The following is a 52,827-nucleotide window of genomic DNA, read 5'->3' as shown; positions in this document are numbered from 1 at the left end:
CGGCGATTTTCGCCAGCTCATCGCGGTATTCCCCGAGCCGGGACAAGCGGCTGTCGGCATCGAGATCGCCTTCGTCGGCGATGTCGTCGGCGCTGCGGGCGAAGGCGTAGATGGCGGCAACAGGTTCGCGCAGCCGGTGCGGCAGCAGCCAGGAGGCGACGGGGAAATTCTCGTAGTGGTCGACCGGCATCGGGATAGGCGAGGCGCGCGTAGAGCGGCGCGGCCGCCAGTATAGAAGCGAATCCATTAGAATAGCAGCTGCGCGAGGGTGGCGGAATTGGTAGACGCACTGGATTTAGGTTCCAGCGCCGCAAGGCGTGGGGGTTCGAGTCCCCCCTTTCGCACCAGACATGCAACAGTCTTTAATTTAGAGGGATAGGAATGGAAACGACTACGGAAAACTCCGGCTCGCTGCAACGCACACTTAATCTGGCGGTATCTCTCGCCAGCATGGAAGCTGAAGTGGGAAACAGGCTAAAACGGCTGGCGCGCACGGTCAAGATGGATGGTTTCCGTCCCGGCAAGGTGCCGATGAAGATTGTGGAGCAGCAATACAGCGGCCAGGTCCGCCAGGAAGTGCTGGGCGAAACTGTACAGAAGAATTTTTCCGAAGCGGTGCGGGCGCAAAACCTGAAGGTGGCTGGTTATCCCCGGATCGAGGCCAAGCCAGCCGAGGGCGAGTCCAAAGATCTGCAGTTCGCTGCGACTTTCGAGGTTTATCCCGATGTCGTGGTGGGCGATATCAGCGGGGTAGCGATCGATCGTCCGAAGGTGGTGGTTGGCGATGCCGAGATTGATAAAACTATCGAAATCCTGCGCAAGCAGCGTGTGACCTATGCGCCGGCCAAGCGTAAAGCAGCAGCCGGCGACCAGGTCGAGATTGACTACCGCGGTACCCTGAATGGAGAGGAATTCCAGGGTGGCAAGGCACAGGGCTATAAGCTGGTGCTGGGCGAAGGTCATACGCTGAAGGATTTTGAAGGGGCTATCCTTGGTATGAAGGTAGGGGAGAGCAAATCGTTTGAATTAACCTTTCCCGAAGATTATCATGCCAAGGAACTGGCCGGAAAAACCGTGACTTTCGCGGTGACGCTGAATCAGGTGGCGGAGCCGCAACTACCGGAAGTCGATGCAGATTTCGCCAAGTCGCTGGGCGTATCGGACGGCAACCTGGAAACCATGCGCAGCGAAATCAAGGCCAACCTGGAGCGCGAAGTGAAGAAGCGCATCGATGGTCGGGTCAAGGAGCGTGTGATGCAGGCTCTGCTCGACGCGACGCCGTTCGAGCAGCCCAGGTCATTGATCGAGATGGAGATTGACCATCTTCGCCAGCAGGCCGGCGAAGATTTGCGTGCTCGTGGCTTGAGCGCCAGCGGCGATATTTCGCTGCCGGCCAATTTATTCGAGGATCAGGCGCGCCGCCGCGTCAGCCTTGGTTTGATCATGTCGGAACTGGTTAATGCGCATCAGTTGCAGGCCAAGCCTGAGCAGGTGCGTGAACTGGTGAATGAGCTGGCGCAGAGCTATGAGGAGCCGGAGCAGGTGCTGGCTTGGTATTATGGTGAACCGAATCGCCTGGCCGCAGTCGAATCGTTGGTCATAGAAGACAATGTAGTCAAGTGGGCGCTGGAACGCGCCAAAGTGGTGGAAGTTTCTTCCGCCTTTGATGAACTGATGGGGAATAATTAATGATTCATAGTCAGAACTGGGAGCCGCAAAACCTGGGTTTGGTCCCGATGGTGATCGAGCAGAGTGGGCGTGGCGAACGCGCGTTTGACATTTATTCTCGCCTGCTCAAGGAGCGGGTGATTTTCCTGGTTGGGCCGGTCAACGATTTGACGGCCAACCTGATTGTGGCGCAGATGCTGTTCCTGGAATCGGACAATCCGGACAAGGATATTTTTTTCTACATCAACTCGCCGGGTGGCTCAGTCAGCGCTGGTATGGCGATTTACGACACCATGCAGTTTATCAAGCCGGACGTCAGCACACTCTGCCTGGGCCAAGCCGCCAGCATGGGTTCATTTTTGCTTGCCGCCGGCGCCAAGGGCAAACGTTTCTGCCTGCCGAACTCCCGTGTGATGATTCATCAACCGTCGGGCGGCTTCCAGGGTCAGGCCTCCGACATTGAAATCCATGCCAAGGAAATCCTATACTTGAGACAGCGTCTGAATACGATGCTGGCTCACCACACCGGCCAGTCCGTTGAAACCATTGAAAAGGACAGCGACCGCGATAATTTCATGAGCGGCGAGGAAGCGGTAAAATATGGGCTGGTGGATAAAGTACTGGCGAATCGAACCGATTTTGCTGGTTGATGCCCAAAATATTTGAGGAAAACTGAAAATGTCTGATAAAACCGGCGGCGAAAAACTGCTTTACTGCTCGTTCTGCGGCAAAAGCCAACATGAAGTGCGTAAATTGATTGCCGGCCCGTCCGTGTTTGTCTGCGATGAGTGCGTCGAGCTGTGCAACGACATTATTCGCGAGGAGGCGCAGGGCGATCAGTCGTCAAAGGCTGGTGCTTCCGACCTGCCGGTGCCGCAGGAAATTTGCCAGATGCTCGACGAATATGTGATCGATCAGCCGAAGGCGAAGAAAATCCTCTCTGTCGCCGTTTACAATCACTACAAGCGGCTCAAGAACAGTTCGAAGACCGACGAGGTCGAGCTGGCCAAGAGCAATATCCTGCTGATTGGCCCAACCGGCTCCGGCAAGACCCTGCTGGCCCAGACTCTGGCGCGCATGCTCAATGTGCCTTTCGTTATCGCCGATGCCACCACCCTGACTGAAGCCGGTTATGTCGGCGAGGACGTCGAAAACATCATCCAGAAACTGCTACAGAAATGTGATTACGATGTGGAGAAGGCGCAACGTGGCATTGTCTACATTGATGAAATCGACAAGATTTCTCGCAAATCCGACAACCCGTCGATTACCCGCGATGTGTCCGGTGAAGGTGTACAGCAGGCACTGCTCAAGCTGATTGAGGGCACCACTGCCTCGGTGCCGCCGCAGGGCGGACGCAAACACCCTAATCAGGAATTCGTTCAGATTGATACCACCAACATTCTGTTCATCTGCGGTGGTGCGTTCAGCGGCCTGGACAAGGTGATTCGCATGCGCTCCGAGAAGGGTGGCATCGGCTTTGGCGCTGAAGTGAAGAGCAAGGACGACCGCAAGGAAATCGGTGCCGTGCTGCGTGATGTCCAGCCGGAAGACCTGATCAAGTTCGGCCTGATCCCTGAATTTGTCGGTCGCCTGCCCGTTGTCGCGACTCTCGAGGATCTCGACGAGCACGCCCTGATGCGCATCCTGACCGAGCCTAAGAATGCCCTGATCAAGCAGTATCAAAAACTCTTCGCGATGGAAGGGGTCGAATTGGAGTTCAGGGAAAATTCTCTGCTCGCCATTGCCAAGAAAGCACTAGCGAGAAAGACCGGTGCCCGAGGCTTGCGTTCGATTCTGGAACATACGCTGCTGGATATCATGTTCGACTTGCCCTCCATGAGTAATGTCGCCAAGGCAGTGATTGACGACGGGGTGGTCAGGGGAGAGAGCCAACCGCTCCTGATTTACGCCGATCAGCCGAAGGTGGCCGGCACTGCCTGATGTTTTGCCGCCGCTTCCCCAGCGGCGGCTGGTTTCGCTTTCTGTGGGCGGCGTTCGAATTTTTTAAGATGCTCTTGAATTGCCGCAAGTCGTCCCTACCTTTGTAGCTGTAAGTTAAATTTCAGGTGGAGCCCATGACTGTACACAATGACTCGTTAGATCAATCCGTGACACTGCCGCTGCTGCCGCTGCGCGACGTGGTGGTGTTCCCGCACATGGTGATCCCACTGTTCGTAGGTCGGCCCAAGTCCATCAAGGCGCTGGAAACTGCCATGGAGTCCGGGAAACACATCATGTTGGTGGCGCAGAAGTCCGCGGCCAAGGACGAGCCCGTGCCGGAGGACCTGTATGAAGTCGGCTGCATGGCCAGCATCCTGCAGATGCTGAAACTGCCCGATGGCACCGTCAAGGTGCTGGTGGAAGGCAGTCAGCGCGCTCAGGTTACCAAATTTTCCGATGCCAAGACCCACTTCGTCGCGGAAGCCGATCTGATCGCGCAGGAAGAAGGCGACGAAAACGAGATCGAGGCCTTGCGTCGCGGCCTTTTCGCGCAGTTCGACCAGTACGTCAAGCTCAACAAGAAGATTCCGCCGGAGATCCTCACCTCGCTGGCCAGCATAGATGAGGCGGGGCGCCTGGCTGATACCATCGCCGCTCACCTGCCGCTCAAGATCGAGCAGAAGCAGGAAATCCTGGAAATGGTGAGCGTGCAAAAACGCTTGGAGCACATGCTCGGCATTCTGGATGCGGAAATCGATATCCTCCAGGTGGAAAAGCGCATCCGAGGCCGTGTCAAACGCCAGATGGAGAAGAGCCAGCGCGAGTATTACCTGAATGAGCAGGTCAAGGCGATCCAGAAAGAGCTGGGCGATTTGGAGGAAGGCTCGGATCTGGACGAGTTGGAAAAGAAAATCAAGGCGGCTTCCATGCCCAAGGAGGCACTTGCCAAGGCTGAATCCGAATTGAAGAAGCTACGCCTGATGTCGCCGATGTCTGCGGAAGCAACGGTGGTGCGCAACTTCATTGATGTGCTGACCGGGTTGCCGTGGAAGAAGAAAACCAAGATCAGCAAGGATCTGAAAGCGGCCGAAGCGGTGCTGGAGAAGGATCACTACGGCTTGGAGAAGGTTAAGGAACGTATTGTCGAATATCTGGCAGTGCAGCAGCGCGTGGATAAATTCAAGGCGCCAATTCTGTGTCTAGTCGGCCCGCCCGGAGTAGGCAAGACCTCCCTGGGTCAGTCCATCGCCCGCGCAACCAATCGCAAATTTATCCGCATGGCTCTGGGCGGGGTGCGCGATGAAGCCGAGATTCGTGGACATCGCCGCACCTACATCGGTTCCATGCCGGGCAAGGTGTTGCAGAGTATGGCCAAGGTCGGCGTGCGTAATCCGCTGTTCCTGCTGGATGAAGTGGACAAGATGGGAATGGATTTCCGCGGCGACCCATCCTCGGCGTTGCTGGAGGTGCTCGACCCGGAGCAGAACCATACCTTCGTCGACCACTATGTCGAGGTGGAGTATGACCTGTCCGACGTGATGTTCGTGGCCACTTCCAACTCCCTGAATATCCCCGGTCCGCTACTTGACCGGATGGAGGTGATTCGCCTGTCCGGCTATACCGAGGACGAGAAGATCAACATCGCGATGCGCTACCTGCTGCCGAAGCAGTTGAAGCTGCACGGACTTAAAGATGAAGAGGCCAGTATCGCCGAAAGCGCCGTGCGCGACATCGTCCGCTATTACACCCGTGAGGCGGGGGTGCGTAGCCTGGAGCGGGAAATCGCCAAAATTTGCCGCAAGGTGGTGAAAGCGCTGCTGCTCAAGAAGGGCAAAGGCAAGATCGCGGTGACCGCGCGCAGCCTTGATAAGTACTTGGGTGTGCGCCGTTACAGCTACGGTATGGCCGAGCAGAATAACCAGGTTGGCCAGGTGACGGGGCTTGCCTGGACCGAAGTGGGCGGCGAGTTGCTGACCATCGAGGCGGTGGCGCTGCCCGGCAAGGGTAAGATGATCACCACGGGCAAGCTCGGCGAGGTGATGCAGGAATCGATTCAGGCGGCACTTTCCGTGGTGCGCAGCCGCTCGCGCGCGCTAGGCATCCCCGAGGATTTTTATCAGAAGAACGATGTCCACATTCACCTGCCGGAAGGAGCCACGCCCAAGGATGGGCCTAGCGCTGGTATTGCCATCACCACCGCGATGGTATCCATCCTGACCGGAATTAAGGTGCGGGCAGATGTCGCGATGACCGGCGAGATCACGCTGCGTGGTGAGGTTTTGCCGATCGGCGGATTGAAAGAGAAGCTGCTGGCTGCTCACCGTGGCGGGATTAAAACTGTCTTGATTCCTCTTGAGAACGTCAAGGATCTGGTCGAGATCCCGGATAACATCAAAAACCGGCTGGATATCCACCCGGTTAAGTGGATAGACGAAGTGCTCGGTTATGCGCTCGAGCGCAAGCCGGAGCCGCTGCCAGAGGTGGCTCCGACAACACCCATGCCGCCGGTTGAAGAGAAAACAGAGGACGCCGTCATCAAGCATTAACTCGCATCTCGCTTCGCTCAAAGCCAACCCGGCAACTCGCCGCTCGGGTTGGCTTTTTTATTTTCATTGTATCCGTCATATTTGTGGCACAAAATTTGCTCTCTGCCCGAGCCCCTTATATGACGCCCTTAAATTAGATTAATTTTGCTGAAACCGCTTGACACATGGTTTTGCGGCTTGTTATAAGGTGAGTGCAGGACTAAACTTGTTTCTCAACCGAATAGAAAGGGGACTACACGTGAACAAATCCGAGTTGATTGATGCAATCGCTAAATCCGCCGATATGTCCAAGGCTGCTGCTGGCCGTGCTCTGGATGCCGCTATTGGTGCCGTTAAAGTCGCGCTGAAAAAGGGTGATATGGTTACCCTGGTTGGTTTTGGTACGTTCTACGTGGGCAAACGCGCCGCTCGCAATGGCCGCAATCCTCGCACCGGCGAAACCATCAAGATCAAGGCAGCTAAAGTGCCGAAGTTCCGTTCTGGCAAAGCGCTGAAGGATGCTGTAAACTAGCAAACTTCGGGTGCTTAGCTCAGTTGGTAGAGCGTCGCCCTTACAAGGCGAATGTCGGCGGTTCGACCCCGTCAGCACCCACCATTAAGTTTTGAATTTTTTAGGTATTATGGAGTGGTAGTTCAGTCGGTTAGAATACCGGCCTGTCACGCCGGGGGTCGCGGGTTCGAGTCCCGTCCACTCCGCCATACATGGGCGAACGCTGTTTCGCCCATTTTTTTTGTGCTTCCCACTATGGGGCCGAGGTGTTCGTAATATGCTGGAAATCATTCGAGAACGCGCTCAGGGTTTAATCGTCAAAATTATCCTGGGCCTGATTACCATTCCCTTCGCATTATGGGGAGTGGACTCCTACATTCGCGGTGGTGACAAGGTCGATATCATTGCCAAGGTGGATGGCCAGAACATCACCAGGCAGGAATTCAGCCGGACTTTAAAGGAACAACAGGACCGGATGCGTGGCGCGATGGGAGAGCGCTTTGATCCGACCATACTGGATCGTCCTGAAGTTCGCCAGTCCGTCCTGGATGGACTGGTTCAGCAGCACTTGCTGGTCCTGGAGGCTAACCGCGTCGGGATTAATCTGCCCGATACACTGCTCGCCTCGATTATTGCCGAGATCCCGGAATTCCAACAGGACGGCAGGTTTTCCCAGGCTCGGTATGAATCCATGATACGCGCACAGGACATGACCCCTGCGGTTTTCGAGAATCGTTTGCGCCAGAATCTGGTGATTCAGCAGTTGTTCGAAGGGTTGTCCCATGGCGTTGCCGTGCCGCGCTCATCAGAGGAAATGGTTGCACGACTGGCCGAGCAGCAGCGTGAAATCAGCCAGGCGATGCTGACGCCCGAGCAATACATGATTCAGCTGAAAGTGGACCCCGCCGACGTCAAGGCCTACTATGACAAACACCGCGAGGAATTCCTTGTTCCCGAGCAGGCTCGGCTTGACTATGTGGTATTGTCGGCGGATGAGTTGCAGCAGCAGATGGTTGTCAGCGATGAAGAAGTGAAAAAATATTATGATGAGCATAGCGCCCAATACAATGAACCGGAGCAACGCAGAGCGAGTCATATCCTGATTGCCGAACGCGCTCAGGCCGAGCAGGTTCTGAAAGAAATCAAACAGAACCCGGCAAAGTTCGAGGATCTCGCCAAACAGTACTCCAAGGACCCAGGTTCCGCGACCAAAGGAGGAGATCTAGGTTTTTTCGCACGCGGTGCGATGGTCAAGCCGTTTGAGGATGCCGTGTTTGGCATGAAGGGTGGAGAAATCTCCGGCCTGGTTCAATCCGATTTCGGTTTCCATATCATCAAATTGACAGCGATCCGGCAAGGTGGCGCTCGCAGCCTTGATGTGGTCAGGGGAGAAATCGCGCAGGAACTGAAGAAACAGAAGGCGGTCAAGAAATTCGCCGAGTTGGCTGAAACTTTCAGTAACACGGTTTACGAGCAGCCGGACAGCCTCAATCCAGTGGCTGAAGCGCTGAAATTAAAAATTCAGTCTAGCCCGTGGATCAGCAAAAAAGGGGCGGACATGGCCCTGCTGAATCATCCCAAGCTGTTGCAGGCGGTGTTTTCAGAGGACGCGCTCAAGCTCAAACGCAACACTGAAGCGGTCGAGGTTGCGCCGAATACGCTAGTGGCCGCGCACGTAGCAGAATACAAGGCTGCCAGCTATAAGCCGTTCGAGGAGCTGAGCACGGAACTGTCCAAGCGTTTGCTGCGTGAGCAGGGCAATGCCATGGCAGTGAAGCAAGGCAAGGATGCGTTAGCCAGCCTGCAGAAAGGTGGTGCAGTTGCCGATTTGAAATGGGGCGCGCCGATCCTGATCAACCGTGAAAATGCCTCCAGTATGGGCAAGGATGCGTTGAACCAGATTTTCCGGGCGGATGCGGGCAAACTGCCGGCCTACACGGGTATCGAGAACCCCAAGGGCGGGTATACCCTGATCAAGGTTAGCAAGGTTGTCGAGCCCGGTGCAATCGACCCGGCGAAAAAGAAAGCCTACGCCAACCAGTTGCGGCAGGCACTTGCACAAGAATATTCCTCGGCCTACCTGGCGAGCCTGAAGCAGAAGGCGGATATCAGCATCAAGAAAGAAAAGCTGGAAAAGGTCGAGCACTAAGCGGCTTGGCCTTTTCCTTGGTGCGCCCGGCAAGCGGGAATCAAACAGGCCCCTTTCGAAATTGACCATCAGTTCGCCGCCATGGTTGGCGGAAAAGCCGATTACCCCGGCGTCGCCGAGTGAGAGCGGCATTCGATGGCGTTAGCCGGCAGTCCATTTGGCACCATGCCAGGCAGCACTCTCCCAAGCATCTTCATCGTATCCCCAAGGGTTTGTGTCTGCGCCGATGAAATTTTATAAAATTGATGCCGCCCTGCTCGGTAAAATCGTGCTCGCCCGCTTTCTGGAATTGCCGCTGCGGGCTATCGACCGTCTTGTGACTCAGGTGGAATCCTCCGCCGGGTTTTCCACCCTGCGCCCCTGGGTGACCGTGGGTCGATTGGAAGGCGCGCGGGTGGCGCATGATGCGGCCGCCATCCCAAAAAACCAGGCATCCCCGTTCCTGGGAGAGGTTCGCGAGGCGGGCCGGGGCCTGATGTTCCTCTACCACCGCGACAGCTACGCGCGGGAGTACCGGTTCGATGAGGAGGGGGTGAACCACCTGATGTCCCGCCCGGACTTCCCGGCGGAACTGGCGGGCGTATTGCGCAGGTTGCGCCTCATCAATACCAGAAACCGGCTCACCCACGCGCTGATGCAGGCGGTGCTGATATCGCAAGCGGCGTATCTGCGTTCCGGGCAGGCCTTGGCGCTCCTACCCCTGACCCAAGCGGAGATTTCCGCCCGGCTGCGGTCGGAGTCGAATCTTTCCGTGGTGGCGGATCCGGGCCGGATCTCCCGCTTGGTGCGCGGATTGTCGATCGCGCTGCCGAACGGCAAAGCGGTGCCGTTGGGCGGACTTTTCCCGAAGCCGCGGCAGGTTCATTGCCATTTCGTGGATCATGTGATAAAAGAGGAAAAAGCTTGGATGCTCCAAGGGGTATTGCGGGAGCCGCTGACGGACGGGGCCATCGCTGCCATCCTCGAGCGGGAATACGGCATCCGGTTGTCGCGGCGCACTGTGGCCAACATCCGGCACGACTTGGCGATTCCCGATTACAAGAGCCGCAGCCAGCGCACGGATTACTTGGTGGCCACAGAGGGATTTTCCACGCTGGTGCCGCTGACCTCGCAAGCCCTGCGCATCGTGGTTCCGACCCATCCCGGCGTGTACGAGATCCGGGCGGGTATTGCTTCCTGTCCTGGTGGAGAAGAGGCAGAGTGGTCGGAGAAAAACGTACCGCTTGGGTCGCATCGCGTGGTGTACATCGGTTCGGCCGGGGATTTGCGCAAGCGCCTGGGCGACCACCTGCGCGGTAGCAGCGGCAACGCGTTGCTTTATCGGCACATCGCCGACGGCGCCGCGCGGGTGCGGTTTCGTCTGATCAGCGACGGATGGCGCTTGGTGGAGCGGGATCTGTACCGGGTGTTTTGCGAAACCTTCGGCGCACCGCCGCCGTGCAATCGCATGAGTCCTTGAGAAAAAGAAAAGCCTGTGGCAGCGGGGTTCCCATATGCCAAAGTCGGACGCAAAGAACGAACAAGACCAATAAAGGTTAGGTGACCTAGTATGGAAGAAATCTTGCGCAAGCAAGCAAGCAAGCAAGCTTGACGGCGGTTTCATCTCCCTTTCCTGGCTTACGGTGAGATCCGGGAACATGAAGCCCCTGGAGAAGGCTGTCGAGGCCGTGGTGCGGGTGCTCGGCATCGACGATGTCGCTGTCGCCCGGCGCAAGGCCTTTCTGGAATTCACCGACGACGACGTCGCGCGGTTGCGAACGCTGCACGAAGCCCTGCAAACCCAGGCGCCGGATTTCGTCAACGCCTTTTACACCCATCTCCTGGTCTTCGAGGAAACACGGGCGCTGTTGCCCGACGCGCAAACGCTCGAGCGTTTGAAGTGCAGCCAGGCGGCGTATTTTAGCGGCCTTACCGCCGGCGACTACGGCCGGGAGTATATCCACCACCGCCTGCGCGTGGGGGTGGCCCACCAGCGCGTCGGGCTTGCTCCGGAATGGTATCTGGGCGCCTACAGTAAGTACCTGTCGGGGTTACTCCCCGAACTCTGGCCGCGGCTTGGGGGCGACCCCGAGGCCTTTGTTGCCACCTGCCAGGCGCTGATCAAGATCGTCCTGCTGGACATGGGGCTTGCCATCGACACCTATATCCAGGCCGACCGGCAATCCATGATGACGCTGAAAGAGTATGCCGACATCGTGTTCGCCAGCATCCCCGACGGCCTGCTGGTGCTCTCGTCCGATCTCACCGTTTTGTCCGCCAACCGGGCTCTCTTGGATCGCTTCGGATTCACGGAGGAGGCCGTGCGCGGTCGCTATCTGATGGAGGTGCTCGCAGCTGATGGGCTGCGGGGGCGTGCCCTTGAAGTCCTGGCCACCGGGGGCGTCCAGCATGACGTGCTCTTCAGCATGGGGCCGGCGGATTGCTCCGAGCGCAAACCGGTACGCGTGACGCTGACTGGAATCCGCCTTGCAGAAGAAGAAGAAGAAGAAGAAGAAGCCCGGCTTCTTTTGATCGTGGAGGACTTGACCGAAGAGCAGGCATTGCGCGCTGCCGCGCTGGAATCCGAGCGCCGTTTCCGGGACCTGGCGGAAACTGCCCACGATGGGATCATCATGACCGATCCCCAGGGAAAAATCGCCTATTTCAACCGGGCGGCGGAGCGCATGTTCGGCTATCGCCGCCACCAGATGCTGGGACAGATGATCGGCAGGGTATTGCCGGAGCCCCTGTTCTGCCAACCGGATGAAGGATTGCAGCGCACGTCGGTGTGGGAAGGCCAAGGTCGCCGCCGGGACGGCGCCATTTTTATGGTGGAGGGATCCAGCAGCGTTTTCGAAGGATCCACGGGGCGTTTTATTACCTACGTACTACGCGACCTGACCGAGCGCAAACAGTTCGAGCGCCAGTTGATGCACTTGGCCAATCACGATCCGCTGACCAATCTCCCCAACCGCAAGTTCTTCCGGGAGCGCCTCGGCATCAGCCTGGATGAAGCGGCGTTGAACGGGGAGCAGTTGGCGCTGCTGTTTCTCGACCTGGACCGGTTCAAACTGATCAACGACACCCTGGGCCATGCGCTGGGCGACAAGCTGCTGCTTATAGTGGCCGAGCGGCTCGCCGGCTGCTTTCGCAAGGGCGACGTTCTGGCCCGCCAGGGGGGCGACGAGTTCGTGGTGGCGCTACAGGGGCTTTCCGGGAGGCAGGATACCGTCCTCGTCGCCCAGAAAATCCTGGATGCCCTCGCTCACCCCTTCCAGCTGGAAGACCACGAAGTCTTCGTCTCCGCAAGTATCGGCATCGCCTTCCATCCCTTGGACGCCATCGATGCGGACAACCTCATCCGGTGCGCCGACAGCGCCATGTACCAAGCCAAGGAACAAGGCTTGGGGTATCAGTTCTACCGGCCCGAGCTGGAAAAACTGTCGTCGGAGCGGCTTACCCTGGAAAACAGCCTGCGCAAGGCCTTGGAACGCGGCGAGTTGCGGCTTCACTACCAGCCCAAGGTGAACCTCGCGACCGGGGCCGTGATCGGGCTGGAGGCGCTGCTGCGCTGGGCGCATCCGGCTAGGGGCATGATCCCGCCCGACCAGTTTATTCCCCTGGCGGAGGAAACCGGACTGATCGTTCCGATCGGCGAATGGGTCTTGCGGACAGCGTGTTTGCAGATCAAGGCCTGGCAAGGGGAAGGGATGCCCCTTCTCCCAGTGGCGGTGAACCTGTCGGCGCGCCAATTCAGGCATTTATCGGCCAGCGGTGAAACAGAGGGGAGCCCGTCCTCGGGTGAAGCGGCCAGAGTTCACGACCTGGTTGAAACCATCGAGCGGGTGCTGCGGGAAACGGGGGTGGATCCATCCTGCCTGGAATTGGAGATTACCGAAAGCATTCTGATGCAAAACCTCTCGACGGCGGCAGTGACCCTGCAAGCGCTGAACGCAAAGGGAATGCGCATCTCCATCGACGATTTCGGAACCGGCTATTCTTCGCTGAGCTATCTCAAGCGCCTGCCCATCGACACCATCAAGATCGATAAATCCTTCGTAGGGGATATTACGACTGACCCGGATGACGCGGCGATCGTGGCCGCCATCATCGCCATGGCCCACAGTCTGCGCCTCAGGGTGGTGGCCGAAGGGGTGGAAACGCAGGAACAGTTCGACTTCCTTCTCGAACGGGGCTGCGACGCCATGCAAGGCTATTTTTTCAGCAAACCGCTGCCAGCGGAGGGAATTCTCCCTCTGCTGCAGAATGCACAGAATTCGGTAGTGTCCGGCAATTTGCCGGTTATTGCCATATAAGATTTTGATCGGATTTATAAAAACATGTGTTTAAGGGTATCACCGATTTGAACGTGAGTCTGGGAAACTTGGAAATTTCCTTTCCCAGGGTTTTCCGTTATGCACTCCGGCAAATCGGTGTTTGCGCAACTCATGGAGCATTTGCCCCTGCACACATTCCGTCGTTGTGTCCAACGCTATCCTTCATGCGCAAATCCGGATTGCCATTACCGTCTATGTCCTGGCGGCGATTGTAAAGAAGAGCCTCAAAAGCGAGGCGTCGCTCAACGCCAGGTTGGAGACGAAGTCTATGTATCCCGTCATTGCCCTTCGAATTTGAATCCGCGTTATTCCATTTCTCAATCAAATCGGTGTTTTTGTAGGAGCGCCTTCAGGCGCGATATGCCTTGTTTCGCGCCTGAAGGCGCTCTTCCATTCCGCACAATGTCACTTTTGATTGCGAAACGGAATTAAAACTTCCTTCCGCAACACGGGCAGACGTTCGCTGCCCGTGCCACCTTGTTCACGGCCGTTGATACGGCCTGCCGGCTCACCCCAAGCCGGCGTGCAACCTCGGCTTGAGCAATTCCCTCAACCAATACCATTCTCGCTGCGTCTCGCATTTTTTCATTAAGCCTTGTGAGCTGGATGGCTTGATCGAAGTTTTTTTGGTTCATATATGTTGACAAAGTATTGACGTTTGTTAATAATGAAATCAGTGGTATCCGGAAGTTTTGCTTAAAGCTGTTATGAAACGATTTGATTGAGGATAAGAATGCTCGTGCTCATGAGTGTTACCTGGTTAATGGCCTATGCTTTCGACGCCACGCCACGCCGCAAGCTTTCCGTGGGGTCGCGCACCAAGCAAAGCCCTACTTGCTCGATCTGCGGGGCAACATTCCGGCGTAACGAGCATCAGCGAGGGTGAAGATGTACGAGGCTAACGTCCTCGACGAAACTTCCTCCCGAAGCGGGACTACTAAATTATGGATTCGGGGTTTCTGGGTTTCTCTCCCGTTTGTGTCGCCTGCATTGTCTTCGCGCCAAGCCATATAGGGTTTGTCGCCGTGCCTATTCCCATCCCGTCGACAAATCCACCGGTTTGCGCTGCGACCAGACGATCTTTCTGACGAAGGATAATTCCAGCAAGAATTACTCGCAGCACCTGCGCTGGCGTTCGCTTCTTCGATGCCGAACACAGCAGGCATCTGGTCTTAATTGACCAACAACTTCGAACTTGCCCGCGTTGACTCTACGTCTCTATCACCGCCGCTGACAGGTCGAGCAAGTGGATCAAGAGCATCTCCGAAAATGAAGGAGACCATCCCGTTGGGGCTTTTAGTATAAGTGGTAGATGAACTCCATATTTTAGATATTTACCAAAAATGGCGACTATCCCATTAAGGATTTTGGGGTATCAAGGGCAGGCGATCAAGGACATTCGCGTGGATGAAGCTGCCGGACAGGGATATTGGAACATTGGCCGGAATACTGGCCGACCTGACCGACGGTTCGTGCCGTACTAACTAAAGAACTCATATAAAGCTGAAAAGATGCAAGTGAAGAAATATAAGCATTTCGCAAATTGGGGGGGGTATCCGCTGGTTCCCGCTGTGCTCGGTGCGGTGTCATTGCCGCTCGCGGGTGGGATGGGGGTGGCCAATCTGGTCGCGGCGGCGGGGCTGGTCGCCGTCGGGGTGGTTTCGGGTGCGCTCCTGGCCAAACGCCACGCCACTGCGCTGGAAAGCGCAATGGCCGAGCGCGAAGGCACTTGCCAGGAACAATACCGGGCCGATGTGGAAACCTTCCTCGCCGGGCTGGGCGGGCTGGAAAGCGAAGTCACCTCGCTGTGGGTCAAGCAGATCGAAACCGGCAGGAGCGAAAGCGAGCAAGCCATGATCGAGCTCACCGCGCGTTTTTCCGGCATCGTCGACAAACTCGACGAAGCCGTAAAGGCATCCAGCCTCTCAGCCGAATCCGTAGACAACGCCCAGGGCCTGGTAGCCGTATTTGCCCAAAGCGAAATCCAATTGCAATCGGTGATCGAGTCCCTCAGAGCCGCACTGGGCCACAGCGACGACCTGTTGGGCGGAGTAGGCAACCTGGTGCAGTTCATCGAGCAATTAAAGGAAATGGCCGTAGCGGTCGCCAGCATCGCCGACCAGACCAACCTGCTCGCACTCAACGCAGCGATCGAAGCCGCGCGTGCCGGCGAAGCCGGGCGCGGGTTTGCCGTCGTCGCGGACGAAGTAAGGAAGCTCTCCAACAAATCGGGCGAAACCGGCCGGCGCATCACCGAAAAGGTCAGGGTGATCAGCGAGGCCATCTCCAGTGCTTTCGAAACTGCCGAAAGTTCCGCTGAACAGGACAATGCTTCGGTCGCCAATTCCGAAGCGGTCATCCGCGGCGTGCTGGACGACTTCAGGCAAGTAACCGGCGGGCTGGTGGAAGCGGCGGCGATCCTGCGCACCACCGGCGCCGGGATCAAGAACGAAGTTGCCGAATCGCTGGTGCAGTTCCAGTTCCAGGATCGGGTCAGCCAGATACTGTGTCACGTGCGCGACAACATCAACACCTTCCCTGTCTACCTCCAGCAGAACGAACAGAAATACCGCGAACAGGGCCGCCTGATGGCGATCGACTGGTCCGGCCTGCTGCACGAACTGGAGCGCTCCTACGCGACCACCGAAGAGCACAGCAACCACGGCGGCAAGCAGGCTGCCGCAGCGGATGACGAAATCACATTTTTTTAGGAGACAAACGCCATGGCTAAAACAATCCTGATCGTGGACGACTCTGCCACCCTGCGCCAGGTCGTTTCCATCGCCCTCAAGGGCGCCGGTTACGACGTCATCGAAGGATCGGACGGCAAGGACGCGCTCGCCAGGCTCACCGGACAGAAAGTGCACCTCATCATCAGCGACGTCAACATGCCCAACATGGACGGCATCACCTTCGTCCAGGAAGTGAAGAAACTCGCCGATTACAAGTTCACGCCGGTCATCATGCTCACCACCGAAGCCGGCGAGGACAAAAAATCCGCCGGCCAGGCGGCGGGTGCCAAGGCCTGGGTGGTCAAGCCGTTCAAGCCGGAACAGATGCTCACCGCCGTCTCGAAGCTGATTCTGCCCTGATCCTGCAAAAAGGCGAAAAACGCATACCGCAAGAAGGCTGATTCTGGTTGCGAACCTTCACCGCATTCGGAGCAAAAAGCCGGACCGGCTGTCAGGAGAAAAGAAACATGGTAGCCATCGAGAAACAGGGGAAATGCAACAAACTGCTGATCGGAGTGGATGTGACCGCTTCCACGGCAGGCACGCTGTGGAACGTCTTTCTCGCGAATCTTGATGATTGCGAGGAAATGGAAATCAACCTCTCGCAGGTGAACATGGTGGATACCGAAGGCTTGCGCTGGGTGCGGAAAGCCATGATTGAAGCATCAAGGAACGGAAAGAGCTTGCGGTTTGTTTCCGGCAGGCCTGAGACGCCGGAGGTGTTGAGCCTATATCGCATTTTTTGCGAATTCGTCGAGCCGGCGGCCCGTTAACCTGTTTTGGAAAGGAAGGAGAAAGCTATGACGATAAGCATCGAAAAGCGCGACGGGACTTGCACACTGCGCCCCGAAGGCGAAATGACCATCTACACCGCAGCCGAATACAAGACCCGGCTGGGGGCCGCACTGGAACAGTGCCGCGAACTGGAAATCGACCTGTCCCAGGTGAGCGAGATCGACACTGCCGGCCTGCAGCTGCTGATCCTCGCCAAGCGCGAATGCATGGCACGCACTTGCAGTCTTCACCTGGTCGGGCACAGTCAGGCGGTGATGGAAGTGCTCGACCTGTGCAACATGACCGCATTCTTTGGCGACCCGGTCGTCATCCCCTCCGACGCACATTAAGAACCGGCCGCAACAGGAGCGAAACAGCATGAACATGGACCAGGCACTGCAAACCTTCATCGTCGAAAGCCGCGAATTGCTACAGGAAATGGAAGACGGACTGCTCGGCATCGAGCACGAAGCGAACCGGACCGAATCGATCAACGCCATATTCCGCGCCGCGCACACCATCAAGGGCTCGGCCGGCCTGTTCGGCCTGGACGACATCGTCGCCTTCACCCACGTCGCCGAAAGCGTACTGGACAAGGTGCGCGCCGGAAAGCTCGAACTGGGCGCCGACCTGGTCGCCCTGTTCCTGTCCTGCGGCGACCATATCGCAACCCTGGTGGACTGCATCGCCGCAGGTGAAAACGAACTGGGCGAAGACGACCGGGTCAAGGGTGCCGGCTTGATGGAAAAGCTCTCGGTATACCTGGGTGCCCCCAAACAGGCTGAGGCCAAAAACCAGGCCGGCATGCCGCAACAAACCGAAGCCAAGGTCGAAGCATCGGGCGGCGGGATGGTGGACAACGACAACTGGCACATCTCCCTGCGCTTCGGACGCGACGTCTTGCGCAACGGCATGGACCCCCTGTCGTTCTTCCGCTATCTGGGAACGCTCGGCGAAATCGTCGCCATCTCATCGCTGTGCGATGCCATGCCGCCGGCCGCCGAAATGGACCCGGAATCCTGCTACATGGGGTACGAAATCAACTTCAAGAGCGCCGCCGACAAGGCCGCCATCGAAGGCGTATTCGAGTTCGTGCGCGACGACTGCCGCATCCACATCCTGCCCCCGAAGAGCCGGATTGCCGATTTCGTCGCAATGATCAAGGCGCTGCCCGAGGAAGATATGCGCATTGGCGAAATCCTGGCGCGCTGCGGCACGCTGACGGCGCGCGAACTGGATGAGGTTCTGGCGATCCAGGACCAGGAAAACACGGGTGCTGAAACGCCGTCGGAAGAATCCAGGAAGCCCTTGGGCGAGATCGCCGTGGAACAAGGCCTGGTTCAACCCGCCGTGGTGGATGCCGCCCTGGAAAAGCAGAAGCAGGTCAAGGAGAGCAAGGCCAAGGAAAACAACGTGGTTCGGGTGGACGCGGAACGGCTCGACCATCTGATCAACCTGGTGGGCGAACTGGTGATCGCCGGCGCCTCCGCCTCGCTGCTCGCCCATCGCGGGGGCGACACGCTGCTGCAGGAAGCCGCCTCCAACGTCTCCCGGTTGGTGGAAGAAATCCGCGACGGGGCCCTGCAGTTGCGGATGGTGCAGATCGGCGAAACCTTCAAGCGCTTCAACCGGGTGGTGCGCGACGTCAGCCGCGAGCTGGGCAAGGACATCGAACTGGCGATCAGCGGCGCCGAAACCGAGCTCGACAAAACCGTCGTCGACAAGATCGGCGACCCGCTGATGCACCTGGTGCGCAATTCCATGGATCACGGCATCGAATCGGCCGAAGTGCGGCTCGCACGCGGCAAATCCGCCAAGGGGAAGGTGAAGCTCAACGCCTATCACGAATCCGGCAGCATCGTGATCGAAGTGGGCGACGACGGCGGCGGCCTCAACCGGGAAAGAATCCTGCGCAAGGCCGTGGAAAAAGGCCTCGTCGGCGCAGACCAGAACCTCAGCGACCAGGAAGTCTACAACCTCATCTTCGAAGCCGGCTTCTCCACCGCCGATCAGGTGTCCAACCTTTCCGGGCGCGGCGTCGGGATGGACGTGGTGCGCCGCAACATCGAAGCGCTGCGCGGCACCATCGAACTGGAATCCGGAGAGGGGGTCGGTTCCACCACCCGCATCCGGCTGCCGCTGACGCTTGCCATCATCGACGGCTTCCTGATGGGGGTGGGCAGCGCCGCCTACGTCGTACCGCTCGAGATGGTGGTGGAGTGCATGGAGCTGAGCGAAGCCGAGCGCCAGGAAGCCTACGGGCGCAACTTCATCAACCTGCGCGGCCAGGCGCTGCCCTTCGTCCGGTTGCGCGAGCAGTTCCGCGAGCCGGGCAAGCCCGGCCGCCGGGAAAACATCGTCGTGGTGCAGTACGGCAACCAGAAGGCGGGGTTCGTAGTGGACGAACTGATGGGCGAATTCCAGACGGTGATCAAGCCGCTGGGCAAGCTGTTCGGCAACCTTAAGGGCATCAGCGGCTCCACCATTCTGGGCACTGGGGAAGTGGCGCTGATCCTGGATGTGCCAGCGCTGATCCAGCATGCGGTGCAAGTGGAAACGGTGTCAGCGGTTTAAGCAGTCATTCGATAAATTCAGGGTGTTAACGTTAAGGAGAATCCAATGTTTAAGAATATGAGAATCGGAGCACGGTTGGGAATGGGCTTTGGCCTGGTGGTTATATTGATGGCGGCGATCGCCTTCATCGGCATTACTCGCCTGGCCAGCCTGAACGACGGCACGGATAAAATGGCCAACGACCGTTATCCGAAAACGGTGCTTGCGAACTCCATCCTGATGAACGTCAACCGGATTGCCCGTTCGATGCGGAACGTCCTGCTGATGGACAAGCCGGAAGAGGTGAAGAAGGAGCTGGAGCGCATCGGCGAATCAAAGACGGTGATCAAGGAAAAACTGGAAAAACTGGAAGGTTCCATCAAAAGCGACAAGGGCAAGGAGATGCTGAAGGGGGTCGCCGAGGCACGCGGCAAGTACATTGGGGGGCAGGATCAATTCATGAAACTCGCTGCCGAGGGCAAGAAGGACGAAGCGAAAGCCTTGCTATTGGGTGAAATCCGCCCGGTGCAGTTGGCCTATTTCGATGCCTTGAACAAGCTGATCGACTATCAGGGCGAACTGATGGATAAAGCCGCCAAGGAGGCCGCCGATGAGTACCATACCGCTCGTACCTTGATGCTGGCGCTGAGTGGGGTGGCGGTCTTGCTGGCGGTGGGTATCGCCTTCTGGGTCACGCGCAGTATCACCAGGCCGATTAACCAGGCCGTAACCGTGGCCAACCAATTGGCCGAAGGCGACCTGACCGCGAAGATCGAAGTGAACTCCACGGACGAAACCGGCATGCTGCTGGCCGCGATGCAGAACATGGTGGGCAAGCTGTCGCAGATTATCGAAGATGTACGGAGTGCGGCGGACAACCTTTCGAGTGCCTCCGAAGAGGTCAGCGCCACCGCGCAGTCCTTGTCCCAAGGCTCCAGCGAACAGGCAGCGGGCGTGGAAGAAACCAGCGCCTCGGTCGAACAGATGTCGGCCTCGATCAGCCAGAACACCGAGAATGCCAAAGTCACCGACGGCATGGCGGCCAAGGCAGCGAAGGAAGCCACCGAAGGCGGCGAAGCGGTGAAGGCCACCGTCAGTGCGATGAAGCAGATTGCCAACAAGATCGGCATCATCGACGATATCGCCTACCAGACCAATTTGCTGGCGCTCAATGCCGCCATCGAAGCGGCCCGTGCCGGCGAGCACGGCAAGGGCTTCGCGGTGGTGGCGGCGGAAGTGCGCAAGCTGGCCGAGCGCAGCCAGGTCGCGGCGCAGGAGATCGGCGAAGTGGCCGGCAGCAGCGTCGAACTGGCGGAGAAAGCCGGCAAGCTGCTGGATGAAATCGTGCCTTCGATCAATAAAACTTCCGACCTGGTGCAGGAAATCACCGCTTCTTCCGAAGAGCAATCGGCCGGCGTGGGGCAGATCAACTCTGCGATGAGCCAGCTCAGCCAAACCACCCAGCAGAACGCCTCCGCCTCGGAAGAACTGGCGGCCACTGCCGAGGAAATGAGCGGCCAGGCCGAGCAGTTGCAGCAGACCATGAGCTTCTTCAAGGTGGGCTCCGGGGAAATCCAGAAGGTGAACAAGGCTGCGGCCCACAAGAGAAACGTGGCACACCTGGCGCAACCTGCGGCCAAATCGGCGGCCAAGCAAGCGGCGGCAGCCCCGTCCGAAGCCGAATTCGTCAAATTCTGAAGGAGGCCGACATGGGCGAGCTAGTCAAGATCGAACAGCAGGATGCAGGGACGCAGGGTCAATACCTGACCTTCCTGCTGGGTGGGGAAATGTTTGCCATCGAAATCCTGAACATCAAGGAGATCATCGAATACGGGAGCCTTACCACCGTACCGATGATGCCCGAGTTCATCCGCGGCGTGATCAACCTGAGGGGGCGGGTGGTGCCGGTCATCGACCTCTTGTCGAGGTTTGGCCGGAAAAGCATGGAGGTCAACAAACGGACGTGCAACGTCATCATCGAAGTGGAAGCGGACGGGGAAAAGGTCGATGTCGGGATCGTCGTGGATGCGGTGTCGGAAGTGCTGGAGATACCGGCCAGCGAGATCGAGCCGGCACCCTCGTTCGGGGCGAAGATCCGGGCGGACTTCATCAGCGGCATGGGTAAGGTGAACGGCAAGTTCGTGATCATCCTGAATGTGAGCAAGGTGCTGTCGGTGGATGAAATGGCCATGATCTCCGGCATGGGTGGCGGCGCCGGAAATGCAGCGCTGCTTGAGGCGGGCGCCGTAACGAACTGAGCTTTATTGCGAGTGTGTTGAAGTCGTTTATCTGGCATGTGCGCAGGTTCCGCGACTTCGGTCTGATGTTACCGGTTAGGTGGTGTGGCGAAAAAGTGCTTATTCTCCATGCGGGTGAGAAGCTGCCGCGGGCGAAATAGGGAATGAAGAGGATTTGAATTATGGAAGCAGCCACGCTTACCGACAGTGAATTTTTCCAGTTTAAGGAACTGATTTACCGCATTGCTGGCATCAGTCTGTCGCCGGCCAAAAAACCCTTGGTCAGCGGCCGGTTGGCGAAGCGAGTGAAGGCACACCAGCTGTCCAGTTATGGGGACTATTTCCGACTGCTGGGGAATCACCCGGATGAAATGCAGATCGCCGTGGATCTGCTTACCACCAACGAAACCTATTTCTTTCGTGAACCCAAGCACTTCGATTTCCTGCGCGACAGGATTCTGCCGCAACACCTGCCTGGACGGCCGTTCCGGGTTTGGAGCGCAGCCAGCTCTTCCGGGCAGGAGCCTTACAGCATCGCCATGACCCTGGCGGACAGACTGGGCAGCCAGCCGTGGGAGATGGTGGCCTCCGACATCAGCACGCAAGTCCTGGAGAAGGCACGATCCGGCCATTACCCCTTGGAACAGGCGAAACACATCCCGAAGAACTATCTCTCCAGATACTGCCTCAAGGGTGTCGGCTCCCAGGATGGCACATTCATGATTGAGCGCGGCTTGCGCAGCCGGATCAACTTCATTCAGGTCAACCTGAATGCGTCGCTGCCGAAACTGGGGGAATTCGATCTGGTTTTTCTGCGCAACGTGATGATCTATTTCGACACGGAAACCAAGCGCCAGGTGGTGAGCCGCATCCTGGGGCTGCTCAAGCCGGGCGGATACCTGCTGATTGGCCATTCGGAAAGTCTGAATGGAATTGTCGACGGATTGCAGACTGTGATGCCCGCGGTCTACCGCAAACCCTGATCGCCGGTCATGAAAAAACCCGACCACATTATCGAAATCTTCCTCCAGCCCGGGGAATTCTATTTTGGCGACCGCGATACCCGCATCCGCACAGTGCTGGGTTCGTGCGTTTCGATCACTGCCTGGCATCCAAAGCTGCTGATCGGCGGGATGTGCCATTACATGCTGCCGACGCGGGGCACGGCTAAGCCCGCTGAACCGGACGGGCGCTATGCGGACGAGGCGATGGTGTTGTTCCTGCGCGAAATCCGCGCGGTGGGAACCCGTCCGGCCGAGTACCAGGTCAAGCTGTTCGGCGGCGGCAACATGTTTCCCGGCGCCAGGCAAAATAAACATTGCGTCGGCCAGAATTGCCTCAGCGAGGAGAACAGCGCGTGCCGCTCCGTGTCCTGCCGCAACAGCAAAATTGCCCGGCACCTAGTGGAGATCAATGGGTTTACCGTGACCGCCGAACATCTGGGCGGCGACGGACACAGGCAGGTTTTTTTCGACATCTGGACCGGCCATGTCTGGGCCAGGCAGAATCCGGTTACATCGCCCATGATCGTGATCGAGTCCGCCCGGATTGAGCAGGATTAGGGAATGGGCAAGATCAATGTATTGATCGTGGACGATTCGGCGGTGGTGCGCCAAGTGCTGACCGCCTTGCTGGAGGATGACCCGGCGATCCATGTGCTGGGCGCCGCCGCCGACCCGATTTTTGCCATGGAGCGCATGCGCCGCCAGTGGCCCGACGTGATCGTGCTGGACGTGGAAATGCCGCGCATGGACGGCATCAGCTTCCTGAAGAAAATTATGGCCGAGCGGCCGACGCCGGTGGTGATCTGCTCCACCCTGACGGAAGCTGGGGCGGAAACCACCATGCAGGCGCTTTCAGCGGGTGCGGTGAGCATTGTGACCAAGCCGAAAATCGGCCTCAAGCGGTTTCTGGAAGACTCTACCTCCGACATCGTCGGTGCGGTGAAGGCGGCGTCCCACGCCAACGTCAGGCGGCTGGCTGCACCCGTGCCCCAGGTGAAGGTAACGCCCAAGCTGAGCGCGGATGCCATTTTGCCTGCCGGCGATAGCCACGCCCTGGCCCAGACCACGGAACGCATCGTTGCCATCGGCACCTCGACGGGTGGCACCCAGGCGCTGGAAGTGGTGCTGACCGCGTTGCCGCGTGTTTGCCCCGGCATCGTCATCGTTCAGCACATGCCGGAGAAATTCACCGCGGCCTTTGCCGCACGCCTCGACAGCCTGTGCCGGATCGAGGTCAGGGAGGCGCAAAACAACGACCGGGTGATACCGGGGCGCGCCCTGATCGCGCCGGGCGGGAAACACATGCTGCTCAAGCGCAGCGGCGCCCAGTATTTCGTCGAGGTGGTGGACGGCCCGCTGGTCAATCGCCACCGCCCCTCGGTGGACGTGCTGTTCCGCTCGGTCGCCAAGGCGGCGGGCAAAAACGCAGTCGGCATCATCATGACCGGCATGGGCGACGACGGGGCGGCGGGGTTGCTGGAAATGCGTAATGCCAATGCCTATACCATCGCCCAGGACGAGGCTTCGTGCGTGGTGTTCGGTATGCCGAAGGAGGCGATCAAGCGTGGCGCCGTAGAGAAAGCCATGCCGCTTTCGGCAATTCCGGGTGAAATCGTGAACGGTTAGAGGGAGGTTGCATGAGAAGAGAAGGGAAGTTATTGCCAAGGGGGGTCGGAACCCAACGGCTTCTACCCGCTTTAAGCAGCGGGAAATTCGATCCAACACTTAATTTTGCAACAGGCTCAATATGAAAAGGTTGACGATGTTTTCGAAAACTCCTGCGGGGATAGCGGTCGCGGTGGGTTTGATCGTTCTGGTGAGCGAGTTGTCGATCATGCTGCTGATCTCAGGCTTCGCCATCCCCACCCATGGGAGATGGTTTCCGGGAGTCCGGGATTTCGTCGATCCCATCCTGCTCACCGCGCTCGTTTCCCCCGCCCTCTATATCCTGGTCTACAGGCCGATGCGCAACCAGCAAGTCGAACTCGAATGGCAAATCGGCGAGTTGCGCCTCAATGAGCAATTGACGGCGTTAATTGAAGCCATCCCCGATGCGGTTTTCCTCAAGGATGTGGTTGGACGCTGGCTGATCGCCAACGAACCGGCCAAGCAGCTTTTCCAATTGCACAACATTCCCTGGCAGGGTAAATCCGAGATGGAGTTGGCGGATCTGCATCCGGCATTCCGTGCAGCTCACGAGGGATGCCTGGCGAGCGATGAAAAGGCCTGGCAGGCCGGACAGTTGCTGTTTGGCGAAGAAAGCGTGGGAGGGGAAGACGGTCGATGCACGATTATAGAGACGCGCAAGATACCGGTATTCAGCAAAGAGGGTCAACGCAAGGGATTGGTGGTCATTGGACGCGACATTACCGAGCGCAATCGAGCCGAGCAGGAACTGCGCATCGCCGCCACAACTTTCGAGACGCAGGAAAGCATCGTAGTTGCCGATCGGGATACCCGCATCCTCAGGGTCAACCGCGCCTTCACTCGTTTGACCGGCTACAGCGCCGAGGAAGTGATAGGCAGGACTCCCGCCATGCTCAAGTCCGGGCGACAGGAGGCAGAGTTTTACCGTAGCCTGTGGGAAACCCTCACCCGCGACAAATACTGGCAGGGAGAACTCTGGAACCGGCGCAAGGATGGCGTGGTTTTCCCGGCATGGCTTGCCATCACCGCCGTTACCGATGCAGATGGACAGGTGACGCATTATGTCGCGGTGTCTTCCGACCTCACGCTACGCAAAGAGGCGGATGAAAAAATACACCAGCTTGCTTTCTATGATCCGCTCACCCAGCTGCCCAACCGGAACCTGTTGCGGTACCGTTTGCAGCTGGCGCTGGGCTACAGCACACGCCACAAGAGCCATGGTGCAATCCTGTTCATCGATCTGGACAACTTCAAGATACTCAACAATACCAAGGGTCACAACATCGGTGACCTGCTGCTGATCGAGGTCGCCAAACGTCTCCAGGATTGCGTGCGCAGCGGCGATACGGTCGCCCGACTGGGCGGCGACGAGTTCGTCGTCATGATCGAGGAGCTGAGCGAAGACGCTCAGCAAGCGGCAGCCCAAGCCCAAGATATTGGAGAGATGGTTCTTGCCTCCATCAACCAGCCTTTCAACCTCCAGGGGTTTGAACACCACAGCTCTTCCAGCATCGGCATCCGCCTGTTCCGTGGCGACGAGATCAGCATGGATGACCTGCTCAAGCACGCTGATACCGCGATGTATCAAGCCAAGCATGCCGGTCGCGACACCATCCGCTTCTTCGATGCCCCCATGCAGGCTGTGTTGGAAATCCGTGCCGCCCTGGAAGCCGACCTGCGCCAGGCATTACCACATCAGCAACTCAGGCTCTACTATCAGATACAGGTCAATGAGCCTGGTGTTGTTGTGGGTGCTGAAGCTCTGCTGCGCTGGCAGCATCCCGAGCGGGGACTGGTTTCGCCGATGGAATTTATCCCGCTCGCCGAGGAAACCGGCCTCATCGTGCCGATCGGAAAATGGGTGCTGCAAATGGCTTGTGCCCAACTCAAGGTGTGGCAAGCCGATCCACTCACCTGTCAATTACAGATTGCCGTCAACGTCAGCGCGCGGCAGTTCCGTCATCCGGACTTCGTCGATCAGGTGCTTGAAATGCTGGAAAAAACTGGCGTCGATCCGCTCAAGCTCAAGCTCGAACTCACCGAGAGCCTGATGCTGGACAACATTACCGATAGTATCGACAAAATGCAGGCGCTACGCATCGCTGGCGTACGCTTCTCGCTGGATGACTTCGGCACCGGGCAATCCTCACTGACCTATCTCAAGCGCTTGCCGCTGGACCAGATCAAGATCGACCAGAGTTTCGTGCGCGACATTGTCACCGACCCAAACGATGCGGCGATCGTTCGGACCATAATTGGGATGGCCAAGAACCTTGGGCTGGGCATCATTGCTGAAGGTGTGGAGACGGAACAGCAGCGCGACTTCCTCAAACATAACGGCTGCCACGCGTACCAGGGTTACTTGTTTGGCAAACCCGTGCCGATTGAGGAGTTTCAGAACCTGGTGTCCCGACCGCAGTTTTGAAAACCAGCGTTTCTGCGCCGGCATCGGATTTGTGGGTGATGCCGGGACGCGCCCTGATTGCCTCCAGCGGGAAGCACTTGCTACCCAAGCGCAGCGGCGCCTACTACTTTGTCGGGGTGGTGGACGGGCCGCTGGGCTGCTCTCCACCGTGCTGGCGCTGACCTACCGCCGCTTCAGGTTCACCGATCTGGCATATTGCCTGATCGCGCTGCATGCCGTAATCCTGATGGTCGGCGGCCACTACACCTATGCCGAGATGCCGCTGTTCAGCTGGCTGCGCGATGCCTTCGACCTCGGCCGCAATCATTATGACCGGGTCGGGCATGTCGCCCAGGGCTTTGTTCCCGCCATCGTCGCCCGCGAAATCCTGCTGCGGAACTTGCCGCTGCGGCCGGGTGCATGGCTGTTTTTTATCGTGACCTGCGTCGTTCTGGCGATCAGCGCGTTTTACGAACTGGTCGAGTGGTGGGTGGCAGTTGCCTCGGGCAGCGCCGCCGTGGCTTTCCTCGCCACACAGGGCGATGTCTGGGATACGCAATGGGACATGTTTCTGGCGCTGTTCGGGGCGATAGCTGCGCAACTTTTGTTCAGCCGGATTCATGACCGGGAGCTGCGGAAAATCGCTGCGCGCCGCGCCAGCCAATTCCCTTGACCGCCTTGATTGACGCACTTCGCCAAATCGGTTACGGTACGCTTCGCTATGGCTGACAAACTCGCAATAATGCTGCTGACGATCGACCCGGACTTTCCGCATGTGTGCGGCACGCCATTTTTTCAGGCGGCAGCCGCGGCGGCGATGGACGTGGGCGTGGAGATCTATTTTGCCAGTCATTCTGTGCGCCTGCTGATCAAGGGCGTGGCCGAGAATATTTTCCCCAGCGACAACCGGACCAAATCCGTCTACGGCTTCATGAAGGATGCTTCCGATCTTGGCGTCAAGTTCTTTGCCTGTGGCGGGGCGATGGAGCCTTGCGATGTGACCCAGGAGGAGCTGGTGCCGGAATGCACGGGCATTGCCGGTGCAGCGACCTTTATCACCCGGGTCATGGATGACGATTGGAAGACGATTACCTATTGAGGAATGGCTCCTGGTGGGCAAAAGCCAGAACGCGGATGAACGCCGTTTCCATCTGTTCCATAGATTCTCCGGCTTGCTCCCAGGCCCCATTCTTGATTGCCTGTTCTGCTTCACGCGCCAGATCGGCCATTTTCTGTGCAGCGATGTAAGCTGATGCTCCCTTGAGTTCGTGGGCGGCCTTGGCGCCTGCGACATCCTTCAGTTCGATTGCGGCCTTAAGTTGCTCCAGGAGCGACGGCGTGGTGTCGAGATAAAGCGCCAGTAATTCCTCAACGATTTTACGGTCCTGATTGAATATGCCGTATAGGTGTTCAAGATCGATAGGCGGCGCTTCCGGGGTCGTGTAGGGCGCGTTGTCGTCCAACTGCGGTAGCCATATTTTAAGCGCGGACTCCAGATCTCCAAGTTCCAGCGGTTTCGTCAGGTAATCATCCATGCCTGCCACCAGGCATTTTTCCCGATCGCCGTGCATGGCGCTGGCGGTCATGGCGATAATCGGCATCCTTTTTGCGTGCGCGGCTCGTTCGCGGCGACGGATCGCGGCAGTGGCCTCGAAGCCATCCAGTTCCGGCATCTGACAGTCCATCAGTACCAGGTCGTAGCGGCTTTTCGCTAGTGCTTCCAGGGCTTCCCGTCCGTTGCTGGCGCTCTCGGTCTGAAGCGCGAGTTTTTGCAGCATGTAGAGCACCACCTTGCGGTTGACCGGGTTGTCTTCTACGATCAGGACGCGCGCCGTAGGCGAAATTCTCCCGGCGGGACGAAGCGTCGAGTCGGCAAGATGGTCGCGTACTGGTTGCACCGTACCAGCCAGGGCGGCTTCAAGCTTATTCAGGCGCACCGGTTTGGTGAGCATGATGTCCATGCCGGCTGCGATCAGCTCTTCCTGGTGGGCACGCAGCGCGACAGGGGCCAGCAGCACCAAGCGCGGCGGTGCCTGCCCGGTGTCTTTCTTGATCAGGCGTGACAGGGTGATGATGTTGTGGTCGGGCAGTGTGGTGTCGAGGACCACCAGGTTGAACACGGCATCTTCATCCTGGGCGGCATGCAGCCGCATTAAGGCCTCTTCGCCGGTAGCGGCGGTGGCGCAGGGGACTTGCCAGAATTCGAGTTGATGTTCCAGGATGGCGCGGCAATCGGCGTTGCCGCTGGCGATGAGTACACGCAACCCGTGCAGGGCAATACCGGGCATGACCGGAACTGGGCGCTCCGTCTGTCTGTCCAGGCGCAGCCGGAACCAGAAGGTGCTGCCCTGTCCGGGGCTGCTGTCCACACCGATTTCACCGCCCATCAGCACAGTGAGTTGTTTGGAGATGACCAGGCCGAGCCCAGTGCCGCCGTGCCTGCGGGTGGCCGATCCGTCGCCCTGGGAGAAGGACCGGAACAGGCGCCGGTGGCCTTCCTCGCTGATACCGATGCCGGTATCGCTGACCTCGAAACGCAGCGTTACGGCGCCGGTTTCTTCCAGTTCAGGGATTACCCTCAGCAGCACTTCGCCGACGTCGGTAAATTTAACCGCATTGGCGGTCAGATTGGTGAGAATCTGGCGCAGGCGCCCGGCTGCACCGCGCAAGCGGAAATCGTGTCCGGGCGGAATGTCGTAGAGCAACTCAAGGCCTTTGCTTTGCGCCTGCCCCGCCAGGAGTTCCGCCACTTCCGCAACGATCTCGCGCAGGTCGAAGTCCTCGGTTTCCATATCCAGTTTGCCGGCCTCGATCTTGGAAAAGTCGAGGATGTCATTGATGATGGCGAGCAGAGATTCCGCCGAGGTGCGCACCGTCTCGGCGTAATCCCGCTGCTCCGGAGTGAGCCGGGTGTCGAGCAGCAACGCGACCATGCCGAGGATGCCGTTCATTGGGGTGCGGATCTCATGACTGACGTTGGCGACGAATTCGGACTTGATGTTGGCGGCGTGCTCAATTTCCTGGGTATGCTGCGCTGCACGGCGGGTGACCAGAACGGCGATGCCGATGCCGAGAAGCAAAGCCGACGCGCCCAGCAAGAGCATCAGCATTCGGGTTTCGCGGTAGGCCTGGGCCGCCTCCTTCGCCGCTTCTTTCGTTGCCTCGCGCTGCAGCTTAAGCAGGTCGTCCAGCTCGCTTAACAGTCGCTTCTGTGCCGGGATGGTTTCATGCTGCAGCACGTCGAAGGTCAATGGATCGTGTGCCATGGCGAGTTCAATGGCTTTGATGACAAGGGGCTGGGTGGTCTGGGTGAGATTGCTGATTTCGGCCATGACCAGTTTTTCTTCCATGCTGGATACCATCTGATCCAACTTCTGCCGGGCGACGGCAAAATTTTCTCCATAACTGTAAAAGCGCAGGCGCTCGCTATCCTGCTCGAACGCATCCTTGAGCACTACGATGGTATGCATGCTGATCGCCCGTTCCCGCAACGAATCACGCATGACGGTGGCAAGCTCGGTCTTGACGTTATTTTCTTCGACAATGCGTTCCAGCCGCACGTTGATGGCGTCCATCTGCTGCAGGCCCACCAGCGTAAGGGCGAACATCAGCAATAGCACCAGTGTGAAGCCGGCACCCAGACTGAATTGCGTGTTTTTGGCGAACATACTTTTTTAGCCCTGAGCCCCAAGTCCTGAGTACTGGTCTTTTCTGAACGTTACCACATGATCCACAGCCAGCCGGATGCCGATTTTTTCGCCGATAGCGTGGTTGTGGTGGCTCGGCACCAGCGACAGCACTTTCCGCTCGCTGGGGAGCCGCAGGGTGTACAGGATGTCTGCGCCGCGGAAAGCCTTTTTGGCAACTTCCGCCTGCAATGTGCTGGCATCGTCGTGAAGGATGTCGTCGGGGCGTAGCAGAACATCTACCTGGCAACCGGCTCCACATGCGAGTGGAATCTCGCCGACGATTGTGCCCAGTTCAGTTTCCACTTGTCTCTCGTCCAGCACCACACCCGGCATCAGTACCCCCTCGCCGACGAAGTCGGCGACGAAACGGTTGGCGGGGCGGTGGTAAAGGTTGTAGGCACTATCCCATTGCTGAATTTCGCCCTCGTTCATTACCCCGATTTCATCAGCGATGGCGAAGGCCTCGAATTGATCATGGGTGACCAGCAGTGCGGTGGTGCCCTGGATCTTGAGGATTTCACGCACTTCCTGGCCGATCCGCTCGCGCAGGTCCACGTCCAGGCTGGAAAACGGTTCGTCCAGCAGGAGCAGCGACGGGCAGGGGGCCAAAGCTCTGGCCAGTGCCACCCGTTGCTGCTGGCCGCCGGAGAGCTCGTGGGGATACTTGCTGCCGGTATTGGGTAAGCCCACCATTTTCAGCAGGGTTTCAACTCTTTCCTCACGCTCGGCCTTGCCCCAGTCCTTGAGCCCGAATGCGATGTTGTACGCCACGCTGAGATGGGGAAATAGCGCGTGGTCCTGGAATACCATGCCGACCCGGCGTTTTTCCGGCGACAGGGTGTAGCCTTCGCGGCTTACTGTTTCGCCTGCCAACACGATGCTTCCCTCCGCGAGTTTCTCGAAACCGGCGATGACGCGCAATACCGTGGTCTTGCCGCAGCCGGAAGGCCCAAGCAGGCAGCCGATGTCGCCCTGCTTCAGGCGCAACGACAGGTTGCGCACCACGGACTGGCTATTGTAGGCGTAGGAAATGCCCTTCAGTTCAAGCTGAGTTGCGCCATGAACGGGAAGCGGGCATTGCGGGGTGGTCATCATTCAGCTTTCGGTTTTGAGTTGTCAGTATGAAGCAAAAAGCCGCACAGTTTTATCCGAGGGCTGACCAGTGACAGTTTTTTTATCTAGAGGTTTCCGTATGCCTGACCAGCAGTGCGATCGGCAGCAGTCCCGCGAACACCAGCGCTACGGCGGGCAGCGCGGCGCGCTCCCATTCCCCTTCCGAGGTCATTTCGAAAATGCGCACCGCCAGGGTGTCCCAACCGAAGGGACGGGTCATCAGGGTGATCGGCATTTCCTTCATCACGTCGACGAATACCAGCGCCGCAGCCGAGAACAACCCGCCGCGCAGGATCGGCAGATGGACCCGGCGCAACATTTGCAGGCCGGTAACACCGAAAGTGCGGGCGGCCTCGTCGAGATTGCGCGTGATGCGCTGCATGGCGCTTTCCACGGGATTGTAGCCGACCGCGAGGAAACGGGTAAGGTAGGCGGGGAGCATCACCAGCAGCGTGCCTTGCAGCAACAGGCCGGGGTCGTGGCCGAACCAGGTCTTGCTCAGGTGAATCAGATGGTTGTCCAGCCAGGCCAGCGGAATGAAAATGCCCACTGCCAGCACTGGGCCAGGCACGGCGTAGCCGAGTGTAGCGATGCGCACTGCGATTCGGGTCCAAGGGTCGGTGTGGCGGCGCTGGGCATAGACCAGGACCAGCGCACACGCCACGGTAAGACCGGCAGCGATGGCGCCGAGATACAGGGAATGCCAGAGAAAGCTCAGATAGCGCTCGTCGAAATCCTGGGCAAATACGCTGGCCGACCACAGCACCAGCTGTGCCACCGGCAGAACGAATGCGGTCAGCAGCACCGTCGCGGCGAAACCGGATGTGAGTCCGCCGCGCCATCCGGCCAGGCGGATGCGTTCGCTCTGGGTGTGCCTGCCCGCTTGGGTGTAGCGCAGCCGCGAGCGGGAAAACTGCTCCAGCAAGATCAGGGCGAACACCAGCAGCACCAGCACCGAAGCGAGCTGGGAGGCTCCGCTCAGGGAAAACAGGCCGAACCAGGTTTTGTAGATAGCGGTGGTGAAGGTGTCGTAGTTGAACACCGCCACCGTGCCGAAATCCGCCAGGGTTTCCATCAGGGCCAGCATCAGCCCACCCATGATCCACGGCCTGGCCATCGGCAGGGCGACGCGGAAGAAACCCTCGGCGCGGCTGCATCCCAGGGACTGTGCGGCTTCCAGGGCGCTGCGTCCCTGGGTGAGAAAGGCGTTGCGGGCGAGCAGGTAGACGTAGGGGTAGAGCGCAAGCGTCATCACCAGCACGACGCCGCCGCCCGAGCGGATTCCGGGAAACCAGGCGCTGCTGCCGAAGGTCGCGCGCAGCAAGGTCTGCACCGGGCCGGTGAAATCCAGCCAGGCGACGAAGACGAAGGCAGTGACATAGGCGGGGACGGCCAGCGGCAGCAGCAGCGCCCAGGAGAAGAATTTCCTGCCGGGGAATTCGCACGCCGCCGTCAGCCAGGCCAGCGAAACGCCCAGCAGCGTCACGCCGACTCCCACCCCGAGTGCCAGCCGGAAAGTATTCGCGAGCAGGCCCGGCAGTACGTTCTTCGCGAGATGATTCCAGATCTCGCGCTCCGGCGAGAGAAACGAGGACAGCACCACCGCCAGCGGAATAACGATCAGCAGCGCGATGGCAAACGCGGCCAGGCGCCAGCGGTCAAGTTTCGCAGCAAACAAAAAGGCAAAAGCGCCTTGGCTTGGCGCTTTTGCCTGAACTGTCGGGATGGGTGAGGTCATTCAGTCGCTCTATTTATATCCTGCCCTGTCCATCAACTTCACCGCGGCTGCCTGCAATTCGCCCGCCTTGGCGACGTTGACCGGGTTCTGCTTGAAGGTACCCCATGCAGCCACTACAGGATCGGGCTTTACCGCCGGATTGGCCGGGTATTCCAGGTTGACGTCGGCGAACAGGTTCTGTGCCTTCTCGGAGGAAAGCCATTCCAGCAGCCTGACCGCTTCTTTCTCATGCTTGGCGTGTTTGGTAATGCCGGCACCGGAAACATTCACATGGACACCATTTTGTTTCTGGTTCGGCCAGAAAATGCCCAGCGGCAGACCGGGTTTCTTCTCGACCAGGCGGCCGAAGTAATAAGTGTTGGCGATGCCGACATCGCACTGCCCGGCGGCAATGGCTTCCAGCGTCTTGGTGTCATCGGGGAAGGGGTCGGCGGCAAGGTTGGAGATCCAGGACTTGATGACTTGCTCGGCCTTGGCCTCGCCGTGCTCGGCGATCATCATCGCCACCAGTGACTGATTGTAGACCTTCTTGGAGGTGCGCAGGCACAACCGGCCTTTCCACTTCGGGCTGCCGAGATCCTCGTAGGTGGACAGATCGGCCGGTTTCACCTTTTGGTTATTGAAGAAAATGGTACGGGCGCGCACCGACAGGCCGAACCACTGGTTGCCGGGGTCGCGCAGGTGGGCCGGGATGTTGGCGGCCAGCACCTTCGACTGCACCGGCTTGAGCGAGCCTTCCCGGGCGGCTTCCCACAGGTTGCCCGCATCCACCGTGATCAGCATGTCCGCCGGGGTGTTATCACCCTCGGCCTTGAGGCGCTGCAGCAGTGCACCTTCCTTGTCGGTGATGAACTTGATCCTGACGCCGGTCTCCTTGGTGTAGGCATCGAATATCGGCTTGATCAGCTGCTCGTTGCGGGCGGAATAGACCACCACTTCATCCTCGGCCGACGCCGGTGCGGCAAAAGCGAAAACAGCGGCACCGAGCAGGGCGCCAAAGCTGGTCATCTTCATTTGCGGTCTCCATCGATTGATTGGCGAAAATAGCAATGTAACGCAAATGCGAACTATTATCAATAGCTATTTTATTATTGGTTAAGATCGCTGACCTTGGGTTCCTGCACCAAGCAGAATGCGGTGTACAGGTTCAGCGCGAGCAGGGAAGAAAAGCGCAGCGCCTTCCGCTTCAAAGTGGATGAGTAGACGCACCGATCATGACCATCTCAGAGGAATCAGTGCAGATCGCCCGCCAGGGAATCGCGAACCTGTGGCGGCATTTTCACTTCCTCGCGGTAGCCCGGGTGGTCGATACCTGCGCGCACGGACGCGCCCTGCTTGACTGCGGCAACTATTTCCGGGGTGAGATCGAAGCGCAGGAAGTGCACCGCGGCGGTCTTGTCTTCGGTTTCTCGCTCCATGTCTTCATTGGCGATGGGGTAAACCTTGTCGCATCCTTCCGCCTGCACCCAGACGCGTTTTTCGATGCCGATCAGCCGGGCGAGGGCTGTGCGGCGTTCCCCTTCGTCCTCGTACTCCACCATGAAAGTCACCTTCCAGTTGCTGCCGTCGGGAATGAGGGGATTATAGACATCCAGCTCCTCCTGTACGCCTTCCGGCTCGAAGATGCGTTCCAGGCGCAGCATTTCCTGCACCTGGCACTGCATTGTGAGGGCATCCTCGAAATAGAGGGCGGCATGGGGGCCTATGGCCAGCCTGCGGTTTGCCTTGTGTGCCATGACCCTGGCGCGGAAATCGGGCCGGATGGCGGCATATTTCTCCAGGGAGTAAAGATTGTCGCGGGTCAGCTTGCTCATGGGGGCCTTCTATATTTGTTTTCATTCGTGCGCGATCTGCTTGTCGGTGAAGAGATAGTTGCGCAGTTCCTTGTCAAATATGGGATCGCTGCACCGGATCCACTCCAACACCACCGCCGCATGTTCCTTCTCCTCGTCGGGTTGTGGACGAGGATCGCCCGCAGCTCGGGGTCGCTGCACGCATCGACCCGCTAGTTGTACCAGTCCACCGCCTCCAATTCTTCCATCAGAGAGACGATCGCGCGGTGCATGTCACGGGTCTCGGCGCTGAGTTATTCGACGGGTTCATGGTAGCCTTCATTTGCCATTTTCTTATCCCATACCTGGCGATTCAGATAGCGTAAGCCTTGCGCAGCAGCGAAATGGGATGTTCCGGGGCTCTTCCATCCTTGAGGCCGTTCTCGATGTGATGGCCGGCCATGGCGCAGTCGCTGCCGTAATGCTGCGCCTCGGCTTTCTTCACCCGCTCCACCACCGGCTTGACGATCTTCATGGCGGAGGCGTGGAACTCTTTCTTTACTGCGTAGGTGCCGTCGTGGCCGGAACAGCGCTCGATTATCTCCACCTGGGTGTCGGGCACCAAGGACAAGGCCTCGCGCGTCTTCTGGCCGATGTTCTGCACCCGCTGGTGGCAGGCGGCATGGTAGGCGACCTTGCCCAGCGGCTGCTTGAAATCGGTCTTCAGCTTGCCTTCCTTGTGGCGCAGCATCAGGTATTCGAAGGGATCGTAGAAGGCCTCTTTCACCTTCTGCACCTCAGTATCGTCCGGGAACATCAGTGGCAGTTCCTGCTTGAACATCAGCACACAGGAGGGGATCAGGGCGGTGAGGTCCCAGCCCGCGTCCACCAGCTTGGCCAGCATGGGGATGTTGTACTCCTTGGCCGCGGCCACTGCTTCCAGGTCGCCCAGTTCGAGCTTGGGCATGCCGCAGCAGCGCTCCTTTTCCGCCAGCGTCACCGGGATGCCGTTGTGCTCGTAAACGGTGACGAAATCCTCGCCCGGGCCGGGTTCGTTGCGGTTCATGTAGCAGGTGGCGAACAGGGCCACTTGGCCCCTGGTTTTGCCCGCTGGCTCAGGCCGGGCAATGCTTTGATGGCCGGAAAGACGTTTGCGCAGGGTGTTGCTGTGGTACTCGGGCAGCTTGGCATCCGCATGCACCCCCAGCACTGCCTCCAGCATCTTGCGCGCCGGGCCGAACTTGTTGGCTGCGTTGACTACCTGGGCTACCACGGGGATGCCGGCCAGATTGCCGACTGCATCGGTGCTGGTGAGGATGCGGTCGCGGGTCTTGATGTCGCCCTTCTTGAATTTGACAGCCTTGGCCCGCAGCATGAGGTGTGGAAAATCCAGGTTCCACTCATGGGGTGGCACGTAGGGGCATTTGGTCATGTAACAGAGGTCGCAGAGGTAGCAGTGATCCACGACCTGCCAGTAATCCGATTTTTTTACACCATCCACTTCCATGGATTCTGACTCGTCCACCAGATCGAACAGGGTGGGAAAAGACTGGCACAGGCTGACGCAGCGGCGGCAGCCGTGGCAGATGTCGAAGACCCGTTCCAGTTCCTTGAACAAGGATTCCTCATTATAGAAATCCGGGTTCCGCCAGTCCAGGGGGTGGCGGGTGGGCGCTTCCAGGTTGCCTTCGCGAGCGGGGCCGGCCATGGGAGTTCTCCTGTTCCAGATGGATATTGGGTGAAATCCGGCCACCGGTAGGCGGCCGGAGTGCTACAGTTAGCTACCGAATTCGTTCAAGGCCTTCTGGTAGCGGTTGGCGTGGGAACGCTCCGCCTTGGCCAGGGTCTCGAACCAGTCGGCGATTTCGTCGAAGCCCTCATCGCGGGCGGTCTTCGCCATGCCTGGGTACATATCGGTGTACTCGTGGGTCTCGCCCGCCACCGCGGTCTTCAGGTTGTCAAGCGTGGGGCCGAACGGCAGGCCGGTGGCCGGGTCTCCGCATTGCTCCAGATACTCCAGGTGGCCATGGGCGTGGCCGGTCTCGCCCTCGGCAGTGGAACGAAACAGGGCGGCCACGTCGTTGTAGCCTTCCACGTCAGCCTTGGATGCGAAATAGAGATAACGGCGGTTGGCCTGGGATTCGCCGGCGAAGGCGTCTTTCAGGTGCTGCTCGGTTTTGCTGCCTTTGAGTTGCATGGTCATTCTCCTATACATAAACCCGGCTTGAATCCCGCGCCGGGAGTACGGGTTGCGTTTAGGCCATTTCAATATAGTTTCTAAATAACGCGGCTGGAAATTGTTTTTTTTAAGCACATCAATAGGAAAAAGCTATCAAAATGCTTTACTGACCTTCGGCGTGGAAATGGGTTGATTGCTACCATATATAAAACAGGTAGATCCACGGCAGCACCACACCTCCGATGGCCGTGGACAGGCAGACCAACGTCGTCAGTCTGGCCGCGCTGGACGCACCGGGCAGGGCGAACAGCATGCGCCCGCCGAGCCACAGGCTCCACAGCGCAGCCAGGGCCAGCAGCGCTCCGCGCACTTCGGGCAGCCAGGGCATAATGACGCCCTCTGCCTTGATTAGGGTGACGGTAAGGGATGACAGCCCGAGGAACACGCCCAGCCCACCCATCGGGATGAGTGCATAGGCGAGCCAGTGCGCGTTCTGCTTCGTGCTGCCTGGCAGCAGCGCGCCGGCCAGCCGCAGCCAGAGGGTGATCCAGCCACCCAGGATCAGCGCGGTGGCGCAGATGTAGGCGAGCACGCCGATTCCGTCGAGCCAGGTGAACACGTCGTTGGCTTCCGGGTAGTGGGTGAGCAGCCACCAAGGCGCGTTGTCCTGGAGCAGGGCGAAGGAATCGCGCTCGATCAGCCATTCGGCGATGCGGGTCTTGATCATGACGAACCAGGGGGAGGACGACCACTGGAACGCGCCCACCGCCGTGCCGATTATGCCGAACACCAAGAGCCGGGCTTCCCACGCGCCGGCCTCGGCGGGTTTCAGGTTGGCGACCTCGGCGCCTGGCAGGCGCGGGGCGAGGGCGACGGCGTCGCGTTGACCGCTGCAGCGCCCGCACATGTGGCACTGCGAGCCGCTTTTCATGCGCCGCATGTCGAGCAGTGGGGCGCAGTCGACTGGCGCCGGATGGGTCGCCGCGGCGGCATCCCATTTTTCGCGGTCCACCCTGAAATGCACCGGTGCAAGCCGGGCGAGCAGGGCGAATACGCCGGAGACCGGGCACAGGTGTCGGCACCAGACGCGCTTGCCCTTGCCGTAAACGAAGCCGACGGCGACGGCGGCGACGGTGGAGCCGCCCAGCACCAGCAGGACGGCCTTGGGGTACTCGTAGACGCTCACCAGTTGGCCGTACACCGTGGTGATGACGAAGGCGGCGAACGGCCAGCCGCCCCACTTCAGCCAGCGCGGCACCGGGCGGCCCAGGCCGTGGCGGCTGGCGAGCTCGGTGAGCGTGCCTTCCGGGCAGAACACGCCGCACCACACCCGCCCCAGGGCGAGCGTGGAGACGATCACGAACGGCCACCAGATGCCCCAGAACATGAACTGGGCAAGCAGGGTGAGGTTGTTCAGCACGCTGGCACTGGCACCCGGCAGCGGAAGAAAGGCCGGCACCGTCACCAGCGCCAGGTAGAACGCCACCACCGCCCATTGGGCGGCGACGATCAGGCCGCGGTGGCGCAGCATGGCGTCGCCCAGGCGTTGCAGGCGCGTGGCGGGTTGCACGGGCGCGGGTTGGAAGAATATCGGCTGTTCCATTTTCATGGGGTTTAGTTTTCAGTATTCAGTTTGGGTTTTGTGAGCGGCAAAGCCGCGCGGGTTTTGCTGACAGCCAATCCGCCCAGCACCAGCGTCCAATAGGCGGCATACGCCAGCACCAGGGTCAGGGCGGGGTGGGCGCGGTAGCCGGTGAGCGCGGCGATCAGGTTGCCGATGGCGGTGGTGTCGTCGAGCAGGAAAGAGGTGTCCCACACCGGGTCTGCCAGGGCCGGAATCCAGTCGTAGCCGATCATTCTTTCCACGCCGCCCACCAGCAGCCCGGCGGCAAGCAGCAGGAGCAGGGTTTCGCTGATGCGGAAGAAGTTTTTCCACGACAGAAAACGCCCGCCCCTGACCAGCAGCCAGAAGGTGAGGAGCGCAAGCGCGAAGCCCAGCAGGGCGGCGCCGAGAAATTGGGCGAACGCCATACCGTGTTGTTCCGCCCCGGTGCCGTAGAGAAAGATCACGGTTTCCGCGCTTTCGCGCCCGACCGCGAGCATGGCGATTACCGCCACGCCCATCCAGTTGGCTTCGTCCGCCGCGCGCTCCAGGCCGGTTTCCAGCTCTTTCTTCAGGGCGCGGCCATGCTTGCGCATCCAGAACACCATCTGCGTAATCAGCCCGGCGGCGGCCAGCATCATGCCGAGCTGAAAGTAATCCAGCGCGTCGCCGCTGAGGCTGCTGTATACCCCCATCATGGCCAGCGCGAGCAGCCCGGCCAGCGCCAGCCCGGCGGCCACGCCGCCCCACAGGTAGCGCATCCCGCGCGCGCCTTCTGGGTGGGCCTTGAGCCAAGCATAAAGGATGCCCACCACGAGGATGCCTTCGACGCTTTCGCGCCAGACGATGAATAGTGTATTGCCCACGGTTCTCTCCTATTTGACGATGAGCTGGCCCTTGGCGGTATCCGGGTGGAAATCGCCGAAGAATTGGTAAGTACCCGGTTTCATCGGCGCGAACACCACCGTCCGGGTAACGCCGGGAGCGAGCACGGTCTCCTTCCTGAGCTCGATGCTTTCGAATTCTTCCGGCGTCGAGCCCTCGTTCTTGATAACAATCCTGAATTTCTTCCCGGCCGGGGCTTCGATGGTTTCGGGAGAGAAGCGCCCGTTCTTCGCAGTGAGCTGGAAGGTGGTCAAGTCCTCGGCCGCTGCGCCCAGCGGTTGGGCAAAAATGGCTGCGGCAGCGGCGATGGCCGCGATGTTCCAGGTTCTGCTACAGGAATGCCAAAAACTCATGGTGTTTCTCCCTTGTCACGGGAGGAGCGATGTCCTCCCGCGCGATTGTTGATGCTGTGCCGCATCCCGGTCTAACCCGAGAATGTCCCGGTGGAGCCCGGCGTGCGCAGCATTTTGTCCACTTCTCCGAAATGCAGCTCCTCCTCGCTGATCAATTCGCGTGCATAGTCCTCAAGCAGGACGGAACGGTCGCGCGCCACTTCCAGCAGCTCGTAGTAGGACTGTTTGGCTGCGGTTTCATGTGCCAGCGATTCGCGCAAAATATCGCCGACGTCGTGCTTGTGGCTCTCCAGCAGCGGCCCGATGGCAAGCGAAGGGTGGCCGCCCAGGTGGGTGATCAGCTCGCCGGCGCGACGGGCGTGCACCAACCCTTCGTCCGCTTGAGCTTGCAGCCACGACACGATGGGGATGCGGTTATACCCGAACACCATCAGCGAGTAGTGGGTGTAACGTACGATTCCCGCCAGTTCCAGTTCCATTATTTTGTTAAGCAGCTCAAGTGCTTTGGTTTTGTCCAGGTTCATTTGTCGATCCTTTCCGTCAAGTTAAAAAACCGCCAGTTACAGTCCGGCACCTTAAACTTAGTACATCAATTGCGCCCGCAGCCCGAGAATCTTCACGCTCGATGCGGCACCGTTTCCTGCCGGGTTCTGGATCAACTGGAAGTCCGGCGACAGTTCGAACTGCTTGTTGATGCGGTAGCGGTAGTAAAGCTCCGATATCTTCTCCCAACCTTGCGCGGTGTAGCCGAAATCCGGTGTCCCGTCGCCGTTTGCGTCCAGAGTCGTCGAGTCGTTGCGGAAATTGGCGCTGATGCGCTGCGCGCCGAAGGCAAGACCAATGGCGTCACCGCCGCGGCTCCAATCGCTGCCGCTTAACTCCGCGCCCAGCGAAACGGCGCGGTCGAAGCGCAGCTTCCCTTTGCTCCCCTGGCCGTAGCGGCCGAATGCGGTGATGCTGTCGCCGATGCGCTGATCGAAGTTTGCCCCCCACCCGCTGTGAGAGCTGGCGGCGCCGTCATAATCCGGTCCCTGGCCGTTGTTCCAGGCATAGAGGCGGTAATTGCCGGTCAGTCCGCCGAAGAACTTCTGCTGGGTTTCGGCTTGGGCGATTACCAGCGGGGAGCCGAAGAACTTGGTGTAGTTGGCACCCCGGCCCGCGCCGAACACACCAAGGGAGAGGCGCCACTTTTCGAGCTTCTCCTTTTCGTTCAGATAGGAAACGCGCACCCCCGGCGAAAAACCGTTGGCGTCCACGCCGATGTCACCGCCCGCATCGAGTAGCGCGTTATGTACGAACACGGTGTTGAGGAACTGGCGAGTTTCGTCGTTGGCGGCGGCGTTCTGGTCGAAGAACGCGAACGGGTCCATCTTGCCGAAATTGATCTCCATGCTTTCCCGCGAGCGAGGCTTGAAGCCACCGAATGGCAGGGGAATGGTGGCCTGGTACCAGGCTTGGCCGAGAATGGCTACGCTGTCATCCGGATTGCCGCCCGATGCGCGGAACGCGCTGGCGTTGGGCTTGGCGAATACCGAGGGCAGCGCGTTCAAGCCGTTGCCCTGCCCAATGCGGAATTGGGCGAAAATCTTGCTGTCAGTGTCGCCGATCTTGGGCATGGGCAGGCTGACAGAGATGTCGCCACGGTAGTTGAGCTGGCTCGATGCAATATCGGTGCCGGAGGGTGCTCCCCCCGCGCGTTGCGCCACTGTGGTCAAGCTGACGCCAGCGGTGACGCCGTCCAGCGCTTCCACCGTGCGTGCCGGTTTTTGCATGTTGAGGGCTTGCATCTCCACTGCTTTGAGGCGAGTTGCCATCTCGGGCTGGTTTTCGCTCAGCCGGTCGTCTTCCAGGGCCGCTTCCAGCTTGGCGTTGTTTTCTTCCAGCGCCTTGACCCGCTGCGCCAATTCCGCTTCCGGTTCGGCTGGCGGGGTTTGCAGCTTTTTTTCCAGTGCGGCGTTATGTGCCTCCAGTTTTTCCAGGCGCTCGCTCAGGCGGTGCAGTTCTTTCAGCAGTTCCGCCTGGGAAGAGTCTGCGGCAAAGGCGGGGACAGTGCTGGTCAGCATGATGCCGGCCAGGGCCGCCGCCAGCTTGCCGGGGCTGAAGGGTGGCATGTTAGTAGCCCCCCTTCTTGCCGATGCCGACATAGGTGAATTCGTACTCCACCTCGAACGGCTTGAACCATGGCCGGACACCGGTCAGGCGGTCGGTGTGGCGGCCGAAATGGCTGTGCGGATTGGCGGAAGGCGGGGAGATGATGTATTTAACGTGATATTTGCCTGGCCCCTTGAGCTTGACGTTGTCGCCGTAGTGCGGGCCGTCGTTGGCCACCATCGGCATGAAGTCTCCTGCGATCTTTTCGTTGCTGCCTTGCTTGGTAACCTCGTATTTGATCACCAGGTAGGGCATCCAGGCGCCTTCCTCGAAGCCGTTGGGGTTGCTGGACATCGCGCGGATGTCGGCCTCCATGTGCACATCGGATTCCTCGGCCTTGCGCATCATGCCGTCCGGCTCCATGGTGACCGGCTGCAGGTAGACGGCGGCGATCTCCATGCCGTTGCGTTGCTGCGGGGTGCCGATCGGGTATTCCACGGCATGGGCCGAGAAGGTCAGGGCGGCGCCAAGGCATGCGAGCGAGGCGGCAAGTGTGCGGGCTTGGTGATTCATGAGTTTCCTTTCGTTAAATAATTAATATTGGTCAGCAGGTCAAAACACTTCGTTGGCGACGGGGATCCCCAGCATCCTGAAAACCAGGGATGCAAGATCGTGGTTGAGCGGGTTTTGCAGGTCCTCGACGCTGATTTCGCCATGCCCAAGCAGCTGCCGAGTGAGCGCCGGGCCCACCTGCATCAGCACGGAGGCGTTGTCGCCGTCGAGAAAACGTATTTGCGGGTCCTTCCTTTCGAGCCATGCATCTATCACGATCTTCATGCTTTCCCTCTGTTGTCGATAAACATGTATCAATATTAATGATAACAATTCGCATTTGCAAGAATAATTTTTCGGGGAGAAAAAAACGATAAGCCGAACCGCAAAAAAATCGGCCGTTAATGTCTTAGTGCAGGAATATTCATTACAATTAAACGTTTTAGATAATCACGGTTTTTTTATATGCACAAAGGCTTTGTCGCTGCACTTGTTTTCTGCCTGCTGATACTCTCCGGTTGCGCCACCCCGCCTGGGGCAATGGATGCGTCCGTCCCCAAAGTTCAGCCCGCGCCCAAACTGCCGGCACCGAAAGTCGCACTGGTGCTGGGCGGTGGCGCGGTGCGCGGGTTTGCCCTCATCGGCGTGATCAAGACGCTGGAGGCGCACGGCATCGTGCCGGACATGGTGGTGGGCACCAGCGCCGGCAGCGTGGTCGGAGCGCTGTATGCCGGTGGCTACACCGGTTTCGAGCTGCAGAAAATCGCTTTCCAGCTGGAACAGGAAAGCGTGGGGGATTGGATCTTGCCCGACCGGGGCTTCATCAAGGGGGAGATGCTGCAGAATTTCATCAACAAGGCGTTACAGAACCGCCCCATCGAGCGCTTGAACAAACCCTTTGCTGCCGTCACCACCGAGCTGCAAACCGGCGAGATGGCGGTGTTCCGGCGCGGCAACACCGGCATGGCGGTGCGTGCATCGAGCAGCATTCCCGGGGTGTTTCAGCCGGTCAATATCGGCGGCAAGGAATATGTCGATGGCGGGCTGGTAAGCCCGGTGCCGGTCAGGGCTGCACGTGGCATGGGGGCGGATATCGTGATCGCGGTGGATATTTCCAGCAAGCCGCGCTATGCCAAGGTGAACGATACCATCGACATCTTCCTGCAGGCCTTCAGCATCATGGGGCAGACCATCGGGCACTATGAACTGGCCGAGGCGGATGTGGTGATCCGGCCGCAAACCGGCATGATCGGTCCAACTGAGTTCGACCAGAAGCATCTGGCCATCATGGAAGGGGAGAAGGCGGCGCTAGCCGCGCTGCCGCTTATTCGTTCGAAGCTGCAAAAGGCAAACGGGAAGTGACCACGCGGCGGGCGCCGTTGAAGCGCTTGACCCAGTAGTTTTCATTCATGTTGACGACTTCAACGCCGCGCCCGGTCACCGAGGCGTGAATGAATTTGTTTTCGCCGAGATAGATGCCAACATGGGAGTAGGCATGGCGCAGGGTGTTATAGAACACCAGGTCGCCGGGCTGTAGTTCGGATATCGCAATTTTCTGGCCGAACATGCTGATAGCGCGGGCATTGTGGGGCAGGATCAGGCCGGCGGCCTGCTTGTAGACGTGACTGACGAAGCCGCTGCAATCCAGGCCGGTGTCGGGCGATTTTCCGCCGTACTTGTAGTTGACCCCCACCAGGCTCAGGGCATACATCAGCATATCCGACGCCTTGTCGATCGAGCTGGAGAGCATGGTCTGCTGCGGCACTTCTGGTTCGACTGTTTCGCCCGCCCAAGCCGTGCTTGCGAGCAACAATAGTCCGCCATAAAGAGGTATCTTGTGGAAACTCATCATTTTTACTTATGGGGGGATTTGCGTATTTTAATGATTCTGCCCGCCGCGTCAAGAAAAGTCTCGCCGCTATGACTAAACTTTAATCTGGACAAGCTCTTAAGGGACAATCATGCCATTCCGTGACCGCAATGAAGCAGCCCGCCGCTTGGCGGGGCGCCTGGCCGATTACAAGGGCAGAAATCCGCTGGTTCTGGCTATTCCGCGCGGCGCCGTGCCGATGGCCGGTATTATTGCCGAGGCATTGGGCGGCGAGGTGGATGTGGTGCTGGTGAGGAAACTGCGTGCACCATACAATCCTGAATTTGCCGTTGGCTCCGTGGATGAAAGCGGCTGGACCTATATCGCGGACTACGCGGCACAAGCGGGTGCTTCGCCCGAATATCTCGAAACTGAAAAGCGGGAACAACTGGAAACCATGCGTCGCCGCCGCGCCGAATATACGCCGGTGAGGCCGCCGATCGACCCGGCTGGGCGCGTCGTGATCGTGATCGATGATGGCCTCGCTACCGGAGCGACCATGATTTCTGCCCTGCATGCCCTGCGGGCGAAAAAGCCGGAAAAACTGATTTGCGCCGTGCCGGTTTCGCCTCCCGATACGCTGGAGAAGGTCGCGCACTATGCCGACGAGGTGGTGTGCCTGGAAACGCCGGAATGGTTCCAGGCGGTCGGGCAGTTCTATATGGACTTCCCGCAGGTGGAGGACGAGGAGGTTATCGCTATTCTGCGGCAGAACGCGGCATGAATTTTCCGAACCAGGCTGCAGCGTGTTTCGCCACCTGCTCGAGCGTGCCGGGTTCCTCGAAAAGGTGGGTGGCGCCGGGTACGATGATCAATTCTTTTTCACAGCGAAGGAAGCGATAGGCTTCCCGGTTGAGCCCGATCACCACGTCGTCGAAACCGCCTACGATCAGCAGGGTGGGGGAGGTGACGCCGCCCAGGGCCGCCTCTCCCGCAAGATCCGGGCGTCCGCCGCGGGAAACCACAGCGGCGATTTTCCCGCCTTCTTCCGCCGCCGCCTGCAAGGCCGCCGCCGCGCCGGTGCTGGCGCCGAAATAGCCGATGGCGAGGGATTTTGTCCGTTCTTCGTTCTGTAACCAGCGGGTTGTGGCCTGCAGGCGTTGGGTCAGCAGCGGGATGTCGAAGCGGGTCGAATAATCCATATCTTCAGACCTCGTCAGCAAGTCGATCAGCAGCGTGCCCAGGCCTGCCTCGCGCAGCACACCCGCCACGTAGTTGTTCCTCGGGCTGAGGCGGCTGCTGCCGCTGCCGTGGGCGAACAGGACGATGCCCGGCGCGTTTTCCGGCAGATCCAGCATGCCCTCCAGGCTGACGGCACCGGCCGGGATGTTGACCAACTTCGAGAATTTCGCTGGTTTCATGGTTGGGGCTCCCGTTTGTCAGGCGGCGTGCAGCGTCACCGGAATGCGGCGCGCGCCGAATGGGTTGGCAAATTTTTCGAAGCGCCCGGCAATCGCCGCTCCGCAATCCGGGCAGTGGCCGTCGTCGGTCAGGCGGTAGGCGTTGATCTGGTACCAGTCGCGCTCGATCAGGGGTTTCCTGCATGACGGGCAATAGGTGGTGTCGCCTTCGGGATCGTGCACGTTGCCGGTGTAGACGTAGCGCAGCCCTTCTCCCATCGCAATGCGGCGGGCGCGGGAGAGCGTTGCCGAAGGTGTGGCCGGCACATCCATCATCTTGTAGTCGGGGTGAAAGGCCGAGAAGTGCAGCGGCACGTCTGCGCCCAGCTCCTTGAATACCCAGCGGCTCAGGGCGGTGAGCTCCTCGACCGAGTCGTTGTGGCCGGGAATGAGCAGGGTGGTGATCTCGAGCCAAACGTCCGTTTCGCGCCGCAGATAAATCAGGGTGTCCAGAACCGGCTGCAGGTGGGCGCCGGTGAGCTTGTGGTAGAAGTCTTCGGTGAAGCTTTTCAGGTCGACGTTGGCGGCGTCCATCTTGGCGTAGAACTCGCGCCGCGCCTGGTCGTGCATGTAGCCGGCGGTGACCGCCACGGTCTTGATGCCGCGGGCGTGGCAGGCATCGGCGGTGTCCATCGCATATTCGGCGAAAATCACCGGGTCGTTGTAGGTGAAGGCAACGCTCTTGCAGCCGTGCTTCTCCGCGGCGACGGCGATCGCCTCGGGCGAGGCCTCGTCCATCAGGCGGTCCATGTCGCGCGCCTTGCTGATATCCCAGTTCTGGCAGAACTTGCAGGCCAGGTTGCAGCCGGCAGTGCCGAAGGAGAAGATGCTCGAGCCGGGGTAGAAGTGATTGAGCGGCTTCTTCTCGATCGGGTCGATGCAGAAGCCGGAAGAGCGGCCGTAGGTGGTCAGCACCATCCGGCCGCCTTCGGCCATGCGCACAAAGCACAGGCCGCGCTGGCCTTCGTGCAGCTTGCAGTCGCGCGGGCACAGGTCGCACTGGATGCGCCCGTCGTCGAGCTTGTGCCACCAGCGGGCCGGGTAATTTACGTTCATATCAGTTCCGATTCTTTCCATTTGCTCACCGTGTAGCATGACAGTTTGACATTCTTGGCCCAGAAATCCGGGGATAGCCCCGCCTTGCGCTTGAGGTGGGCCATGAAGATCCCGCATTCCGGCAGCTGCTCCCATACCTGCGGCAGGAAGGTGCTGCGGTAGGCGCCGAACTCGAACACCACGCCGTCGACACCGGGGCGTAGCTGGGCGAGCGCCTCGCGTTCATCGCAGAAAGTCATAGGCTGCATCGGGGAAAGCAGGGAAACCTCGACTTCAGTATAGTCCAGCTCGCCCAGCGTCAGCGGCGAGAAACGCGGGTCGCGGAAAGCCGCCGCATAGGCGTTGGCCTTGACGTCCAGCAGCAGCGGACGGTGCGCCTCCAGGCTGCCGATGCAGCCGCGCAGGTCTCCTTGCTGGGTCAGGGTGATGAAGCAGGCGCCCAGCTCCTTGAGCCATGCGGCATCTTCTCGTGGCTGCATCGACTTCCCCAGCGCCTGAGAGATGGTGGCGCGGGCAATCAGAATCAGAATTTGGCCTTTTTCAGTGGGCACGGCTGTTCTCCTCGGTGAAGGCGAAGGCGGCATAGCCGACCACGCGGTTCTTGTCGCCGGCGGTATCCCCGGAATTGCGCAGATCGAGCAGGCGCGGCTTGAGATGGTGGTGCTGCGCCGCCAGCAGCAGGCCGTTTACCGGCGTGCCGCCGCAAGCCTGCTCATGGCTCAGCGGCCAGCTCAGGTCGAGGATTGCCTGGGCGGTGATGCCGTCGATCTTCTGCGCTTCGCGGTAAGGCAGAAAATGGGACAGGTCGGAGCTGATCACAATCACTGTTTCCGATCCGCCCCACAGTCGCTCCAGCACCTCGGCCACTTCCTGCGGCGTCGCGTCGCCCACCGCCAGGGGCACCAGCTTGAAGTCGTCGAGCACGGTTTGCAGAAAGGGCAGCTGCACTTCCAGGGAGTGCTCCCAGGCATGAGCCTGACCGAATTCCACCACCTGCGGTAGATCGGCGATGCGAGCCATCGCCTCCAGATCGAGAGGCACGATGCCGAGCGGCGTGGCGAAGCCTTCCGTATCGGGCAGAGCAAGCCCGCGCACCGGCACGCGATGCACCGGGCCGAGCAGCACGACTCGGCGGTAGACGCCGCGTCCCCGCTGCAACAACGCATAGGCGCTGGCGGCGACCGGGCCGGAATAAATGTAGCCGGCATGGGGTACAATAACTGCCTTGGGAAGTGTGGCCGGCGCTGTCAGGTGCTGTGCCGCGTCTTCGAGCATGGCGGCGACTTCCAGGGCCAATGCGTTGGCCTGGCCGGTATAGAAGGCGCCGGCGACGGCGGCGGGGCGAACCTGTTTCATGTGAGCTCCTTGCCGATTAGATATGGCTGATACCCCTACTTTCAAGATAGTCTTACCAGAAAACAATGCCAAATTATTACAGTTTGATTCCCGCCGCGGGTTCAGGTTCACGCATGGGCGGCGAAACACCCAAACAATATCTTTCCGTGCTGGGTCGGCCGCTGATCTATTATGCCGTTGCCGCGCTGTGCGGGCATCCCATGATCAGCCGGGTTTATGTGGTGCTGGCGCCGGGCGATGAACTTTGGCAGACTTTCGATTGGAGCGCCTTCTCCGCCAAGCTGACGCCGCTTTACTGCGGCGGCGCGGAGCGCTTCGAGTCGGTGCGCAACGGCCTGGGTGAGATCCAGGGCGAGGTCGGTTTCGAAGATTGGGTGCTGGTGCACGATGCAGCCCGCCCCGGCCTGAGCGGCGAGTTGCTCGACCGGCTGGTCGCCGAAGTCGGCGAAGACCCCTTCGGCGGTTTGCTGGCGGTGCCGGTGGCGGATACCCTGAAGCGGGCCGATGCCGACAACCGCGTGTTGCGCACCGAGCCGAGGGACGGCTTGTGGCAAGCGCAGACACCGCAGATGTTCCGCTACGGGCTGCTGCAGCGCGCATTGTCGCTATTGGAAGGGGCGTCTGTGACCGATGAGGCGCAGGCGGTCGAGCGCATGGGCTTCCAGGCGAAACTGGTGGCGGGCGACATCACCAATTTCAAGGTCACCTATCCGCAGGACGTTAAGCTGGCGGAGCTGATACTGTCGGGAGCCAAGGCATGAGAGTCGGACAGGGATTCGATGTCCACCAGTTGGTGGAAGGACGCAAGCTGATAGTGGGCGGAGTGGACATTCCCTACGAGCGCGGCCTGCTCGGGCATTCCGACGCCGACGTGCTGCTCCATGCGATTTGCGACGCCCTGCTGGGCGCGGCAGGGCTGGGCGACATCGGCCGCCATTTTCCCGATTCCGACCCGTGCTACAAAGGCATTGACAGCCGCAGCCTGCTGCGCAAGGTGGTGCATCTGCTCAGGGAAAAGGGCTGGAGCGTGGCCAACCTCGATGCCACGATCATCGCCCAGGCGCCGAAGATGGCGCCGCATATTGCGCAGATGGTGGCGAATATCGCCGCTGACCTGGATGTGGCGAAGGATTGCATCAACGTCAAGGCCACTACCACCGAGAAATTAGGCTTTACCGGGCGGGGCGAGGGGATTGCGGCGCAGGCGGTGTGCTTGATTGAGAAGAGGCCTTAACCCGGATATTTTTATACCCAAAGGGTACAAGTAAATTGACGCGAACCAGCACCGATATCACGCTTGATCAAAAGCTTCAGTTCCTGCTGCGGCCTGAATCCTACCCAGATAGGCCGCGGAACGTCGAAGCTGCCGAAACCCACATGTCTTGGGTGTTCATGACCGATGCCTACGCCTATAAGCTCAAGAAGCCGGTGCGGTATGACTTCCTCGATTTCAGCACGGTTGAAGCCAGGCGCCGGGATTCGGAGGAGGAAGTCAGATTGAACACTCGCCTCGCACCGCATATCTATCTGGGGATTCTGCCGCTTACCATAGACTCGGCTGGATCGCTGAAGATAGGCGGTGAAGGCGAGGCGGTTGATTGGCTTGTCAAGATGCGCCGCCTTCCGACTGATCAGATGCTCGACCATGAGATCAAGCAGGGAATTGTCGAAACGGCCGATGTGCGGCGGGCTGCGGTTGCGCTAGCCAAATTCTATCGGGCCTCGCCGTCAATCGAGCTTGGTGAGTCTGAATATAGAGAGCAGTTCGAAAAAAACGTGAACGCCAATCTAGGGGAATTGATCGATCCCATATATCGGCTGCCGGAAGAGCTGGTCCGCAAAATCACCTCAGCTCAATTCGCGTTCTTAAAGGAAGAATCCGAGCTGTTTTACCAACGAGTGCGTGAAGGAAGAATCATCGAGGCCCACGGCGATCTCCGGCCCGAGCATATCTGTCTCGGGTCGGAGCCGGTTATTATCGATTGCCTGGAATTCAGGCGCGAATTCCGCATTCTCGATACCGCCGATGAGCTGGCCTTTCTCGCCATGGAATGCGAGCGTCTGGGCGCACCATCGGTGGGGCAATCGTTTCTCGAAACCTACAGCGAATATACAGGTGACAAGCCTTCCGAGAAGCTGTTGCATTTCTACAAAAGCTACCGTGCAACCCTGCGGGCGAAGATCTCAATTTGGCATATCAAGGATTCCGAAGTGCGGAATCCATCAAAGTGGTACAACTTGGCAGGGGAATATCTGCGTCTCGCGGATGCCTACACGCGCGGGTTCTGAGCCGCCTATACTTCCAGCAGATCCACGATCGACCCGCCCGTGTGGATGTGTGTAATGGCTGCGGCAAAGAGCGGCGCGGCGTCCAGGACTTCCAGTTTGGCCCTGGCAGCCTCCGAAACCAACCGGAACGGCGGTATCGTGTTGGTTACAATGACCTTGTCCAGCGCCTCGTTCGCCAGGACTTCATTGGCAGCTCCCACGAACACGCCATGCGATGCTGCCGCATAGATTTTCTTCGCCCCGAGTTTGCGACATGCCGATGCTGCGCGCAGAATGGTCGTTCCCGTGCTGATCAGGTCGTCGATAATGAGAGCGACCTTGTCCTTCACCTCGCCGACGATCGCCTCGCCTGAAACCACTCCCTTGCTGCGCTGTTTTTCCATGAAGGCGCTAGATACTGTTTTGCCTGTCGCGCGGGCCAGCGCTTGCCTGAACTGCTCGGCTCGCTTTATTCCACCCACATCGGGCGAAACGACAACAACCTCCTCACTTCGCAAAAGAGCCGCGAAATACCTGACAAATAGCGGCTTGGCTTCCAGGTGGTCAGTACGGCACCGGAAAGCGTTTTGAAAGGCGGCGAGGTTGTGCACGTCCAGGGCCAGAACCCGATCCGTCCCAACAGCCTCAAACAGGCTGGCAACGTAGCGTGTAGTGATCGGATCACGCGGTTGGGTCTTCCTGTCTTTGCGCGCGTAACACAGGTAGGGAACAACGGCTGTCACGCTACCCGCCGAGGCATCCCGCAATGCGCCAATGAAAAAGAGCAAGCGGCAAAGTTTGTCGTTGACGCTCTGCTGGGTATCCGCGTACAGAGATTGCACCACAAAGACATCTCGACCCCGCACGTTTACAAGGGGCCGGGACTTATGCTCGCCATCCTCAAACTCTCGTTCCTCATGCTCACTCGCAGAAACCCCGAGCTTTTGGCTGACCATCTCGCCAAACGCACGGCTTGCGTTAAGCGTGAAAAGCATGAGGTTTCTATCATTCATAAGGCGGAGCGGGCTTCCGTGGTTAAGGCGGCGGAAAGGGGTTTCAAGATGCACCCCCTGCTTTATGGATAGCCGATGCCAATATATTTGCAAGCGAGTCGCCAGCAGATTCGGTTTTCGCAAGCACCGGAATGTTTCTTTCCTGGCACAACCCGGCTATCGCTGGCTAGAGAAGGCCAGTGGCACATTCAGATCGGGAGTCTTCCATTACCGAATGCCGTTTATCAAGCAGCAAACTACCGCTCAGGCCAGAAACTCGTCGCCCTGGAACGCGAGCACTCCGGAGCGTCCGGGGATTTCACCCATCGTCACCTCGTGCCGGGGCAGTTCGTCCAGCTTCAGCCCATCGAAGTAATCCTTGAGCGAAACCAGCTCGTAACCTTGCGCTTTCCAGCCGCCGAGCAGTTCATCGAACACGCCGGCCAGCTTCATGCCCTCGAGTTCCGCATGCAGGGTGTAGACGTGGCCGGTGGGCGGCGGATTTTCGGTGAGCTGGAGCAGGTGCTGCGCAACTTTTTCCGGTGTGATATCACCGACGCCGATGAGTTCGTCCAGCGTCGGCAAGGTGGTGGGCAGTTGCGGGCAGGCGACGATTTCAGCGTTCCAGATCGGGATGAAGGGATGGGTGCCGCGCGTGTCCGAGCAATAGTCGAAGTCCAGGTGCTGTTCCAGGCGCAGGGCGTGAACGTTCATCTGCCAGCCGGCAGCGCCGTGGACCTTGGCCGGTTCGCCGAAGATCTTCTCGAACCGGTCGCAGGCCAGCTTCAATTCCCGCGCCGTCCAGGGCGCATCCATTTTCGCCACGTAATCCTGCCACTTGATGTGGTCGTAGCAGTGGATGCCGACCTCAAACCCGTTTCTTTGCACTGCCTGCATGATGTGGGCACAGCGCTTGCCGATGTTCGGTCCGGGCAGCAAGGTTCCATACATCAGGGTCTTGAGGCCGTAGTGCGCCAAGACCGAAGTGCGCGACACCTTTTTCATGAAGCCGGGGCGGAACACCCGCTTGATGGCGCGGCCGGTGTGGTCAGTGCCGAGGCTGAACAGGAAAGTGGCGCCGGCCTCGTGCTTTTGCAGCAGTTCCACCAGGCGCGGCACGCCCTCGCGGGTGCCGCGATAGGTGTCGACGTCGATCTTGAGGGCAAGTTTCATCTGAATAAGCGCAAAGACGCGAAAGCGCAAAGGGTACGCAAAGTCATCGAATTCTTTGCGCCTTCGCGGTTAAGGATTTAGTCTACTAATTTCCGCGCTTCGGCAACTTGGCCGCGGTAGGCTTCGTAGATGTGCTTGAGCGCATCCGCCATGGTGACCTGCGGCTTCCAGCCGAGGTCTTTCATGGTGTTCTCGATCTTCGGGACGCGGTTCTGCACGTCCTGATAGCCTTTGCCGTAGTAGTCTGCGGAAGTGACTTCAAGCGTGTTCACT

General features: G+C 59.2%; 49 protein-coding genes, 3 tRNA genes and 3 pseudogenes. 30 read left to right on the top strand and 25 right to left on the bottom strand.

What is annotated here, in order from left to right; translation table 11 throughout:
* Positions 1-190, bottom strand: a 190-nt coding sequence (locus VMV64_RS08200) for a squalene/phytoene synthase family protein (RefSeq protein WP_325329466.1), incomplete at its 3' end; no start/stop codon positions are given.
* A 72-nt stretch (positions 191-262) separates the two neighbouring features.
* On the opposite strand from VMV64_RS08200, the gene VMV64_RS08195 reads away from it, so the two are divergent.
* The 11 genes from VMV64_RS08195 to VMV64_RS08145 all read left to right on the top strand — a co-directional run bounded on the left by VMV64_RS08195 (position 263) and on the right by VMV64_RS08145 (position 13,092).
* Positions 263-347 (top strand) — tRNA-Leu (locus VMV64_RS08195).
* A gap of 34 nt (positions 348-381) precedes the next feature.
* Positions 382-1,689: a trigger factor gene (tig, locus tag VMV64_RS08190; protein ID WP_325329463.1), complete on the top strand. Its 1,308-nt coding sequence runs from the start codon at positions 382-384 to the stop codon at positions 1,687-1,689.
* The gene (clpP, locus tag VMV64_RS08185; RefSeq protein ID WP_325329462.1) at positions 1,689-2,318 is read left to right on the top strand and encodes an ATP-dependent Clp endopeptidase proteolytic subunit ClpP; all 630 of its coding nucleotides are present in this window, start codon (positions 1,689-1,691) and stop codon (positions 2,316-2,318) included. Before tig ends, clpP begins: the two co-directional genes overlap by 1 nt.
* 28 nt (positions 2,319-2,346) lie before the next feature.
* Positions 2,347-3,612: an ATP-dependent Clp protease ATP-binding subunit ClpX gene (clpX, locus tag VMV64_RS08180; RefSeq protein ID WP_325329461.1), complete on the top strand. Its 1,266-nt coding sequence runs from the start codon at positions 2,347-2,349 to the stop codon at positions 3,610-3,612.
* A 134-nt stretch (positions 3,613-3,746) separates the two neighbouring features.
* Positions 3,747-6,158: an endopeptidase La gene (gene lon, locus VMV64_RS08175; RefSeq protein WP_325329460.1), complete on the top strand. Its 2,412-nt coding sequence runs from the start codon at positions 3,747-3,749 to the stop codon at positions 6,156-6,158.
* Between the two features lie 220 nt (positions 6,159-6,378).
* Positions 6,379-6,669: an HU family DNA-binding protein gene (locus tag VMV64_RS08170; RefSeq protein ID WP_325329465.1), complete on the top strand. Its 291-nt coding sequence runs from the start codon at positions 6,379-6,381 to the stop codon at positions 6,667-6,669.
* A gap of 8 nt (positions 6,670-6,677) precedes the next feature.
* Positions 6,678-6,753, top strand: a tRNA-Val gene (locus VMV64_RS08165).
* A 27-nt stretch (positions 6,754-6,780) separates the two neighbouring features.
* Positions 6,781-6,857 (top strand) — tRNA-Asp (locus VMV64_RS08160).
* 68 nt (positions 6,858-6,925) lie between these two features.
* Positions 6,926-8,797 (top strand): SurA N-terminal domain-containing protein, encoded by a 1,872-nt coding sequence (locus VMV64_RS08155; protein WP_325329459.1) that lies wholly within the window; start codon positions 6,926-6,928, stop codon positions 8,795-8,797.
* Positions 8,798-9,023: 226 nt separating this feature from the next.
* Complete coding sequence (locus VMV64_RS08150; RefSeq protein WP_325329458.1) at positions 9,024-10,256, top strand: hypothetical protein; 1,233 nt, start codon at positions 9,024-9,026, stop codon at positions 10,254-10,256.
* 178 nt (positions 10,257-10,434) lie between these two features.
* Positions 10,435-13,092, top strand: coding sequence for an EAL domain-containing protein (locus VMV64_RS08145; protein ID WP_325329457.1), 2,658 nt, complete (start codon positions 10,435-10,437; stop codon positions 13,090-13,092).
* Between the two features lie 449 nt (positions 13,093-13,541).
* Here VMV64_RS08145 and VMV64_RS17395 read toward each other — a convergent pair whose 3' ends face one another.
* Complete coding sequence (locus VMV64_RS17395; RefSeq protein ID WP_414718865.1) at positions 13,542-13,748, bottom strand: TrfB-related DNA-binding protein; 207 nt, start codon at positions 13,746-13,748, stop codon at positions 13,542-13,544.
* Between the two features lie 1,473 nt (positions 13,749-15,221).
* On the opposite strand from VMV64_RS17395, the pseudogene VMV64_RS17390 reads away from it, so the two are divergent.
* The 14 genes and pseudogenes from VMV64_RS17390 to VMV64_RS08075 form a co-directional block, all read left to right on the top strand.
* Positions 15,222-15,824, top strand: a pseudogene (locus VMV64_RS17390) (methyl-accepting chemotaxis protein); the annotation flags it as partial.
* 12 nt (positions 15,825-15,836) lie between these two features.
* Positions 15,837-16,205, top strand: a complete 369-nt coding sequence (locus VMV64_RS08135) for a response regulator (protein WP_325329455.1) — start codon at positions 15,837-15,839, stop codon at positions 16,203-16,205.
* A gap of 107 nt (positions 16,206-16,312) precedes the next feature.
* A complete protein-coding gene (locus tag VMV64_RS08130; RefSeq protein WP_325329454.1) occupies positions 16,313-16,618 on the top strand; it encodes an STAS domain-containing protein in 306 nt (101 codons plus the stop codon).
* Between the two features lie 27 nt (positions 16,619-16,645).
* Positions 16,646-16,969 carry an STAS domain-containing protein gene (locus tag VMV64_RS08125; protein WP_325329453.1) on the top strand — a complete coding sequence of 108 codons (324 nt, stop codon included), beginning with the start codon at positions 16,646-16,648 and terminating at the stop codon, positions 16,967-16,969.
* Positions 16,970-16,997: 28 nt separating this feature from the next.
* Entirely contained in the window at positions 16,998-19,193 is a 2,196-nt protein-coding gene (locus VMV64_RS08120) for a chemotaxis protein CheA (RefSeq protein ID WP_325329452.1), read from the top strand.
* 45 nt (positions 19,194-19,238) lie between these two features.
* Positions 19,239-20,870, top strand: coding sequence for a methyl-accepting chemotaxis protein (locus VMV64_RS08115; RefSeq protein WP_325329451.1), 1,632 nt, complete (start codon positions 19,239-19,241; stop codon positions 20,868-20,870).
* Positions 20,871-20,881: 11 nt separating this feature from the next.
* Complete coding sequence (locus VMV64_RS08110; RefSeq protein ID WP_325329450.1) at positions 20,882-21,430, top strand: chemotaxis protein CheW; 549 nt, start codon at positions 20,882-20,884, stop codon at positions 21,428-21,430.
* A gap of 161 nt (positions 21,431-21,591) precedes the next feature.
* Complete coding sequence (locus VMV64_RS08105) at positions 21,592-22,392, top strand: protein-glutamate O-methyltransferase CheR (protein WP_325329449.1); 801 nt, start codon at positions 21,592-21,594, stop codon at positions 22,390-22,392.
* Positions 22,393-22,401: 9 nt separating this feature from the next.
* Positions 22,402-22,971 (top strand): chemotaxis protein CheD, encoded by a 570-nt coding sequence (locus tag VMV64_RS08100; protein WP_325329448.1) that lies wholly within the window; start codon positions 22,402-22,404, stop codon positions 22,969-22,971.
* Positions 22,972-22,974: 3 nt separating this feature from the next.
* A complete protein-coding gene (locus VMV64_RS08095) occupies positions 22,975-24,039 on the top strand; it encodes a chemotaxis response regulator protein-glutamate methylesterase (protein ID WP_325329447.1) in 1,065 nt (354 codons plus the stop codon).
* Between the two features lie 136 nt (positions 24,040-24,175).
* On the top strand, positions 24,176-26,485 hold the full coding sequence (locus VMV64_RS08090) for an EAL domain-containing protein (protein WP_325329446.1): 2,310 nt from the start codon (positions 24,176-24,178) through the stop codon (positions 26,483-26,485).
* Positions 26,482-26,646 carry a hypothetical protein gene (locus tag VMV64_RS08085; RefSeq protein ID WP_325329445.1) on the top strand — a complete coding sequence of 55 codons (165 nt, stop codon included), beginning with the start codon at positions 26,482-26,484 and terminating at the stop codon, positions 26,644-26,646. Before VMV64_RS08090 ends, VMV64_RS08085 begins: the two co-directional genes overlap by 4 nt.
* Complete coding sequence (locus tag VMV64_RS08080) at positions 26,634-27,137, top strand: DUF2238 domain-containing protein (RefSeq protein ID WP_325329444.1); 504 nt, start codon at positions 26,634-26,636, stop codon at positions 27,135-27,137. Before VMV64_RS08085 ends, VMV64_RS08080 begins: the two co-directional genes overlap by 13 nt.
* Before the next feature lie 48 nt (positions 27,138-27,185).
* Positions 27,186-27,563 carry a DsrE/DsrF/DrsH-like family protein gene (locus VMV64_RS08075; RefSeq protein ID WP_325329443.1) on the top strand — a complete coding sequence of 126 codons (378 nt, stop codon included), beginning with the start codon at positions 27,186-27,188 and terminating at the stop codon, positions 27,561-27,563.
* On the opposite strand, the gene VMV64_RS08070 is transcribed toward VMV64_RS08075, so the two are convergent.
* The 15 genes and pseudogenes from VMV64_RS08070 to VMV64_RS08000 form a co-directional block, all read right to left on the bottom strand.
* Positions 27,553-30,132 (bottom strand): response regulator, encoded by a 2,580-nt coding sequence (locus VMV64_RS08070; RefSeq protein ID WP_325329442.1) that lies wholly within the window; start codon positions 30,130-30,132, stop codon positions 27,553-27,555. The two genes, VMV64_RS08075 and VMV64_RS08070, sit on opposite strands and share 11 nt — an antisense overlap.
* 6 nt (positions 30,133-30,138) lie before the next feature.
* Positions 30,139-31,248 (bottom strand): ABC transporter ATP-binding protein, encoded by a 1,110-nt coding sequence (locus VMV64_RS08065; protein ID WP_325329441.1) that lies wholly within the window; start codon positions 31,246-31,248, stop codon positions 30,139-30,141.
* A 79-nt stretch (positions 31,249-31,327) separates the two neighbouring features.
* Positions 31,328-33,004 (bottom strand): iron ABC transporter permease, encoded by a 1,677-nt coding sequence (locus VMV64_RS08060; RefSeq protein ID WP_325329440.1) that lies wholly within the window; start codon positions 33,002-33,004, stop codon positions 31,328-31,330.
* Between the two features lie 9 nt (positions 33,005-33,013).
* Entirely contained in the window at positions 33,014-34,018 is a 1,005-nt protein-coding gene (locus tag VMV64_RS08055; RefSeq protein ID WP_414718863.1) for a Fe(3+) ABC transporter substrate-binding protein, read from the bottom strand.
* 218 nt (positions 34,019-34,236) lie between these two features.
* Positions 34,237-34,818, bottom strand: coding sequence for a DUF3501 family protein (locus VMV64_RS08050; protein ID WP_325329439.1), 582 nt, complete (start codon positions 34,816-34,818; stop codon positions 34,237-34,239).
* Positions 34,819-34,839: 21 nt separating this feature from the next.
* Positions 34,840-35,069, bottom strand: a pseudogene (locus VMV64_RS08045) (ferritin).
* 80 nt (positions 35,070-35,149) lie between these two features.
* Positions 35,150-36,484 (bottom strand): heterodisulfide reductase-related iron-sulfur binding cluster, encoded by a 1,335-nt coding sequence (locus VMV64_RS08040; RefSeq protein ID WP_325329437.1) that lies wholly within the window; start codon positions 36,482-36,484, stop codon positions 35,150-35,152.
* A gap of 69 nt (positions 36,485-36,553) precedes the next feature.
* The gene (locus VMV64_RS08035; RefSeq protein ID WP_325329436.1) at positions 36,554-36,973 is read right to left on the bottom strand and encodes a rubrerythrin family protein; all 420 of its coding nucleotides are present in this window, start codon (positions 36,971-36,973) and stop codon (positions 36,554-36,556) included.
* Between the two features lie 178 nt (positions 36,974-37,151).
* A complete protein-coding gene (locus VMV64_RS08030) occupies positions 37,152-38,564 on the bottom strand; it encodes a 4Fe-4S binding protein (RefSeq protein ID WP_325329435.1) in 1,413 nt (470 codons plus the stop codon).
* A gap of 5 nt (positions 38,565-38,569) precedes the next feature.
* Entirely contained in the window at positions 38,570-39,424 is an 855-nt protein-coding gene (locus VMV64_RS08025; RefSeq protein WP_325329434.1) for an FTR1 family iron permease, read from the bottom strand.
* Positions 39,425-39,433: 9 nt separating this feature from the next.
* Positions 39,434-39,796 carry a cupredoxin domain-containing protein gene (locus VMV64_RS08020; RefSeq protein ID WP_325329433.1) on the bottom strand — a complete coding sequence of 121 codons (363 nt, stop codon included), beginning with the start codon at positions 39,794-39,796 and terminating at the stop codon, positions 39,434-39,436.
* A gap of 71 nt (positions 39,797-39,867) precedes the next feature.
* Complete coding sequence (locus tag VMV64_RS08015; protein WP_325329432.1) at positions 39,868-40,320, bottom strand: ferritin-like domain-containing protein; 453 nt, start codon at positions 40,318-40,320, stop codon at positions 39,868-39,870.
* Positions 40,321-40,377: 57 nt separating this feature from the next.
* Positions 40,378-41,907 (bottom strand): carbohydrate porin, encoded by a 1,530-nt coding sequence (locus VMV64_RS08010; protein ID WP_325329431.1) that lies wholly within the window; start codon positions 41,905-41,907, stop codon positions 40,378-40,380.
* A gap of 1 nt (position 41,908) precedes the next feature.
* Positions 41,909-42,460 (bottom strand): iron transporter, encoded by a 552-nt coding sequence (locus tag VMV64_RS08005; RefSeq protein ID WP_325329430.1) that lies wholly within the window; start codon positions 42,458-42,460, stop codon positions 41,909-41,911.
* Positions 42,461-42,499: 39 nt separating this feature from the next.
* Positions 42,500-42,724 carry a hypothetical protein gene (locus VMV64_RS08000; RefSeq protein WP_325329429.1) on the bottom strand — a complete coding sequence of 75 codons (225 nt, stop codon included), beginning with the start codon at positions 42,722-42,724 and terminating at the stop codon, positions 42,500-42,502.
* 180 nt (positions 42,725-42,904) lie between these two features.
* Between VMV64_RS08000 and VMV64_RS07995 the strand changes: the two genes are divergently transcribed.
* The gene (locus VMV64_RS07995; RefSeq protein WP_325329428.1) at positions 42,905-43,801 is read left to right on the top strand and encodes a patatin-like phospholipase family protein; all 897 of its coding nucleotides are present in this window, start codon (positions 42,905-42,907) and stop codon (positions 43,799-43,801) included.
* On the opposite strand, the gene VMV64_RS07990 is transcribed toward VMV64_RS07995, so the two are convergent.
* Entirely contained in the window at positions 43,764-44,291 is a 528-nt protein-coding gene (locus VMV64_RS07990) for a C40 family peptidase (RefSeq protein WP_325329427.1), read from the bottom strand. The two genes, VMV64_RS07995 and VMV64_RS07990, sit on opposite strands and share 38 nt — an antisense overlap.
* 109 nt (positions 44,292-44,400) lie before the next feature.
* On the opposite strand from VMV64_RS07990, the gene VMV64_RS07985 reads away from it, so the two are divergent.
* Positions 44,401-45,033 carry a phosphoribosyltransferase gene (locus VMV64_RS07985; protein ID WP_325329426.1) on the top strand — a complete coding sequence of 211 codons (633 nt, stop codon included), beginning with the start codon at positions 44,401-44,403 and terminating at the stop codon, positions 45,031-45,033.
* Here the strand turns inward: VMV64_RS07985 and VMV64_RS07980 are convergent.
* Genes VMV64_RS07980 through amrB form a run of 4 tightly spaced genes read right to left on the bottom strand, consistent with a single transcriptional unit; the run spans position 45,008 to position 48,121 of the window.
* Positions 45,008-45,670: a dienelactone hydrolase family protein gene (locus tag VMV64_RS07980; protein ID WP_325329425.1), complete on the bottom strand. Its 663-nt coding sequence runs from the start codon at positions 45,668-45,670 to the stop codon at positions 45,008-45,010. The two genes, VMV64_RS07985 and VMV64_RS07980, sit on opposite strands and share 26 nt — an antisense overlap.
* A gap of 18 nt (positions 45,671-45,688) precedes the next feature.
* Positions 45,689-46,765: an AmmeMemoRadiSam system radical SAM enzyme gene (gene amrS, locus VMV64_RS07975; protein WP_325329424.1), complete on the bottom strand. Its 1,077-nt coding sequence runs from the start codon at positions 46,763-46,765 to the stop codon at positions 45,689-45,691.
* A complete protein-coding gene (gene amrA / locus VMV64_RS07970; RefSeq protein WP_325329423.1) occupies positions 46,762-47,316 on the bottom strand; it encodes an AmmeMemoRadiSam system protein A in 555 nt (184 codons plus the stop codon). Before amrA ends, amrS begins: the two co-directional genes overlap by 4 nt.
* A complete protein-coding gene (gene amrB / locus VMV64_RS07965; RefSeq protein WP_325329422.1) occupies positions 47,306-48,121 on the bottom strand; it encodes an AmmeMemoRadiSam system protein B in 816 nt (271 codons plus the stop codon). Before amrB ends, amrA begins: the two co-directional genes overlap by 11 nt.
* Before the next feature lie 65 nt (positions 48,122-48,186).
* Here amrB and ispD point away from each other — a divergent pair, with 65 nt between their 5' ends.
* Genes ispD through VMV64_RS07950 form a run of 3 tightly spaced genes read left to right on the top strand, consistent with a single transcriptional unit; the run spans position 48,187 to position 50,410 of the window.
* Positions 48,187-48,882, top strand: coding sequence for a 2-C-methyl-D-erythritol 4-phosphate cytidylyltransferase (gene ispD, locus VMV64_RS07960; RefSeq protein ID WP_325329421.1), 696 nt, complete (start codon positions 48,187-48,189; stop codon positions 48,880-48,882).
* Positions 48,879-49,355, top strand: a complete 477-nt coding sequence (gene ispF, locus VMV64_RS07955) for a 2-C-methyl-D-erythritol 2,4-cyclodiphosphate synthase (RefSeq protein ID WP_325329420.1) — start codon at positions 48,879-48,881, stop codon at positions 49,353-49,355. The genes ispD and ispF overlap by 4 nt, the downstream gene beginning before the upstream one ends.
* A 35-nt stretch (positions 49,356-49,390) precedes the next feature.
* A complete protein-coding gene (locus VMV64_RS07950; protein WP_325329419.1) occupies positions 49,391-50,410 on the top strand; it encodes a hypothetical protein in 1,020 nt (339 codons plus the stop codon).
* A 5-nt stretch (positions 50,411-50,415) separates the two neighbouring features.
* On the opposite strand, the gene VMV64_RS07945 is transcribed toward VMV64_RS07950, so the two are convergent.
* From VMV64_RS07945 to VMV64_RS07935, 3 genes and pseudogenes are all read right to left on the bottom strand, one after another.
* Positions 50,416-51,402, bottom strand: coding sequence for a ribose-phosphate pyrophosphokinase (locus VMV64_RS07945; protein ID WP_325329418.1), 987 nt, complete (start codon positions 51,400-51,402; stop codon positions 50,416-50,418).
* Positions 51,403-51,645: 243 nt separating this feature from the next.
* Positions 51,646-52,554, bottom strand: a complete 909-nt coding sequence (locus tag VMV64_RS07940) for a polysaccharide deacetylase family protein (RefSeq protein WP_325329417.1) — start codon at positions 52,552-52,554, stop codon at positions 51,646-51,648.
* 77 nt (positions 52,555-52,631) lie between these two features.
* Positions 52,632-52,827: pseudogene (locus tag VMV64_RS07935) on the bottom strand (bifunctional UDP-4-keto-pentose/UDP-xylose synthase); the annotation flags it as partial.

It is taken from the genome of Sulfuricella sp., from assembly GCF_035531155.1.
Taxonomy (GTDB): domain Bacteria; phylum Pseudomonadota; class Gammaproteobacteria; order Burkholderiales; family Sulfuricellaceae; genus Sulfuricella.
This window is presented reverse-complemented; position numbering and strand designations above follow the sequence as displayed.

What these genes read in the sequence shown, in the direction of transcription:
- tig (WP_325329463.1), top strand. Translation starts at nt 382, where the DNA reads ATGGAAACGACTACGGAAAACTCCGGCTCGCTGCAACGCACACTTAAT.
- clpP (WP_325329462.1), top strand. Translation starts at nt 1,689, where the DNA reads ATGATTCATAGTCAGAACTGGGAGCCGCAAAACCTGGGTTTGGTCCCG.
- clpX (WP_325329461.1), top strand. Translation starts at nt 2,347, where the DNA reads ATGTCTGATAAAACCGGCGGCGAAAAACTGCTTTACTGCTCGTTCTGC.
- lon (WP_325329460.1), top strand. Translation starts at nt 3,747, where the DNA reads ATGACTGTACACAATGACTCGTTAGATCAATCCGTGACACTGCCGCTG.
- VMV64_RS08155 (WP_325329459.1), top strand. Translation starts at nt 6,926, where the DNA reads ATGCTGGAAATCATTCGAGAACGCGCTCAGGGTTTAATCGTCAAAATT.
- VMV64_RS08150 (WP_325329458.1), top strand. Translation starts at nt 9,024, where the DNA reads ATGAAATTTTATAAAATTGATGCCGCCCTGCTCGGTAAAATCGTGCTC.
- VMV64_RS08145 (WP_325329457.1), top strand. Translation starts at nt 10,435, where the DNA reads ATGAAGCCCCTGGAGAAGGCTGTCGAGGCCGTGGTGCGGGTGCTCGGC.
- VMV64_RS17395 (WP_414718865.1), bottom strand. Translation starts at nt 13,748, where the DNA reads ATGAACCAAAAAAACTTCGATCAAGCCATCCAGCTCACAAGGCTTAAT.
- VMV64_RS08135 (WP_325329455.1), top strand. Translation starts at nt 15,837, where the DNA reads ATGGCTAAAACAATCCTGATCGTGGACGACTCTGCCACCCTGCGCCAG.
- VMV64_RS08130 (WP_325329454.1), top strand. Translation starts at nt 16,313, where the DNA reads ATGGTAGCCATCGAGAAACAGGGGAAATGCAACAAACTGCTGATCGGA.
- VMV64_RS08125 (WP_325329453.1), top strand. Translation starts at nt 16,646, where the DNA reads ATGACGATAAGCATCGAAAAGCGCGACGGGACTTGCACACTGCGCCCC.
- VMV64_RS08120 (WP_325329452.1), top strand. Translation starts at nt 16,998, where the DNA reads ATGAACATGGACCAGGCACTGCAAACCTTCATCGTCGAAAGCCGCGAA.
- VMV64_RS08115 (WP_325329451.1), top strand. Translation starts at nt 19,239, where the DNA reads ATGTTTAAGAATATGAGAATCGGAGCACGGTTGGGAATGGGCTTTGGC.
- VMV64_RS08110 (WP_325329450.1), top strand. Translation starts at nt 20,882, where the DNA reads ATGGGCGAGCTAGTCAAGATCGAACAGCAGGATGCAGGGACGCAGGGT.
- VMV64_RS08105 (WP_325329449.1), top strand. Translation starts at nt 21,592, where the DNA reads ATGGAAGCAGCCACGCTTACCGACAGTGAATTTTTCCAGTTTAAGGAA.
- VMV64_RS08100 (WP_325329448.1), top strand. Translation starts at nt 22,402, where the DNA reads ATGAAAAAACCCGACCACATTATCGAAATCTTCCTCCAGCCCGGGGAA.
- VMV64_RS08095 (WP_325329447.1), top strand. Translation starts at nt 22,975, where the DNA reads ATGGGCAAGATCAATGTATTGATCGTGGACGATTCGGCGGTGGTGCGC.
- VMV64_RS08090 (WP_325329446.1), top strand. Translation starts at nt 24,176, where the DNA reads ATGTTTTCGAAAACTCCTGCGGGGATAGCGGTCGCGGTGGGTTTGATC.
- VMV64_RS08075 (WP_325329443.1), top strand. Translation starts at nt 27,186, where the DNA reads ATGGCTGACAAACTCGCAATAATGCTGCTGACGATCGACCCGGACTTT.
- VMV64_RS08070 (WP_325329442.1), bottom strand. Translation starts at nt 30,132, where the DNA reads ATGTTCGCCAAAAACACGCAATTCAGTCTGGGTGCCGGCTTCACACTG.
- VMV64_RS08065 (WP_325329441.1), bottom strand. Translation starts at nt 31,248, where the DNA reads ATGATGACCACCCCGCAATGCCCGCTTCCCGTTCATGGCGCAACTCAG.
- VMV64_RS08060 (WP_325329440.1), bottom strand. Translation starts at nt 33,004, where the DNA reads ATGACCTCACCCATCCCGACAGTTCAGGCAAAAGCGCCAAGCCAAGGC.
- VMV64_RS08055 (WP_414718863.1), bottom strand. Translation starts at nt 34,018, where the DNA reads ATGAAGATGACCAGCTTTGGCGCCCTGCTCGGTGCCGCTGTTTTCGCT.
- VMV64_RS08050 (WP_325329439.1), bottom strand. Translation starts at nt 34,818, where the DNA reads ATGAGCAAGCTGACCCGCGACAATCTTTACTCCCTGGAGAAATATGCC.
- VMV64_RS08040 (WP_325329437.1), bottom strand. Translation starts at nt 36,484, where the DNA reads ATGGCCGGCCCCGCTCGCGAAGGCAACCTGGAAGCGCCCACCCGCCAC.
- VMV64_RS08035 (WP_325329436.1), bottom strand. Translation starts at nt 36,973, where the DNA reads ATGCAACTCAAAGGCAGCAAAACCGAGCAGCACCTGAAAGACGCCTTC.
- VMV64_RS08030 (WP_325329435.1), bottom strand. Translation starts at nt 38,564, where the DNA reads ATGAAAATGGAACAGCCGATATTCTTCCAACCCGCGCCCGTGCAACCC.
- VMV64_RS08020 (WP_325329433.1), bottom strand. Translation starts at nt 39,796, where the DNA reads ATGAGTTTTTGGCATTCCTGTAGCAGAACCTGGAACATCGCGGCCATC.
- VMV64_RS08015 (WP_325329432.1), bottom strand. Translation starts at nt 40,320, where the DNA reads ATGAACCTGGACAAAACCAAAGCACTTGAGCTGCTTAACAAAATAATG.
- VMV64_RS08010 (WP_325329431.1), bottom strand. Translation starts at nt 41,907, where the DNA reads ATGCCACCCTTCAGCCCCGGCAAGCTGGCGGCGGCCCTGGCCGGCATC.
- VMV64_RS08005 (WP_325329430.1), bottom strand. Translation starts at nt 42,460, where the DNA reads ATGAATCACCAAGCCCGCACACTTGCCGCCTCGCTCGCATGCCTTGGC.
- VMV64_RS08000 (WP_325329429.1), bottom strand. Translation starts at nt 42,724, where the DNA reads ATGAAGATCGTGATAGATGCATGGCTCGAAAGGAAGGACCCGCAAATA.
- VMV64_RS07995 (WP_325329428.1), top strand. Translation starts at nt 42,905, where the DNA reads ATGCACAAAGGCTTTGTCGCTGCACTTGTTTTCTGCCTGCTGATACTC.
- VMV64_RS07990 (WP_325329427.1), bottom strand. Translation starts at nt 44,291, where the DNA reads ATGATGAGTTTCCACAAGATACCTCTTTATGGCGGACTATTGTTGCTC.
- VMV64_RS07985 (WP_325329426.1), top strand. Translation starts at nt 44,401, where the DNA reads ATGCCATTCCGTGACCGCAATGAAGCAGCCCGCCGCTTGGCGGGGCGC.
- VMV64_RS07980 (WP_325329425.1), bottom strand. Translation starts at nt 45,670, where the DNA reads ATGAAACCAGCGAAATTCTCGAAGTTGGTCAACATCCCGGCCGGTGCC.
- amrS (WP_325329424.1), bottom strand. Translation starts at nt 46,765, where the DNA reads ATGAACGTAAATTACCCGGCCCGCTGGTGGCACAAGCTCGACGACGGG.
- amrB (WP_325329422.1), bottom strand. Translation starts at nt 48,121, where the DNA reads ATGAAACAGGTTCGCCCCGCCGCCGTCGCCGGCGCCTTCTATACCGGC.
- ispD (WP_325329421.1), top strand. Translation starts at nt 48,187, where the DNA reads ATGCCAAATTATTACAGTTTGATTCCCGCCGCGGGTTCAGGTTCACGC.
- ispF (WP_325329420.1), top strand. Translation starts at nt 48,879, where the DNA reads ATGAGAGTCGGACAGGGATTCGATGTCCACCAGTTGGTGGAAGGACGC.
- VMV64_RS07945 (WP_325329418.1), bottom strand. Translation starts at nt 51,402, where the DNA reads ATGAATGATAGAAACCTCATGCTTTTCACGCTTAACGCAAGCCGTGCG.
- VMV64_RS07940 (WP_325329417.1), bottom strand. Translation starts at nt 52,554, where the DNA reads ATGAAACTTGCCCTCAAGATCGACGTCGACACCTATCGCGGCACCCGC.